The 57,671-nt window shown below is 53.5% G+C and carries 47 protein-coding genes (1 of these 47 only partly in view); 19 read left to right on the top strand and 28 right to left on the bottom strand.

Annotated features, from left to right (window positions below; genetic code table 11):
* A protein-coding gene (gene coaD / locus GO988_RS13140; RefSeq protein ID WP_317164863.1) for a pantetheine-phosphate adenylyltransferase crosses the window boundary here: on the top strand, window positions 1-374 show its 3' portion. It extends 97 nt beyond the left edge of the window; 374 of the gene's 471 nt are visible here — the last part of the coding sequence; its start codon lies off the left edge, out of view; its stop codon occupies window positions 372-374.
* Between the two features lie 72 nt (window positions 375-446).
* Here coaD and GO988_RS13135 read toward each other — a convergent pair whose 3' ends face one another.
* A complete protein-coding gene (locus GO988_RS13135) occupies window positions 447-929 on the bottom strand; it encodes a DUF4199 domain-containing protein (protein WP_157566147.1) in 483 nt (160 codons plus the stop codon).
* A 200-nt stretch (window positions 930-1,129) separates the two neighbouring features.
* On the opposite strand from GO988_RS13135, the gene GO988_RS13130 reads away from it, so the two are divergent.
* Both GO988_RS13130 and GO988_RS13125 read left to right on the top strand, forming a co-directional pair.
* Window positions 1,130-2,752 carry an ABC-F family ATP-binding cassette domain-containing protein gene (locus GO988_RS13130; RefSeq protein WP_157566146.1) on the top strand — a complete coding sequence of 541 codons (1,623 nt, stop codon included), beginning with the start codon at window positions 1,130-1,132 and terminating at the stop codon, window positions 2,750-2,752.
* 91 nt (window positions 2,753-2,843) lie between these two features.
* Window positions 2,844-3,665, top strand: coding sequence for a hypothetical protein (locus tag GO988_RS13125; RefSeq protein ID WP_157566145.1), 822 nt, complete (start codon window positions 2,844-2,846; stop codon window positions 3,663-3,665).
* A gap of 78 nt (window positions 3,666-3,743) precedes the next feature.
* Here GO988_RS13125 and GO988_RS13120 read toward each other — a convergent pair whose 3' ends face one another.
* Window positions 3,744-3,914, bottom strand: a complete 171-nt coding sequence (locus tag GO988_RS13120) for a lmo0937 family membrane protein (RefSeq protein WP_157566143.1) — start codon at window positions 3,912-3,914, stop codon at window positions 3,744-3,746.
* Between the two features lie 199 nt (window positions 3,915-4,113).
* Between GO988_RS13120 and GO988_RS13115 the strand changes: the two genes are divergently transcribed.
* Window positions 4,114-5,001, top strand: a complete 888-nt coding sequence (locus GO988_RS13115; RefSeq protein ID WP_157566141.1) for a 3-hydroxyacyl-CoA dehydrogenase family protein — start codon at window positions 4,114-4,116, stop codon at window positions 4,999-5,001.
* A gap of 143 nt (window positions 5,002-5,144) precedes the next feature.
* Window positions 5,145-5,684 carry a peptide-methionine (S)-S-oxide reductase MsrA gene (gene msrA, locus GO988_RS13110; RefSeq protein ID WP_157566139.1) on the top strand — a complete coding sequence of 180 codons (540 nt, stop codon included), beginning with the start codon at window positions 5,145-5,147 and terminating at the stop codon, window positions 5,682-5,684.
* 131 nt (window positions 5,685-5,815) lie between these two features.
* Here the strand turns inward: msrA and GO988_RS13105 are convergent, their stop codons facing one another.
* Window positions 5,816-6,676, bottom strand: a complete 861-nt coding sequence (locus GO988_RS13105; protein ID WP_157566137.1) for a 2,3,4,5-tetrahydropyridine-2,6-dicarboxylate N-succinyltransferase — start codon at window positions 6,674-6,676, stop codon at window positions 5,816-5,818.
* A 146-nt stretch (window positions 6,677-6,822) separates the two neighbouring features.
* Between GO988_RS13105 and pxpB the strand changes: the two genes are divergently transcribed.
* The 9 genes from pxpB to GO988_RS13060 all read left to right on the top strand — a co-directional run bounded on the left by pxpB (window position 6,823) and on the right by GO988_RS13060 (window position 17,012).
* Complete coding sequence (gene pxpB / locus GO988_RS13100; RefSeq protein WP_157566135.1) at window positions 6,823-7,584, top strand: 5-oxoprolinase subunit PxpB; 762 nt, start codon at window positions 6,823-6,825, stop codon at window positions 7,582-7,584.
* On the top strand, window positions 7,581-8,591 hold the full coding sequence (locus GO988_RS13095; RefSeq protein ID WP_157566133.1) for a 5-oxoprolinase subunit C family protein: 1,011 nt from the start codon (window positions 7,581-7,583) through the stop codon (window positions 8,589-8,591). Before pxpB ends, GO988_RS13095 begins: the two co-directional genes overlap by 4 nt.
* Window positions 8,588-9,373, top strand: a complete 786-nt coding sequence (locus GO988_RS13090) for a LamB/YcsF family protein (protein ID WP_157566131.1) — start codon at window positions 8,588-8,590, stop codon at window positions 9,371-9,373. The genes GO988_RS13095 and GO988_RS13090 overlap by 4 nt, the downstream gene beginning before the upstream one ends.
* Window positions 9,370-10,569: an NRAMP family divalent metal transporter gene (locus GO988_RS13085; RefSeq protein WP_157566129.1), complete on the top strand. Its 1,200-nt coding sequence runs from the start codon at window positions 9,370-9,372 to the stop codon at window positions 10,567-10,569. The genes GO988_RS13090 and GO988_RS13085 overlap by 4 nt, the downstream gene beginning before the upstream one ends.
* A 181-nt stretch (window positions 10,570-10,750) precedes the next feature.
* Complete coding sequence (locus GO988_RS13080; protein WP_157566127.1) at window positions 10,751-11,938, top strand: glycosyltransferase; 1,188 nt, start codon at window positions 10,751-10,753, stop codon at window positions 11,936-11,938.
* A gap of 129 nt (window positions 11,939-12,067) precedes the next feature.
* Complete coding sequence (locus tag GO988_RS13075; protein ID WP_157566125.1) at window positions 12,068-13,087, top strand: 3-oxoacyl-ACP synthase III family protein; 1,020 nt, start codon at window positions 12,068-12,070, stop codon at window positions 13,085-13,087.
* A 92-nt stretch (window positions 13,088-13,179) separates the two neighbouring features.
* Complete coding sequence (locus tag GO988_RS13070; RefSeq protein WP_157566123.1) at window positions 13,180-13,836, top strand: metal-dependent transcriptional regulator; 657 nt, start codon at window positions 13,180-13,182, stop codon at window positions 13,834-13,836.
* Window positions 13,837-14,076: 240 nt separating this feature from the next.
* Window positions 14,077-15,498 (top strand): tRNA uridine-5-carboxymethylaminomethyl(34) synthesis GTPase MnmE, encoded by a 1,422-nt coding sequence (gene mnmE / locus GO988_RS13065; RefSeq protein WP_317164862.1) that lies wholly within the window; start codon window positions 14,077-14,079, stop codon window positions 15,496-15,498.
* Between the two features lie 221 nt (window positions 15,499-15,719).
* The gene (locus GO988_RS13060; protein WP_157566119.1) at window positions 15,720-17,012 is read left to right on the top strand and encodes a citrate synthase; all 1,293 of its coding nucleotides are present in this window, start codon (window positions 15,720-15,722) and stop codon (window positions 17,010-17,012) included.
* A 68-nt stretch (window positions 17,013-17,080) separates the two neighbouring features.
* Here GO988_RS13060 and GO988_RS13055 read toward each other — a convergent pair whose 3' ends face one another.
* The 6 genes from GO988_RS13055 to GO988_RS13030 form a co-directional block, all read right to left on the bottom strand.
* Window positions 17,081-17,275: a DUF4177 domain-containing protein gene (locus GO988_RS13055; RefSeq protein WP_157566117.1), complete on the bottom strand. Its 195-nt coding sequence runs from the start codon at window positions 17,273-17,275 to the stop codon at window positions 17,081-17,083.
* 71 nt (window positions 17,276-17,346) lie between these two features.
* Entirely contained in the window at window positions 17,347-17,715 is a 369-nt protein-coding gene (locus tag GO988_RS13050; protein WP_157566115.1) for a hypothetical protein, read from the bottom strand.
* Between the two features lie 503 nt (window positions 17,716-18,218).
* On the bottom strand, window positions 18,219-20,183 hold the full coding sequence (locus GO988_RS13045; protein ID WP_157566113.1) for an OmpA family protein: 1,965 nt from the start codon (window positions 20,181-20,183) through the stop codon (window positions 18,219-18,221).
* Between the two features lie 195 nt (window positions 20,184-20,378).
* The gene (locus tag GO988_RS13040; protein ID WP_198172806.1) at window positions 20,379-20,960 is read right to left on the bottom strand and encodes a 7-carboxy-7-deazaguanine synthase QueE; all 582 of its coding nucleotides are present in this window, start codon (window positions 20,958-20,960) and stop codon (window positions 20,379-20,381) included.
* A gap of 246 nt (window positions 20,961-21,206) precedes the next feature.
* Complete coding sequence (locus tag GO988_RS13035) at window positions 21,207-22,115, bottom strand: bifunctional 5,10-methylenetetrahydrofolate dehydrogenase/5,10-methenyltetrahydrofolate cyclohydrolase (protein WP_157566109.1); 909 nt, start codon at window positions 22,113-22,115, stop codon at window positions 21,207-21,209.
* A gap of 38 nt (window positions 22,116-22,153) precedes the next feature.
* The gene (locus tag GO988_RS13030; RefSeq protein ID WP_198172711.1) at window positions 22,154-24,391 is read right to left on the bottom strand and encodes a mechanosensitive ion channel family protein; all 2,238 of its coding nucleotides are present in this window, start codon (window positions 24,389-24,391) and stop codon (window positions 22,154-22,156) included.
* A gap of 337 nt (window positions 24,392-24,728) precedes the next feature.
* Here GO988_RS13030 and GO988_RS13025 point away from each other — a divergent pair, with 337 nt between their 5' ends.
* Window positions 24,729-25,076, top strand: a complete 348-nt coding sequence (locus GO988_RS13025) for a DUF805 domain-containing protein (RefSeq protein ID WP_157567299.1) — start codon at window positions 24,729-24,731, stop codon at window positions 25,074-25,076.
* Between the two features lie 53 nt (window positions 25,077-25,129).
* Here GO988_RS13025 and lepA read toward each other — a convergent pair whose 3' ends face one another.
* The 15 genes from lepA to GO988_RS12950 form a co-directional block, all read right to left on the bottom strand.
* Window positions 25,130-26,917, bottom strand: a complete 1,788-nt coding sequence (gene lepA / locus GO988_RS13020; protein ID WP_157566106.1) for a translation elongation factor 4 — start codon at window positions 26,915-26,917, stop codon at window positions 25,130-25,132.
* 271 nt (window positions 26,918-27,188) lie between these two features.
* Window positions 27,189-28,241 carry an NAD-dependent epimerase/dehydratase family protein gene (locus tag GO988_RS13015; protein WP_157566104.1) on the bottom strand — a complete coding sequence of 351 codons (1,053 nt, stop codon included), beginning with the start codon at window positions 28,239-28,241 and terminating at the stop codon, window positions 27,189-27,191.
* Window positions 28,242-28,329: 88 nt separating this feature from the next.
* On the bottom strand, window positions 28,330-29,538 hold the full coding sequence (locus GO988_RS13010) for a glycosyltransferase family 4 protein (protein WP_198172709.1): 1,209 nt from the start codon (window positions 29,536-29,538) through the stop codon (window positions 28,330-28,332).
* A gap of 78 nt (window positions 29,539-29,616) precedes the next feature.
* Entirely contained in the window at window positions 29,617-30,165 is a 549-nt protein-coding gene (locus tag GO988_RS13005) for a WcaF family extracellular polysaccharide biosynthesis acetyltransferase (RefSeq protein ID WP_157566099.1), read from the bottom strand.
* Between the two features lie 36 nt (window positions 30,166-30,201).
* Window positions 30,202-30,621, bottom strand: a complete 420-nt coding sequence (locus GO988_RS24760) for a VanZ family protein (protein WP_157566097.1) — start codon at window positions 30,619-30,621, stop codon at window positions 30,202-30,204.
* 27 nt (window positions 30,622-30,648) lie between these two features.
* Window positions 30,649-31,953 carry a glycosyltransferase gene (locus GO988_RS12995; protein ID WP_232341511.1) on the bottom strand — a complete coding sequence of 435 codons (1,305 nt, stop codon included), beginning with the start codon at window positions 31,951-31,953 and terminating at the stop codon, window positions 30,649-30,651.
* Window positions 31,954-32,919 (bottom strand): glycosyltransferase family 2 protein, encoded by a 966-nt coding sequence (locus GO988_RS12990; RefSeq protein WP_157566095.1) that lies wholly within the window; start codon window positions 32,917-32,919, stop codon window positions 31,954-31,956.
* Window positions 32,920-32,938: 19 nt separating this feature from the next.
* On the bottom strand, window positions 32,939-34,132 hold the full coding sequence (locus tag GO988_RS12985) for a glycosyltransferase (RefSeq protein WP_157566093.1): 1,194 nt from the start codon (window positions 34,130-34,132) through the stop codon (window positions 32,939-32,941).
* A 20-nt stretch (window positions 34,133-34,152) separates the two neighbouring features.
* Entirely contained in the window at window positions 34,153-35,196 is a 1,044-nt protein-coding gene (locus GO988_RS12980) for a CgeB family protein (protein WP_157566091.1), read from the bottom strand.
* 45 nt (window positions 35,197-35,241) lie between these two features.
* On the bottom strand, window positions 35,242-36,930 hold the full coding sequence (locus GO988_RS12975; protein WP_157566088.1) for a hypothetical protein: 1,689 nt from the start codon (window positions 36,928-36,930) through the stop codon (window positions 35,242-35,244).
* A 39-nt stretch (window positions 36,931-36,969) separates the two neighbouring features.
* Window positions 36,970-38,517: a lipopolysaccharide biosynthesis protein gene (locus GO988_RS24835; protein ID WP_157566086.1), complete on the bottom strand. Its 1,548-nt coding sequence runs from the start codon at window positions 38,515-38,517 to the stop codon at window positions 36,970-36,972.
* 95 nt (window positions 38,518-38,612) lie between these two features.
* The gene (locus tag GO988_RS12965) at window positions 38,613-40,949 is read right to left on the bottom strand and encodes a GumC family protein (protein ID WP_157566084.1); all 2,337 of its coding nucleotides are present in this window, start codon (window positions 40,947-40,949) and stop codon (window positions 38,613-38,615) included.
* A 12-nt stretch (window positions 40,950-40,961) separates the two neighbouring features.
* Window positions 40,962-41,666: a polysaccharide biosynthesis/export family protein gene (locus GO988_RS12960; RefSeq protein WP_232341510.1), complete on the bottom strand. Its 705-nt coding sequence runs from the start codon at window positions 41,664-41,666 to the stop codon at window positions 40,962-40,964.
* 871 nt (window positions 41,667-42,537) lie between these two features.
* Complete coding sequence (locus GO988_RS12955; RefSeq protein WP_198172707.1) at window positions 42,538-45,537, bottom strand: T9SS type A sorting domain-containing protein; 3,000 nt, start codon at window positions 45,535-45,537, stop codon at window positions 42,538-42,540.
* Window positions 45,538-46,560: 1,023 nt separating this feature from the next.
* Window positions 46,561-47,190 (bottom strand): exopolysaccharide biosynthesis polyprenyl glycosylphosphotransferase, encoded by a 630-nt coding sequence (locus GO988_RS12950; RefSeq protein WP_157566080.1) that lies wholly within the window; start codon window positions 47,188-47,190, stop codon window positions 46,561-46,563.
* Window positions 47,191-47,671: 481 nt separating this feature from the next.
* Here GO988_RS12950 and GO988_RS12945 point away from each other — a divergent pair, with 481 nt between their 5' ends.
* The 3 genes from GO988_RS12945 (at window position 47,672) to GO988_RS12935 (ending at window position 53,030) form a co-directional block, all read left to right on the top strand.
* The gene (locus GO988_RS12945) at window positions 47,672-51,097 is read left to right on the top strand and encodes a methylmalonyl-CoA mutase family protein (RefSeq protein ID WP_157566072.1); all 3,426 of its coding nucleotides are present in this window, start codon (window positions 47,672-47,674) and stop codon (window positions 51,095-51,097) included.
* A gap of 90 nt (window positions 51,098-51,187) precedes the next feature.
* Window positions 51,188-52,165: a hypothetical protein gene (locus GO988_RS12940; RefSeq protein WP_157566069.1), complete on the top strand. Its 978-nt coding sequence runs from the start codon at window positions 51,188-51,190 to the stop codon at window positions 52,163-52,165.
* Window positions 52,166-52,442: 277 nt separating this feature from the next.
* Complete coding sequence (locus GO988_RS12935; protein WP_232341509.1) at window positions 52,443-53,030, top strand: histidine phosphatase family protein; 588 nt, start codon at window positions 52,443-52,445, stop codon at window positions 53,028-53,030.
* A gap of 69 nt (window positions 53,031-53,099) precedes the next feature.
* Here GO988_RS12935 and GO988_RS12930 read toward each other — a convergent pair whose 3' ends face one another.
* The 4 genes from GO988_RS12930 to GO988_RS12915 all read right to left on the bottom strand — a co-directional run bounded on the left by GO988_RS12930 (window position 53,100) and on the right by GO988_RS12915 (window position 56,287).
* A complete protein-coding gene (locus GO988_RS12930; protein ID WP_157566067.1) occupies window positions 53,100-53,618 on the bottom strand; it encodes an SgcJ/EcaC family oxidoreductase in 519 nt (172 codons plus the stop codon).
* Window positions 53,619-53,866: 248 nt separating this feature from the next.
* Window positions 53,867-54,256 carry a transposase gene (locus GO988_RS12925; RefSeq protein WP_157566065.1) on the bottom strand — a complete coding sequence of 130 codons (390 nt, stop codon included), beginning with the start codon at window positions 54,254-54,256 and terminating at the stop codon, window positions 53,867-53,869.
* Window positions 54,257-54,278: 22 nt separating this feature from the next.
* Entirely contained in the window at window positions 54,279-55,139 is an 861-nt protein-coding gene (locus GO988_RS12920) for a DUF2306 domain-containing protein (RefSeq protein ID WP_157566063.1), read from the bottom strand.
* A gap of 497 nt (window positions 55,140-55,636) precedes the next feature.
* Window positions 55,637-56,287, bottom strand: a complete 651-nt coding sequence (locus GO988_RS12915; RefSeq protein WP_198172705.1) for a zinc ribbon domain-containing protein — start codon at window positions 56,285-56,287, stop codon at window positions 55,637-55,639.
* Window positions 56,288-56,801: 514 nt separating this feature from the next.
* Between GO988_RS12915 and GO988_RS12910 the strand changes: the two genes are divergently transcribed.
* Entirely contained in the window at window positions 56,802-57,668 is an 867-nt protein-coding gene (locus GO988_RS12910) for an aldo/keto reductase (RefSeq protein WP_157566061.1), read from the top strand.
* Window positions 57,669-57,671 lie beyond the last annotated feature (3 nt).

Below are 57,671 nucleotides of genomic sequence, written 5' to 3'. Positions count from 1 at the left end.
TTATCGCCCTCGGCAACAACAGCAGCAAGCAGCGCTACCTGCCGGTGGAGTGGATGGTGGGCCAAATAGACGAGTTGTTTCGCGACGAGCCGCGGGTGTCGGTGCGCAGCTACCGGGGCCTCACGGCCGATTTTGCCCGCGAAACTGGCGCCCGCTACCTGCTGCGCGGCTTGCGCAATACCACCGATTTTGAGTACGAAAACACCATTGCCCAAGCCAACCGCCACGTCAACCCCGCTCTGGAAACGGTATTTCTCATCACCTCGCCGATGCTGGCAGCCATTAGCAGCACCATTATTCGCGAAATCCACCGCTTTGGCGGCGACGTGACGCAGTTTGTGCCGTTTGCCCTACCCCCACCCGCGGGGTCGTAGGCAGCTAGTACTACCCAAAAAGGCCGGCGCTCTGGGTAGAGGCCGGCCTTTTTAAAGGGGTAGGCAGCGCGCCTATTCCATGGCTTTGAGCGGGTCGATGGCCGATACCTTGAAGTACTGCATGGCTACGAGCGAGGTGATAACGCCCGTCATGGCACCCATCAGGATGATGGCCAGGAAGGCCACTACTACTGACAGGTCGAAGCCGAACAAGTTTTCTACCTGCGTCAAATCCAGCGACTTAGGTATAACAACCGTAAGAATAATAAAAAACAAACCGAGCATTACGGACGCTACCAGCGCCGTGATGATACCCGTACCATAGCCCCCCAAATAGGGCATATGGTCGCCGCGCACCTGGCGGAAATGGCGGATGGCCAGCACCGAACCAAGCACCAGGATGAGTACATCGAGGCTGCCGGCCTCCACGCGCGAGAAGAAGCCCAGCAGCGCCGCTATCAGGGTATAGGCGCACAGCACGGCGCCAGTGAGCAGCCCGAAGCGGAACCCATTTTGTTCGGCAGTAAGCGAGGGAGTGTTGGGGCGAGTAGCCATAGCTAGAAAACAAATACGTGAGGTGAGAAAGCAGCAAAGCAGGCCAGTGCGGCGGCCTGAGACACTATACTGAATTTCAGCTCCTGGTGTTGTGCTGATATCTTGGGGCACAAATTGGGGCTGGCCAACGTTGAAATAGATTAAGGGTACGCGGCGGCGTATTTTTGCAGAAAATTTCCTGGTTTTTTATTCTGGCTTAGATGATTTCTACGACCAACGTGAGCTTGCGCTACGGCAAGCGGGTATTGTTTGAAGACGTAACGGTGAAGTTTTTGCCCGGCAACTGCTATGGCCTCATCGGGGCCAACGGAGCCGGCAAATCGACTTTTCTTAAAATACTATCGGGCGAACTGGAGCCCAATACCGGCTCGGTAGAGCTGCCAGCCGGCCAGCGCCTGGCCGTGCTGAAGCAGAACCAGTTTGCCTACGACGACCAGCAGGTGCTGCAAACCGTTATCCAAGGCCACCAGCGCCTGTGGGCGGTGATGAGCGAGAAGGATGCGCTCTACGCCAAGGCCGACTTCTCGGACGCCGATGGCGAGCGCGCCGCCGTGCTCGAAGGCGAGTTTGCCGACCTCGAAGGCTGGAACGCCGACTACGAGGCCGCCGAGCTGCTGAGCGGCCTGGGCATTACCGAAGACAAGCATTACAGCGTGATGTCGGACCTCGGCGCCAGCGAGAAAGTGCGCGTGCTGCTGGCCCAGGCGCTGTTTGGCAACCCCGACGTGCTGCTGCTTGACGAGCCAACCAACAACCTCGACGCCGAGAGCGTGCTCTGGCTCGAAAACTTCCTGGACGGTTTCCAGAACACCGTGATTGTGGTGAGCCACGACCGTCACTTCCTCGACGCGGTATGTAACTACATGGCGGACTTGGACTTCTCGAAAATCACGATGTACCCCGGCAACTACGGTTTCTGGTACGAGAGCAGCCAGCTGGCCCTGCGCCAGCGCCAGGACGTGAACAAGAAAACGGAGGATAAGCGCAAGGAACTTGAAGAGTTTGTGCGCCGCTTCTCGGCCAACGCCTCGAAATCGAAGCAGGCGACCAGCCGCCAGAAGCTGCTGCAAAAGCTGACGCTGGAGGAAATCAAGCCCTCATCGCGCCGCTACCCCTACATCGCATTCAAACCCGAGCGCGAAGCTGGCAACCAACTGCTGACCGTGGACGGCGTGGCCAAGTCGGTAGATGGCCAATCGGTGCTCAAAAACGTGTCGTTTACGCTCGATAAGGGCGATAAAATCGCCATTGTAGGCCGCGACGACCGGGCGGCTTCGCTGCTGTTCGACATTTTATTTAACGAAGCCAAGCCTGACAAAGGCACCTATAACTGGGGCACGACCATCACGCCCAGCTATTTTCCGAAGGAAAACAGCGCCTTCTTCCAGGCCGATAACATGAACCTCGTGGACTGGCTGCGCCAGTACTCGGTGGAGAAGGACGAAAGCTTTGTGCGCGGCTGGCTGGGCCGCATGTTGTTCTCGGGTGAGGAGTCGCAGAAGAAGCCTAACGTGCTGAGCGGCGGCGAGAAAGTGCGCTGCATGCTGAGCAAAATGATGCTCGAAAGTGGCAACGTGCTGGTGATGGATGACCCGACGAACCATTTGGATTTGGAAAGCATTCAGGCCTTGAACAACGCGCTACGCGACTTCCAAGGCTCGCTCATCTTTGCCTCGCACGACTTGCAATTCATCGAAACGGTGGCCAACCGCATCATCGAGCTCACGCCCGACGGCATCATCGACCGGCGCATGAACTACGAGGAGTACCTGGCCGACGAAACGCTGAAGGCGCAACGCCAGAAGATGTACCAGTTGGCTTAGGGCCGGGCAATAAGCCGACGCATCTGGGGGTTTCGTCTAGTAAAACGGGCTTCTTCATTTTTTCTTTTTGCCTCTCCGCTAATTTCCCTTCATGAAACGTCTGCTTTTTCCGCTGCTCTTCGGGGCGGTGGCGCTCCTGGCCCCTGGCCGTAGCTGGGCCCAAGACAAACCGGTGCTAAACACGGCCCCGCCCGGCACCCGCCCTACCCCCCCGGTGCAGCCTACGCCGGCCCCCGTGTATACCGAGCCGACGCCGCAGCAGCCCGCTACCACCGACCCCGGCTATACGCCGGCCCCAGCCACGGCTCCTACCCCCGCCGCGCTGCCGCAGCCTTCGCCCTATAGCCCGTCGGGCCTGGAGCTACCTGGCCGCGAGCAGGAGCGCAAGGCCGCGCAGCAGCACGCCGATATGTATACCAAGCTGTTTGTGTATTCGGGTATTGGGCTGGGCTACAGCTCGTATTATGGCTACAGCAACTTCAACTTCAGCATTTCGCCGGCGTTGGGCTACCGCATCAACGACCGGCTGTCGGTGGGGCCGGGCATTAGCTACGCCTACAATTACTACGGCGTAGACAATGGCAGCGGCTCAAACAGCACCAATTCGAGCGTGAGCACTAGCAGCTTCGGGGTGAAGCTTTTTGCCCAGCTGCGGGTGATAGACCAGTTCTTTATCCACGCTGAATACGAATCGACCCGCGCTCAGTTTTTGGCCGTTGACCAATACAACCAGTATGTAGGCACGGTATCGCGGCAGGTGCAAACACCGCTGCTCGGTGTGGGCTACCGCTCGCAGATTAGCAACCGCGCCGCTGCCGACATTGTGCTGCTGTATAATTTTCAGGATAATTACAATAGTATTTATCCGAACCCCGTCATCCGGTTCAACTTTTTGTTCAACATCGGCCACTAACCTTGGTCTTTGCTGCGCACGCAAAAGCCCCGACTACCAGTGGTAGTCGGGGCTTTTTATATACAAGCTAGCGCAGCTTTATACGGGGCGGCGGCCGCTGATAACGCGCAAGAGAATGGCGATAATGGCAATCACCAACAGAATGTGAATCAAGCCGTTGCCTTGGATGCCGGTACCCAGGATACCAAAGAAGCCGAGGGCCCAAATGAGGATGAGAACAACGGCGATGAGATACAACAGATTACCCATGAGTGAAAAGAGACGTGTTAGGTGAGAAGGTTGAGCGAGCCATCAAGTGGCTTCTGCGGAGTTGTACGCGGCAGTGTAAAAAAAGATGAAGCTGAGCTCATAATTTCCAAATAATTGAGCCGGGCCGGGCTGGCTAAGTAGCTTTGTAGCACAGGTAGCGGCGCCTTTTGCGTTCGCAAATTTTTCTTTTTTCCCACCCATGCACGTTGCCGTAATTGGTTCGGGCACGATGGGCAATGGTATTGCCCACGTTTTTGCCCAGCACGGTTTTGCCGTTGCCCTCATTGATATCAACCAGCCGGCCCTTGACCGCGGCCTGGCTACTATCACCAAAAACCTTGACCGCCAAGTAGCCAAAGGCACCTTGCCCGAAACCGACAAAGCGGCCACCTTGGGCCGCCTGCGCACCTTCACAAGCCTGGCCGAAGGCGTAGCCGATGCCGAACTGGTGGTAGAAGCGGCCACCGAGAACGTGGACCTTAAGCTCCAGATTTTCCGCGAGCTCGACCAGCACGCGCCGGCCGGCGCCATTTTGGCCAGCAACACGTCGTCGATTTCGATTACCAAGATTGCGGCCGTTACCCAGCGCCCCACCCAGGTGATTGGTATGCACTTCATGAATCCTGTGCCGGTAATGAAGCTGGTGGAGGTGATTCGGGGCTACGCCACTTCCGACGACGTGACGCAACGCGTGATGGAGCTGTCGCGGCAGCTCGGCAAAACGCCCACCGAGGTCAACGACTACCCTGGCTTCGTGGCCAACCGCATCCTGATGCCTATGATTAACGAGGCCATCATCAGCCTGTTTGAGGGGGTAGCGGGCGTGGAGGAAATTGACACGGTGATGAAACTGGGCATGGCCCACCCGATGGGCCCGCTGCAACTAGCCGATTTTATCGGGCTCGACGTGTGCCTGGCCATCCTACGGGTGCTGCACGACGGCCTGGGCAACCCCAAGTACGCGCCCTGCCCACTCCTGGTAAACATGGTAATGGCCGGCCGCCTGGGCGTAAAATCGGGCGAAGGCTTCTACCAGTACACGCCCGGCTCGAAGGAGCTGGTAGTAGCCAAGCGGTTTCAGAAGTAGCGCAGCGGCGGCGCGGCCGTGCCCCGCGCCGCCCACCCCCTAGTGCCTGCACGCGGCTGCGCTGCGCCGAACGGTATTGCCCCAATTTGCGTTATAACTACACGCTGGCAAGGAAGCAGCGAAATCAGTATCATCTGCGATTTATGGAACATGCATTGTTTGGGGCCGGCTGCTTTTGGTGCGTCGAGGCCGTATTCCAAAATTTGAAGGGGGTAGAGAAAGTGGTATCCGGCTACGCCGGCGGCCGCAACAAAAACCCCACCTACAAAGAAGTGTGCAGCGGCATGACGGGCCACGCCGAGGTGATTGACATCACCTTCGACCCGGCCGTTATCAGCTACAAAGAGCTGCTGGAAATCTTCTGGAAAACCCACGACCCGACGACCCTCAACCGCCAGGGCGCCGACACTGGTACGCAGTACCGCTCGGTTATTTACTACCACAACGACGAGCAGAAGCAGCTTGCCGAAGAGTATAAGAAGAAGCTCAACGACGGCCACGCCTTCCCGAACCCCGTGGTGACGGAGATTACGGCCGCGCCCGAGTTTTATCCCGCCGAGAATTACCACCAGAATTACTACAACCAGCACGGCCACGAGCCTTACTGCCAGTTTGTGGCCAAGCCCAAAGTGGACAAAGTAAAAGCCCTGTTTGGCGAGAAGCTGAAGTCGGAGTTGGTGTAATTGCCAAGTCATTTCCAACAAAAAAAGCCCGCTGGTTAGCGGGCTTTTTTTGTTGGAAATGACTCTTATTCAATAGTAAAAAGAACGTCCTGCTTCGGCAAGCTTAGCCTGACGTTCTTTTTATATTTCGCTTATACGCTAACGCCAAAGTCGCGGAGGGCGTCGTTTAGGCTCGTCTTTAAGTCGGTGCTGGGCTTGCGCTGGCCGATGATGAGCGCGCAGGGCACCTGGTAGTCGCCGGCGGGGAAGTGCTTGGTGATGGAGCCGGGAATGACGACCGAGCGGGGCGGCACGTAGCCTTTGTATTCCTTAGGCTCTGGGCCCGTCACGTCGATGATTTTGGTGCTGCCCGTGATGGTAACGCCCGCGCCGATGACGGCCTCTTTGCCAATGCGACAGCCTTCAACTAAGATGCTGCGCGAACCGATGAAGGCACCATCTTCGATGATAACCGGCGCGGCTTGCACGGGCTCGAGCACGCCGCCGAGGCCTACCCCCCCGCTCAGGTGCACACCCTTGCCCACTTGGGCGCAGCTGCCCACGGTGGCCCAGGTGTCCACCATCGTACCCTCGCCCACGTAGGCGCCGATGTTGGTGTAGCTCGGCATCAGGATGACGCCGGGGGCCAGGTAGGCGCCGTAGCGGGCCACGGCGGGCGGCACCACGCGCACTTTCTGGCCGGCGTAGTCGGTTTTGAGGGCCATCTTGTCGTGGTACTCGAAGGGACCAACTTCCTGGGTTTCCATCTTGCGAATAGGGAAGTACAGGATAACGGCCTTCTTCACCCACTCGTTGATGGTCCACTCGCCGCCTTCCTCCGCGGGCGGCTCGGCTACGCGCAGCTTGCCCTTGTCGAGGTCCTCGATGACGTGCTCAATGGCGGTTTGGGTTTCGAGCTGGTCGAGCAGCGTGCGGTCGGCCCAGGCGGCTTCGATGGCCTCCTGCGCCGCGTAGCGGTCGAGAACGGGGCTGTGGTGGTCTTCAGTAGTCATGGGTAAAGAGAACTTTTACTTGGTAGAATGGCGGCAAAACTAGTGCCTAGCCCGTTACTCTCGCCGCTGCTACCCCCGCCCACTGGGGCCAGCTCGCCGGCCGCCGCCATCTTTGTGCCCCCGCCTACGTTTCTGCCCTACCCCCTATGCCAGCACCAAGCGCTACTACCGGGCCACCCGAAGCCGCCATTTCTGCCACTGTGCAGCTGCTCCCGCTGGGCGACGCGGCCGTGCTGCTGCACTTTGGGGAAGGCATTAGCTTGGCTACGCACGGGGCCATTCAGGCGGTGAGCGCTTATCTAGCGCGGCACCCGTTTGCGGGGCTGCGCGAATGCGTGCCGGCGTTTACGACGCTAGCCGTGTACTACGACCCGTGGCTGGTGAGCCAAGCCGGGCACTCCCCCCCCTACGAGCGCGTGGCCGAGCTGCTGCGCCAGTTGCTACCCGCAGCGCTGGCCCCTACCCCCCCGGCACCGGCCGAGGTAGTCGAGATTCCCGTATGCTACGGCGGCGAGTTTGGGCCCGATTTGGCTGTGGTGGCGCAGCACACCGGGCTGGCGCCAGCCGAGGTAATTGCCCGGCACGCCGCGCCCGAGTACCTGGTGCACATGATTGGCTTCGCGCCCGGCTTTCCGTACCTGGGCGGGCTCGACGAGCAGCTGGCCACGCCCCGGCGTGCGGAGCCGCGCCCGGTGGTGCCGGCCGGCGCAGTGGGCATCGCGGGGCCGCAAACGGGTATTTATTCGCTGCCTACGCCCGGCGGCTGGCAGCTGATTGGGCGCACACCACTGCGGCTATTCAACCCTGAAGCGGCCGCGCCTACCCTGCTGCAGGCTGGGCAGCACCTGCGGTTTGTGCCCATCAGCGCGGCCGAATTTGCCACGTATTCAGGTCGCCCGCCGCTATGAGTATTAGTGTGCTTCGCCCCGGCCTGCTAACCACCGTGCAAGACCTGGGCCGGCCGGGCTACCAGCAAGCCGGCATTGTGGTGGGGGGTGCCCTCGATGCGCTGGCCCTGCGCGTGGCCAACCTGCTAGTGGGCAACCCCGAAACCGCCGCCGGCCTCGAAATCACGCTGCGTGGCCCTACCCTCCGCTTCGAGACGGACCACCTCGTTGCCCTAACTGGCGCCGACTTGACGCCGACCATAGGCGGGCAGGCGCTGCCGCTGCACCGGCCGGTGTGGGTGCGGGCGGGCGCCGAGCTGGTATTTGGCGGCGCGCGGGCGGGCTGCCGGGCCTACCTGGCCGTGTCGGGCGGCCTAGCCGTGCCGCTGGTGCTTGGCAGCCGCGCTACCTACCTGCGGGCGGCGCTGGGCGGGCTAGATGGCCGGGCGCTGCGCGCGGGCGACCAGTTGCCTGCGCCTGGCCCTACCCCGGCTGGCCAGCAGCTGGCGCGGCAGCTGCGCGCCGCGGCGGCCGCCAGCCACTGGGCCGCCAGCACCTGGACGCCCGGCCCGGCGCTGCGCCCTACTCCCCACCCAGCGCCTAGCATCCGGGCGCTGCGGGGGCCGGAGTATGGGCAGTTTTCGGCCGCGAGCCAGTGGGCATTTTGGCACGAGCCGTTTGGGGTGACGGCGGCAGCCGACCGCATGGGCTACCGGCTGCAAGGGCCGGCGCTGGCTCGCACTGTTGCTACTGAGCTGCTGTCGAGCGCCGTCACGTTTGGCACGGTGCAGGTGCCGGCGGGGGGGCAGGCCATTGTGCTGCTGGCCGACTGCCAAACCACGGGCGGCTACCCCCGCCTGGCTCAGGTAATCACGGCCGACTTCGCCGCGCTGGCGCAGGCCCGGCCGGGGCAGCGGTTGCGCTTTCAGGAAGTAACCCTGGCCGAAGCCCAGGCGCTGTACCTTGCGCAAGAACAACGCCTGCACGCCCTGCGCCGGGCCCTTGCCGTCAAACTATTCACTGCATGAGTACGCCTACCCCTTCCGTTGATTTAAACTGCGACATGGGCGAAAGCTTCGGCGCTTGGACGCTGGGCAACGACGCGGCCCTGATGCCTTTTATTACCTCAGCCAACATCGCCTGCGGTTTCCACGGCGGCGACCCGGCCGTGATGAAGCAGACCGTGCGCCTGGCTTTGCGCCACAACGTGGCCATTGGGGCGCACCCTGGCCTACCCGACCTAGTAGGCTTCGGCCGGCGCGATATGGCTATTTCGGCCGAAGAAGCTTTTGACATGACGGTGTACCAACTCGGCGCGCTAGCCGCCGTGGTGCGGGCCGAGGGGGGGCACCTGCATCACCTCAAGCCGCACGGCGCCCTCTACAATATGGCCGCTACCCAGCCCGCGCTGGCCCAAGCCATTGCCGAAGCTGTGTATAAGGTGCAGCCCGAGCTGACGCTCTACGGCCTGGCCGGCTCGGAGCTAACCAAGGCCGGCGAGAAAATCGGCCTGCGCACGGCCCACGAAGTGTTTGCCGACCGCACCTACCAGGCCAACGGCACCCTTAGCCCCCGCCGCCAGCCCGACGCCCTCATCACGAGCGCCGACGCGGCCTTGGCCCAGGTGCTGCGCATGGTGCAGGGCGGCTGGGTGCGCACGCAGCAGGGCCACGAAGTCGCCATCCGGGCCGATACGGTGTGCCTGCACGGCGATGGCGCCCACGCCCTGGAATTCGCGCAGCGCCTCAACCAAGCCCTGCGCCAAGCGGGCGTGCAGCTGCAAGCGGGCCGGCCGGCCGCCGCCAAATGAGGCCGCGGCCGCTGCGGTGGGTAGGCGGCGCCAGCCTAGGCGCGGCGTTTCTGATGGCCAACTCGTCTATCGGGCCGGGTTTCCTCACCCAAACTACGGTTTTCACTCAGCAGCTGCTCACCAGCTTTGGGTTTGTCATTCTACTGTCGGTAGTGCTCGATGTAGGCGCGCAGCTCAACACCTGGCGCATTCTCACGGTGAGTGAGCTGCGGGCCCAGGACCTGGCCAACCGGCTGCTGCCGGGGCTGGGCTACTTTCTGGCGGGCATGGTTATTCTGGGTGGCTTTGCCTTCAACATTGGCAACATTGCTGGCTGCGGGCTGGGGCTGAACGTGCTCACGGGCCTCTCGTTCGAGCACGGCGCCATGGTGAGCTGCGTGGTAGCACTCACGCTGTTTTGGGTGCGTGAAATCGGGCAGATGCTCGATGGCTTCACCAAAATCCTCGGCACGGTCAAAATTTTGCTCACGCTGGGCATTGCTATCAGCGCCCACCCGCCGCTAGCCGAGGCCTTGCACCACACCCTGCTACCCACCAAAATCAGCGCGGCGGCCATCGTTACCATTGTGGGGGGCACAGTGGGCGGCTACATCACGTTTTCGGGGGCGCACCGCTTGCTCGACGCCGGCATTAAGGGGCCAGAGCAGCAGGCCGTGGTGACGCGCAGCGCCATCAGCGGCATCGTCATCTCTACAATCATGCGGTTTGTGCTGTTTCTGGCCATCGTGGGCGTGCTGCGCCACGGCGTGGTGCTCGATGCCGACAACCCGGCGGCGGGCGTGTTTCGGGCCGCCGCGGGCGAAATCGGCTTTCGGGTGTTCGGCGTCATTTTGTGGAGCGCGGCCATTTCGTCGGTGGTGGGCGCGGCCTACACGTCGGTGTCATTTTTCAAGACCTTCCACCCGGTATTTGAGCGCTATGAGCGCTGGTGCATTTCGGGGTTTATTATCTTGTCAACGAGCGTGTTCGTGGTGTTGGGTAAGCCCGCGCAGCTGTTGGTTTTTGCCGGGGCCATCAACGGGCTGATTTTGCCCATCGCGCTGAGTATTGTGCTCATCGCTGCTACTAGCCAGCGCCTCATGGGCAGCTACCGCCACCCGCGCTGGATGCTGGCCGCCGGCTGGGTAGTGGTGCTGGTAATGGGCGGCTTGAGCGTGCCCGTACTGGTTGAGCAAGTTAGCGCACTTCTACGATAAATGCTTGTTAATCTGACATTAAACACGTTTAAATTTTTCTCTTCAATCGCCGGAAAGGCAGCCAAGCGCATCTTTGTGCTTCAGGCGCCGCCCCCTATTTATAGCATCTACTGCAGTGCTTAGTCAGAGGTCAGGGCGCAAACTTGCGCCGCTACGGCTAGCACCCAACCACTTTTAAGACTTGCCCCAGTTCCTGCTTGCCTCCGTCCTTAAGCCCGTTGATGACACCCGGATGTTTGGCAAGTTTGCCCGCACCCTGGTGGCCGCCGGGGCGCAGGTGGCCGTGGCCGGGCGGGCCAGCACGGCCGCGCCTGCCAACGCCTCGGCCTCAGACGCTAGCCCTACCCCCTACGTCCTCTTCGAGGGCACGCGGCTGAGCCTGGGGCGGCTGGCCGCCCAGGGGCGCTACTGGCGCCTGCTGCACCAGCTGCGGCCCGCCTTGGTGGTGGTACACGCGCCCGAGCTGCTACCCCTCACGCTGCTGTGGCAGCGGCTGGGGCGCGGCCGGCAATTTATCTACGACGTGCAGGAGAACTACGGGCTGAATATCCGCAGCCAGGGCGTGTACCCGGCTGGGCTACGCGCGTTGCTGGCGGGCGGCTTGCGCTGGGTAGAATCGCTCGCCGCCCGCCACGCCACGGCCGTAGTGCTGGCCGAGGCGAGCTACGCGGCCGAGCTGCCATTTTTAGACAACTTGCCGAGCGAACAAGTACTTATTCTGGAAAATAAATACCAGCCCCAGCCGGGCGAAGTACTGCCGCGCGCCGCGCGGCCGTTGCCTACCGAGCCACTGCGGCTGCTGTACTCGGGCACTATTTCGGAACTCAACGGCGTGCGCGAAGCCATTGCCCTGGCCCGGCAGCTGCGCTTGGCCTGGCCAGGGGGGGTAGGGCTCACCATTATCGGCTTTTGCCAGCAGCCGGCCCTACTGGCCGATTTGCAGCGCTTGGCGGCCGCCGAGGCCAGCTGGTTGACGCTGGTGGGCGGGGCTGAGTTGGTGCCCCACGCCCAAGTGGTGGCCGCGATGGAACACAGCCACTTGGGGCTGCTGCCCTACCGCCCGCACCCCAGCACCGAGCGCTGCCGACCCACCAAGCTGTTTGAATACTTGGCCCACGGCCTGCCGGTATTGGTGCCGCCCAATCCGCTGTGGGTCGGGCTGGTGCAGGCGCACCAGGCAGGGCTAGTGGTTGATTTTGCGCAGCCGGTGGCCGCGGCCGCGCAAGTAGCGGCGGCCGTGCAAACAACCGCTTTTTACCCAACCGGCCCGCCTACTACGGCTGTGCTGTGGCACCCCGAAGGCAAAAAATTACGGCATTTGCTGGAAAGCTTCTTTCCTAGCCCGACCTTTGCGCCCCCTTCCGCGTAGCTGGACTGAGCGCTGGCTTGTGGGGAGCCGAATTTTTTCGGATAAATCTTTCTTATTTACAAGCTTACTGCCGACTGGCCCACTGGCCTACCCCCACCCTTCCCACCCACCTTTCCCCTTCCCTTTTCCATGGCTTCTCCTACCACTTTGCGCCACGCCGAAATTGCCGGTGTGGGCCACTACGTGCCTGACCGCGTGGTCAAAAACGCCGACCTCGAACAGATGATGGAGACTACCGACGCCTGGATTCAGGAGCGCACCGGCATCCAGGAGCGGCGCTGGTTTGAGGAAGGCAAGGACACCACCGCCGGCATGGGCGCCGAGGCCGCTCGGCGCGCGCTGGCCAACGCCGGCCTCACCGTCGAGGATGTGCAGCTCATTGTATTTGCCACGCTCTCGCCCGATTACTTCTTCCCGGGCTCGGGCGTGCTGATGCAGCGTGAGCTGGGCATGACTGGCAACGTGCCGGCCCTGGACGTGCGCAACCAGTGCTCGGGCTTTATCTACGGGCTGTCGGTAGCCGACCAGTTTGTACGCACCGGCATGTACGACACGGTGCTCGTAGTGGGCTCCGAGATTCACTCTTCGGGGCTCGACAAAAGCACGCGGGGTAGGGCCGTATCGGTCATCTTCGGCGATGGCGCGGGTGCGGTGGTGCTACGCCCCTCCTCGCAGGAAGGCCACGGTATTCTCAGTACGCACCTGCACGCCCAGGGCGAATTTGCCGAGGAGCTGATTGTGAAGGAACCCGGCTCGAACCGCGAAAACCGCGTGAACTACGCCATTGCCAACGAAGCGGATATGTTTCCCTACATGAACGGCCAAAACGTGTTCAAACACGCCGTGGTACGTTTCCCACAGGTAATTAAGGAGGCCCTGGACCAGAACAACTACCAGCCGGCCGACATCGACTTGCTTATTCCGCACCAAGCCAACTTGCGCATTACGCAGTACGTGCAGCAGAAAATGGGCCTGCCCGACGACAAAGTTTTCAGCAACATCCAGCGCTACGGCAACACCACGGCCGCCAGCATTCCTATTGCCCTGAGCGAAGCTATGCAGGCGGGCCGCATCAAGCGCGGCGACCTAGTGTGCCTGGCCGCGTTTGGCTCGGGTTTCACCTGGGCCTCAGCCCTCATTAAGTGGTAATTTGTGATGAGCAATGAACAATGAGCAAGGAGCAAAGAAGGGGGCTATCCCATTCACTTGCTCCCTGCCATTGCGCATTATTAATTGACTACATGCCCAGCCACACCGAGGAAAATTACCTTAAAACCATTTACAAGCTGGCGGAGGCCGAGCCTGGCCAGGATGTGAGCACCAACCGCATTGCGGCGGCGCTGGCTACCCGCGCCGCCTCAGTAACCGACATGCTGCGCCGCTTGGCCGAGAAGGAACTGCTACGCTACGAGAAGTACCGCGGCGTGCGCCTCACCGACGAGGGCCAGCGGCTGGCGCTGCTTACCATTCGCAAGCATCGGCTGTGGGAGGTGTTTTTGGTGCAGCAGCTGGGCTTTAGCTGGGACGAGGTGCACGAAGTAGCCGAGGAGCTTGAGCACGTGCAGTCGCCGCTGCTGATGCGGCGGCTCGACGAGTTCCTGAATTTCCCTACCCTCGACCCGCACGGCGACCCTATCCCGGCCGAAGACGGCGCCATGCGCCGCCCTACCCACCGCCTACTGGCCGACCTAACGGTGGGCGAATGCGGCACCCTGGCGGCCGTGCGCGACACGTCGGCCCCCTTCCTGCAATACCTCGACAAGGTAGGGATGCCACTCGGCTCGCAGATTAAAGTATTAGATAAGATAAGCTTTGATAATTCATTGGAATTGAATATAAACGACGAGCGAATAGTGCTAATCTCCGCCGAAGTAGGCCGCAATTTATTCACTACCTAGACCACGGATTAGCGGGGATTTTAGCGGATTTTGTAGGCGGCGCTTCTTGCCGCATCATCCTCGTGAGCCAGCATTTTTTTTCTTGTTCAGCTTCATACATTATCCTCGTTGAGCCTGTTCTCATCGCTCGCACTTAGGGCGGTCCCCAGTCAGTGTAGTTTGGTAATTACAACGTGGTTAAGCCCCTTCCATAAACAAAGCCCCCGCGCGCCGCGCCAACCCGCGCCGTCCACATCATCCGTGAAATCCGCTAAAATCCCCGTTAATCCGTGGTCTGATACAATTGTGGCTCTTTCCACGCCGCCCGGTGTAGGCGCACTGGCCGTGGTGCGCCTATCGGGCCCCGAGGCGGTAGGCATTACCCAGGCGCTGTTCTCGAAGAAAAACCTGGCGGCCCAGCCCGGCCACACCCTGCACTACGGCACCCTGCGCGACCCCAGCAACGACGCGCTGCTCGACGAGGTGGTAGTGGCACTTTACCGCGCACCGCGCTCTTATACCCGCGAAGACGTAGTTGAGATTTCCGGCCACGGCTCCGATTTTGTGGTGCAGCAGCTACTAGGCGCCTTGCTGCGCCAGGGCGCCCGCCTAGCCGAAGCGGGCGAGTTTACCAAGCGCGCCTTCCTGAACGGGGCGCTCGACCTGGCCCAGGCCGAAGCCGTGGCCGACCTCATCGCCGCCGATTCGGCCCTGAGCCACCAAGTAGCGCTCAACCAATTGCGCGGCGGCTTCTCAGATGAGTTACGCGGCTTGCGGGCGCAGCTGGTGAAGTTTGCGGCGCTCTTGGAGTTGGAGCTAGACTTTGGCGAAGAAGACGTGGAGTTTGCCGACCGCACCGGTCTGGCGCGGCTCTTGGCCGAAGTGCAGGGGGTAGTGCTAGGGTTGCTGCGCTCGTTTGAGCTCGGCAACGTGATTAAAAACGGCATCACGACCGTGATTGCTGGCCGGCCTAATGCGGGCAAATCGACCTTGCTCAACGCGCTGCTCCGTGAGGAGCGCGCCATTGTGTCGGCCATTCCGGGCACCACCCGCGATTTTATTGAGGATGAGGTGAGCCTCGATGGCCTGCGCTTCCGCTTTGTAGACACTGCTGGCCTGCGCGATAATCCCGCCGACGAGGTCGAAGCAATCGGCGTGCAGCGCACCCGCCAGCGCATTGGCCAAGCGGCGCTGCTCCTCTACCTGTTCGACCTTACCGAGCTCACGCCGGCTGAAGTGCAAGCCGACATTGCCGAGCTTACGTCTTCGCTCCCTACCCTGCCCGTACTGGCAGTAGGCAACAAAATGGACCTAAGCACAGCCGCACAACTCGCTGCTTTTGAAGAACTAAGTGAAATCAGCATAAAGCTTAACTTTATTGCGGCTTCGCAGCGCTTGGGGCTAGATGCGCTGCAAGAGTCACTGCTAGCCCAGGTGCGAGGCGCGGGCCTGGCGGGTACTGGCACGGCCACCATCGTCACCAATGTGCGCCACGCGCGCGCCCTCGAAACGGCGGCTGAGTACTTGGCAGCCGTACGCCAAGGCCTCGACGTGGGCCGCGGCACCGAGCTGCTAGCTGCCGACCTACGCCATGCGCTAAACTCCCTGGGCGAAATAACTGGTGAAATTTCATCTGACGACTTACTCACGAGCATATTTACCCAGTTCTGTATTGGCAAATAGTGCTACGCAGCAGTTCTTTTGCTGTGAGGCGCAGTAATCGTCGCAAACGTTACCGTGCTGGCTCAGGGCATCATTTTAAAGCATTTACCGAAACCAAGTAGCGGTTTGGTTTGTACTGAATGGGCGCTGACGCGGGCCGGAAGTTGCCCGGCTGGCAGCCTGGGCCGTAGCTTGCGCCCGCATTAGATTCGTGACTTCATAACCCACCCCCATCCTACCCAATGGCAGAAACTGCTGAACTCATCCTCGACGGCAAGTCTATTACGTTGCCGGTTTTCGAAGGAACCGAGCACGAAAAGGCCTTTGACATCGGCAAGCTGCGCGACCAGACTGGCTATGTTACCCTCGACTCTGGCTATAAAAACACGGGCGCTACCAAATCAGCCATCACGTTTCTGGATGGTGAGGAAGGCATTTTGCGCTACCGGGGCTACCCCATCGAGCAGCTAGCCGAGAAATCAAGCTTTCTGGAGGTCTCTTACTTGCTGATTTACGGGCACTTGCCATCGGAGTCGGAGCTTAAGGAATTTGCGGGCCACATCACCAAGCATACGCTGGTGCACGAGGACATGCGCAAGATTTTTGATGGCTTCCCGAGCAGCACGCACCCGATGGCCATCCTGAGCAGCCTCACGTGTGCGCTCACCGGCTTCTATCCTGAGAGCATCAACCCCAACCAGACCAAAGAGGAAACCGACCTCAACATCGTGCGCCTGATGGCCAAGATGTCGACTATTGCCGCCTGGACCTACAAAAACTCGGTCGGCCACCCGCTCAATTATCCTCGCAACGACCTCGACTACGCTTCCAATTTCTTGTATATGATGTTCAGCTTCCCAACTGAGAAGTATGAAGTCAATCCGGTGATAGTGACAGCGTTGAATAAGCTTCTCATCCTGCACGCCGACCACGAGCAGAACTGCTCGACTAGCACCGTGCGCCTCGTGGGCTCGGCCAATGCTAGCCTGTATGGCTCGGTTTCGGCGGGCATCAACGCGCTATGGGGCCCGCTGCACGGCGGCGCCAACCAGGAAGTGATTGAGATGCTAGAAGCCATTGAGCGCGACGGTGGCGACACCAGCAAGTTCATTGCCAAGGCAAAGGATAAAAACGACTCGTTTCGCTTGATGGGCTTCGGCCACCGGGTGTACAAGAACTTCGACCCGCGCGCCAAAATCATTAAGAAGGCCGCCGACGAGGTACTGCAAGCCTTGGGCATGCAAAATAGCCCGCTGCTAAAAATAGCGCAGGAACTGGAGCAAGCCGCTCTTACCGACCAGTACTTCATCGAGCGCAAGCTGTACCCGAACGTAGACTTCTACTCGGGTATTATTTACAAGGCCCTGGGCATTCCCACGGAGATGTTCACCGTCATGTTTGCTCTCGGCCGCCTACCCGGCTGGATTGCCCAGTGGAAAGAAATGCGCGAAAACAAGGAGCCCATCGGCCGCCCCCGCCAGATATATGTGGGAGAAGGCGAACGTGATTACGTGGGCATCAACGAGCGGGCCTAGCCCTACCCCCTGCTAAATTAATAAGACGTCGGCTCTCCCCAGAGTCGGCGTCTTTTTTTGCCCCTGCCCTACCCCGGCAATTCGCGCTTAAGGGTGATGAGCAAGCCGCGCACCTGGTGCTGAGTGAAATCGGTATCAACAACCGATACTACTTCCCAGCCTTGGCTGCCGAGCAAGTTGAGGTGCTGAGTCAACTCCTGGTAATTGACGCCGCTAAAGAAGCCGCTGTTGACATCGAGCAGTCGGTATTCAAATTTTTTCATGGGGCAACCTACAACCCTGGAGCAGCCGGCCGGCTTGCGAAGGCCGACTACTCCAGGAGATTAAAGATTAACTACAGGCGGTGCGCCGTGAACGACGCCCGCAGCTGCTGGTAGGCTATGCGCTGCTCGGGGTAAAGCAAGTTGTTGAGGTCCTGCTCGTAGCGTAGCTGCGCGTTGGCCATTTGGGCATCACGCTCGGCAACTGGAGCACTAGCCAGCGACTTCTCCATGTCGAAGCGCTCGTTGAGGTAGCGCAGGTGCAGCTGCTTTATCCGCACGTACTGGCCTTCGTTGATGCGGATGTGGTGGGCCAGCGCCTGGGTGAGCGTGGTAGCCCGGACCTGGAGCGACTTGGGGTAGTTGTCACGAGGGCCTTTGGCAGCGGGGGTAGCACTCGTGAGGCTAAGGGTGAGGCAGGCGGCAGCAAATAGGTTGTTCATGGGTAAATGGGTTTTGGGGTGAAGGAAAAAACATGGTGGATGAATTGATATAGTGAGTAAGCCGGTAGCGACTGCTGGAACTGGTTCAAACGTACGGCAATTTTTCATACTTGCACAAAACCTAGTGAATGTGGTACTTTTTTAATTACAGGATTTTACTTTAATTTCAATTAATTCTCATTATTAACTAATTATTCAAAATATCAAAAGCTTCACTTAAGGTCAAAAAAAACTCCGCACTTAGGCGGGCTCTTTATTTTATTTGAAGAATCCTACTAAATTTTCGCTTTCTTAAAGCATTACTTTAAGAATTTAGCCCCTGTCTGGGCCAGTCGCATTTGCTTTTTACCATGGCAGCTACTAAAGCTCAGTTGCATTAAACAAGGATAAAAGCGTTACCCAAGCGAATATTGGACGCGATTAGAGCGTAGAATCACGCAAAAAAGCCCGTTCTGCGAATAGCAAAACGGGCTTTTGGAGCGGGTGATTTTAGAGGCTTAGCGTTACAGGATACGTAATTCGATACGCCGGTTTTGCGCCCGGTGGGCCTCAGTGTCGTTAGCGAAAAGAGGCTTAGTTTCGCCGTAGCCTTTGGCACGCAGGCGGGCAGCGGGCACGCCGTGGGCCGCCAGGTAGGCAAGCACGGCCTGGGCCCGGCGCTCCGAAAGCGTGAGGTTGGCGGCGGGGGTGCCTACGTTGTCGGTGTGGCCAGCTACCTCCACGCGCAGGTTGGCATCTTGGCGTAGAAACTCGATGAGGCGGCTTAGCTCGGTGCGCGAGCGCGGCTTGAGCACGGCCTGATTAGAGTCAAAAAACAGGTTATTCAGCACGGCACTACGGCCGCTCTTGGCGGGGTCGAGGTAAATATCGAGCGTCAGCGGGTCGAAGCTATGCGGCGCCGAGTAGTCGAAGTTCAGGCTTTTGAGCAGGTAGCCGGGGGCAGCGGCGTACATGGCATAGGCGCGGCCTTCGTTGAGCACAGCGGTATACTCGCCCGTTTCGGCGTCGGAATACACTTGCTGGGTGAGGTCGTTCGTGTTCAAATCGAAGAGCTGCACCATGGCATTGATTGGCTTTTTGGTGACGGCGTCGAACACCCGGCCCTGGGCATAGGTGCTGGTTTCGCGGGCGCGGGCCGCGGCGGGCACCTCGCTGCCGTAGAGCAAAATGGCGGGGGGTAGGCCCGGCGCATCGCCGGGCTGGGGCGGCTCGGTGCGGGTGCAGTAGGCACGCTTGTTATCGGAGGTGATGAAAAGCGAGGCTTCGTTAGCGAACGTATTGAGGGGGTAGCCGAGGTTACGCGGAGCGCTCCACTGGCTTTTGGCGTCCTGCTCAGAGCGGAAAATATCGTAGCCGCCCAAGCCCACCAAGCCATTGGTGGCGTAGTAAAGCGTGGTGCCGCTGGCGTGAATGAAGGGCGCCAAATCATCGCGGGTGGTGTTGACGGGCGCGCCCAAATTGCGGGCTTGGCCCCAGGCATCGTCGGCACCGATGCTGCTCACGTAGATATCGAAGCCGCCCAGCCCGCCGCTGCGGTTGGAGGCGAAGTACAGCGTGCGCCCATCGGCCGAGAGCGAGGGCTGCGAGTCCCAGTTTTTGGAGTTGACGAGTACGCCCAAGTTACGCGGGGCCGTCCACTGGTTGCCGCGCCGGTGCGAGATGTAGAGGTCGCAGTCGCCTACCCCCCCGGCGCGGCCACAGCTCGTGAAGACGAGCGTTTTGCCATCGCCCGAAATGGTGGCTGCGCCCTCGTTCTCGCGCGAATTAATGACCTGCGAAATAGACTGCGGCACCCCAAACTTGCCATCGGCTTCTACGGCGCTGATGAGCACATCCTCGTTTTCCTGGCCGCGCTTCTCGGGGTTGCGCCGCACCGTGAAGATGAGAAACCGGTTATCGGCCGTGAGCACCGGAAAATACTGGTCGCGAAACTGGTTGAGCGGCGCGCCTAGGCGCTCGGGCGTGGGTCCGGTGGGGTGCGCCATCGCTTCGGCCGCGTAGTCGCAGTTTTTGAGTTGCAATTGGGCAAACTCTACCTGCGTCTTATTGGTGGGGGTAGCGGCCAGGTAGTTGGTATAGGCCAAGCGAATGGTGGGGTAGTCGCCCACTTCGGCAGCCAGCTTGCCCAGCAAGAAGTAATCGCCAGCGCGGGTAGCATCCAAGGGTAGCAAGCTCAGGCCCTTTTTGTAGGCGGCAAACGCGGCGGCGTGGTCGCCCATGGTCAGCTGGAGCGAGGCCTTGCGCAGGTAGGGCTCGCCCAGGTCGGGGTACTTATCGGTAAGCTGCTGCCACACTAGCAGCGCCTGCTGCGGCTGGCGCTCGCGGTAGTACAGGCTCTGGGCTTTTTCGTAGAGGTTGCGGGCCTTATTATCGGTGATGGAGGCAGGCACCTGAGCCTGCTGCGCTACGGTGGGGGTAGTGGCCAGCGCCAGGAGCAGGCTCGCGGGGAGCAGAAGTTTAGGCAACATAAGGAGAGCAAAACGCCAGGGGGAGCCGGCTTAGAAGCACCGACTCGTACCTGAGCTAACGGCAATTTTCAGGCGCCGTTCGGGTGAGTTAGCTAGCAAAATTTAGGGATTAACAGCAAAAAACCCCGACTTCGTGCTGAAATCGAGGCTTTTTGCCATTAACTCCTACCTTTTATCGGCATAGTACCGGGGGCGCTACGGAATATCAAGGTACTTGTGCGTTTGCAGCGACACTTGCCAGCGCGGATTGGCCTTCACGTAGTCGATGAGGGCGGGCGTCATGCGGGCGGCGCGGCTCCATTCGGGCTGCAAGTAGAGGCGCGTGGTGGGGGGCACCAGGGCGGCGTGCTCCTCGGCCCATCTGAAATCGCTGTCGTTGAAGACAATGATTTTGAGCTCGTCGGCGTGGGCCAGCACCTCGGGCAGCGGGGCCTTAAACTTCTTGGGCGACACACATATCCAGTCCCAATTGCCCGAGAGCGGGTGGGCGCCGCTGGTTTCAATCCAGGTTTTAAACCCCGCCGCCTGCAAGGCTTTGGTGAGGGGTAGGCAATTGTGCATCAGCGGTTCGCCGCCGGTAATAACGACGTTACGGCCCGCAAACTCGCTGGCGGCAGCTACTAGCTCGGCCACGGCTTGGCGCGGGTGGGCGTCGGCATCCCACGACTCTTTCACATCGCACCACACGCAGCCCACGTCGCAGCCGCCCAGGCGAATGAAATAGGCCGCCCGGCCCGTATTAAACCCTTCGCCCTGAATAGTATAGAATTGCTCCATCACCGGCAGCACCGTGCCGGGCACGGCCACCGGCTCGCCGGCAGCGAGGATGGGCAAATGAGTTAGAAAATCGGAGACAGCAGACATAGCAACTAAAAAAAACGGGCGCGACTTACGTCAACGCCCGAGGCGCGACCGGGGGTTCCGGTCACTCAAATTTACGAACGGCAGCCCGGACTCTGCGAGTCCACGCGTAGTAACGGCAACGAATTGCCCGCGCGTGAGTTCCCAGCGTCCGGGCTACTGCTATTTTGGGTACACTTCGCCCTTGGCAGCGCGTAGCGTGTTGAGCAGCAGCATGGCAATGGTCATCGGCCCTACCCCCCCGGGTACCGGCGTGATGCGCGCGGCCAGCGGCGCTACTTCGGCAAAGTTTACGTCGCCCTTCAGGGAGTAGCCGCTTTTCTTGTTGGCGTCCGTCACGCGGGTGGTGCCCACGTCGATAACGATGGCGCCGGGCTTCACCATGTCGGCCGTCACAAACTCGGGTCGGCCGATGGCCGCCACGATAATATCAGCCTGGCGCACAATTTCGGGCAGGTTTTGGGTGCGCGAATGGCAGAGCGTTACGGTGCAGTTGGCATTCTCTAAGTTCTTGGCCAGCAAGATGCTAACCGGCGTACCCACGATGTTCGAGCGCCCAATCACCACGCAGTGCTTGCCGCTGGTTTTGATGCCTTGGCGCGCCATCAGCTCCACGATGCCGGAGGGGGTAGCGGGCAGCAGCGCGGGCAGGCCAGCCACCATGCGGCCCAAGTTCATGGGGTGAAAACCATCGACATCCTTCTCGGGCCGGATGGCCTCAATCACCTTCTCGGGGTCGATGTGCTTGGGCAGCGGCAGCTGCACAATGAAGCCGTCGATGTCGGCATTTTCATTCAGCGCCGCCACTTGGGCCAGTAGTTCGGCTTCCGTAATATCGTCATCGAAGCGCAGCAGCGTGCTAGCGTAGCCCACGCGCTCGCAGGCCAGCACCTTGTTGCGCACGTAGGTTTCGGAGCCGCCGTCGTGGCCCACTAATATGGCGGCTAGGTGCGGCACTTTTTGGCCAGCGGCCAGTAAGTGGGCTACTTCGGCGGCGATTTCAACTTTGATATCTTCGGCAGTTTGCTTGCCGTCGATGAGGTGGGCGGTGGCGTTTTCCGAGTGTGGCATGGGGCCAGGGTTTTGGTAAATGACGGGGGTAAGGCGCCTTAGCGCATAACAATGCCAGCCTGCGAAAGCTGCTGGTAAATACTGGCCAGCAGCTCACTCTTAAGCGCTTGCTCCTGGCGAATGTTGTTTATCCAGAACAATACTTTGAGGTCATAACCCGAGGTATTGACGCTGTTGAGCAGGATTTCGGGGGCAACTTTGTGCAGAGTATTGGGGTGGGCCAGGATTTCTTCGCTAATGAGGCGGCGGGCCTGGTCGAGGTCCGTTTCGGGGCCGAGGCTCAGGCCCAACTCGGTGCGAATGTGGTTGTTGCTGAGCGTCCAGTTGATGACGTGGCCCGAAAGCAAGTCGCCATTAGGCAGAATAATTTCGGAGCCCGCCTGCGAAATGAGCTTGCTGGCCCGGATGCCAATGTCCTTGACGCGGCCCGTTTTGCCATTCACCTCAATGTAGTCGCCCACCTGAAACGGCCGCTCAAAGATGAGGATAACGCCCGACACGAGGTTGTTGATAATATTCTGCAAGCCCAAGCCAATACCCACGCCCAAGGCGCCCAGCACAATGGCGATTTTATCGACTGGCAGCCCCGAGGCTAGCGTAGCCAAAAACAAGCCCACCGCCAGAATGCCCAGCCGGATGGCCACCATCCAGGAGCCTTTGCGGTCGGTGTCGGCGTTGAAATCGTCGTCGGCTTCGCCAAAGAAATAGCCCACGTATTTCTGCAACTGAATGGTAAGCAAGATGATGCCCACAAACAGCAGAATATTACCCAGTGTAAACACGGTGCTGCCGAGCTGGTGCGGCGCCGTGAGCGTGTGCTCGATAACGCGGTAGAAGAGGTTATAAAGGTTGAGGTTGGTCGTGAACAACATCAGCCAGAGCACGCCCACCAGCACCGTCAGGCCTTTGCGCAGGCCGCTCTCAATCTTGCCGAAGCTAAACCGGCCGCCTACCCCCCCCACCTGCCGAGTGCGCTGCACTTGGAGGTAAAAAGCTTCCGTCACAATTCGCACGAAGGCCGACAACGCCACCACTTGTGTGAGGCCAAAAATGGCCGCGGTAGTAAACATCTTCGCCACGCTCACCCGGCCGTAGGCATTGGCCAGCATGGCCAGCACGTTCAGGCCCACAAACAGCAGCGCCACCGGCCGCACAAAACCCGCCAGCAACCGGTGTTGCCGCAGGTAGCGCCAAAAGGCCAGCCCCAGCCCCACGGCGCCCAGGTTGAGCAGCAGCGTTATCCAGCGCACGCCCAGGCCCGGCGCCCGCACAGCATAGGCAAACGTGAGCGCAAAAAACGCTACCACAATGCCCACCCAGTACCAAAACAAGGCCCGCGGCCAGCTGCGCCAGCCCAGCGCCGTAAGGGTCACCAACAGCAGCAGTTGCAGCAAATCGGTGTAAGCTGCTGGCGCCTGCAGGTCAAAAAACGGCGCCAGGCTAAACACAACCAGCAGCGCGGCAGCCACCGGCACCGGCCGCAGGTAGTGCAGGCGATGCTCGGGTAGCTCGAGGGCTGGCGAGGGGGTAGGCGCCTTGGCCGCGGCTAGGCGCAGGGCCCGAAAATTGCGGAATACCCAGCCAAAAAAGCTCAGCGCCAGCACCACCATCCACACCCAGTAATCCCAGTTTTCGGCGAAGTAGTAGCTCACCAGCGAGCGCTGCGCCGCATACGACTTGCGCACCAACGCGCTCGCCTGCTCATCGGCCTTGATGCTGCCGGGGTGCCACAGCGGCGGCAGTTCAGCCGCGCTGTTGCGGCGGTTGAAGCGGCCCATTTGCTCGCGCACTACGTCTTGCAGCTCCAGGGTCTGGATGTAGCCATCCGACACCCGCGTTTGCAGGCCCGTTACAGTTTGGCGGCTGCGCAGTAGCAGTTGCGTGGCACGGTCTTCTTTGCCCTGCAGGCGCGCCAGGGCGCGGCCCACAGCCGTGGCGATAGGCGGGCGCTCGGCGGCCGGGGGCAGCTGGGTACCCAGCGTATCAAGGCGGGCCTGCATGGCAATGAGCTGCTTGCCACCGGCAGCTAGCGAAGTGCGCCACTCGCCCAGCTTGGCCTGCATATCGGCCAGCAGCACCCGGTACATCTGGAGCTGCTTCACGTCTACCACGTCGCCGTACTGGTCGAGGTTCTCGCGGATGGTAGCGAGGTTGTCTTCCACGCTGGGCAGGTCGTCGCTCAGGTCTTCGGTATTGGTGCTGCGGCGGGCAGTCCCATTAATGCGGCTCAGCACGAAGTACGCCCGCTCGATGCGCTGGGCCAGCGAGTCGGGCAATACGGGGGGGGTAGGGCGCGCTTTAGCGCGCGCACTTGCGGGCCGCGCTGGTCCCACTGCCGCCCGGAGCGGCCCCCAACTACCGACCAACAAACTTGCTAATAGTACTATCCTAGTAAATCGAGAATCAAGTAGTAAACGCATTCAAAAAGTAACAGAGAGCTTCAAAATTTTATATTCGCAACCAGCATTCACTGCTCGTTGCTGCCCCAGCTAAAAGCTGGGGAATAGTTCAAAAATACCGGCGCAACCGGCTGCCGCATAGCAATAATATTTTGGCACGGTTATATCTTGGCAGGCAGAAAAAGCCCCTTTGCCTGACCCTACTATTTTTTATATGAATTATTATTTTACTGTTTTAAAAAAGTATGCTAACGTCGACGGCCGGGCTCGCCGCGCCGAATATTGGTATTTTATTCTTTTCAATTTTACACTACTAATAATTATTGGTGTAGCGAAAGCTGATTTTTTTGGTTTAGTATTTTCGCTAGCAATACTAATACCCAGCACTACCGTAGGCATGCGCCGTATGCATGATGTAGGCCGTAGCGGCTGGTACATTGCCATCCCTATCTATGGCCTCGTGCTAGCTTGTATGGAAGGCCAAAAAGGCCCGAACGAGTATGGGCCCGACCCCAAAAACCCCGCTGGCTTGGCAGACAAAATTCCTTACTCGTACAAATAAGCCGCCGTTATTAAAAAAGGCCGGCTCCTTTGCGGGAGCCGGCCTTTTCGTTATCAGTCGATTTTAAGCACCGCCAGAAACGCTTCTTGCGGAATTTCAACGGAGCCCACCGAGCGCATCCGCTTCTTGCCCTCCTTCTGCTTCTCCAGCAGCTTGCGCTTGCGGCTGATATCGCCACCGTAGCACTTGGCAATTACGTTTTTGCGCAGCGCCTTCACGGTTTCGCGGGCAATGATTTTTTGCCCAATACTAGCCTGAATGGCGATGTCGAACATTTGGCGGGGTAGCAATTCGCGCAGCTTCTCGCAGAGGCGCCGGCCCCAGTCGTAGCTCTTCGAACGGTGCACGATGGCCGACAGGGCATCGACCTTTTCGCCGTTTAGCATCACGTCCAGCTTCACCATGTCGGACTCGCGGAAGCCAATCAGCTCGTAGTCCAGCGAGGCGTAGCCGCGGCTGAGGGTTTTGAGCTTGTCGAAGAAGTCAAACACGATTTCCGACAGTGGCAGCTCAAAGCTCAGTTCTACCCGCTCCGAAGTCAGGTACGACTGCCCTTTGATAATGCCGCGCTTGTCCATACACAGCGTGATAATCGCGCCCACGTACTCGGCGGCCGTAATTATCTGAGCCTTGATATACGGCTCTTCAATCAGCTTAATCAGGTTCGGCTCGGGCATTTCGCTCGGCGCGTTGATAACCAGCAGTTGGTCTTTAGTGCCCGTAGCGTGAAATTGTACGCTCGGTACCGTGGTAATCACGGTCATGTTAAACTCGCGCTCCAAACGCTCCTGCACGATTTCCATGTGCAGCATCCCCAGGAAGCCGCAACGAAAACCGAAGCCCAGCGCCACCGACGTTTCGGGCTCCCACACCAGGGAGGCATCGTTGAGTTGCAGCTTTTCCATGCTCGAGCGCAACTCTTCATACTCGGTCGTATCGACCGGGTAAATACCGGCAAACACCATCGGCTTCACATCGGCAAAACCTTGGATAGCCTCCGGCGTGGGCCGGCTGACGTGCGTAATGGTATCGCCCACCTTCACTTCGCGCGCTTCCTTAATGCCCGAGATGAGGTAGCCCACGTTGCCGGCGCTCATTTCGGGGCGCGGCTCCTGGTTCAAGCCCAAAATACCAATTTCGTCGGCGCCATATTCCTTACCCGTCGCCATAAACTTCACCTTGTCGCCCTTGCGCATGGTGCCGTTCTTGATGCGGAATAATACCTCAATGCCCCGGTAAGAGTTGTAAACCGAGTCGAAAATCAGCGCCTGCAACGGAGCCGCAGGGTCGCCCTCGGGTGCCGGTACGCGCTCAATAATGGCGTTGAGAATCGCCTCAATCCCAATCCCAGCCTTACCCGAAGCGTGAATGATGTCTTCTGGCTTGCAGCCGATGAGGTCCACTATTTCGTCGGTTACCTCCTCCGGCATCGCGTGGGGCAAGTCAATTTTATTGAGCACCGGAATAATTTCCAGGTCGGCTCCAATTGCCAGGTACAAGTTCGAAATAGTCTGCGCCTCAATACCCTGCGAAGCATCCACAATCAACAGTGCGCCTTCGCAGGCCGCAATGCTGCGGCTTACCTCGTAGCTAAAGTCAACGTGGCCAGGGGTATCAATCAGGTTCAGAGTATACACCTCCCCTTTGTAGGGAAACTGCATCTGGATAGCGTGGCTCTTGATAGTAATACCACGCTCGCGCTCCAGGTCCATATTGTCGAGCAATTGGGCCTGCATGTCGCGCTTGGCTACCGTACTCGTAAACTCGAGCAGGCGGTCAGCCAGGGTGCTCTTACCGTGGTCGATGTGAGCAATAATGCAGAAATTTCGGATATTCTTCAACGGAGGGCAATTTTTTGGCAGCACGAAGATACGGCCATTTTATAGCAAGGCGTATGCCCGCGGCAAGGTTCACGCACCACCCGGCTTACCCCCTCCCTACCCCCCTGTTGCCTCCCAAGCCACCCCACCTCCTACTATTTGGGTACTACTATAAGGTAGTAGTATGCCGATAGCCCTACCCCCTCGCGCACCAAAAAGCGCCAAAGCCCCTAGCCCCATTTTAGGTAACTAAGCACTTTGGCGCCTTGCTGGGCTGCTAGCAGCCCCTTACTTATTCACTGCGGTCGAGCCACGACTGGTGAATTTCTTCAAAGGTGGTACGCAGGTTTTTGGTGATATCCCAGTTCGGATAATCAGCCTTCATTTTGCTCAGGTCAGAAATGTAGCAGATATGGTCGCCCGCGCGGTTTTGGTCCACATAATCGTAAAGCATTTTCTTGCCCGAAATGTCTTCTATCAACTTGAAAGCCTCCAAGATAGAGATAGAGTTATCGCGGCCGCCACCAATGTTGTAAACTTCGCCCACGCGCGGCGCTTCAATAAATTCCTCCATGAAGCGTACTACGTCATGCGAGTGAATATTATCGCGCACCTGCTTGCCTTTATAACCAAAGACGGTGTACTTCTTACCCTCTAAGTTGCACTTAATGAGGTAGCTCAGGAAGCCGTGTAGTTCAACGCCCGAATGGTTTGGCCCGGTAAGGCAGCCACCCCGCAAGCAGCAGGTTGGGATGTTGAAGTAGCGGCCATACTCCTGCACCATCACGTCGGCCGACACTTTGGAAGCCCCAAACAGCGAGTGCTTGGACTGGTCAATGCTGAACGACTCCTTAATGCCATCGTGGTAAGCAGCATCGCCAAAGTCCCAGCGCGTATCCTTTTCTACCAAGTTGAGCCGGTTGGGCGCATCGCCATATACTTTGTTGGTAGACATGTGCACAAACGTCGACTCTGGGCAGTGCTTACGGGTAGCCTCCAGCAAGTTGAGGGTACCGCCTGCATTCACATCAAAGTCATCAAACGGGCGACTTGCTGCTAAGTCGTGGCTGGGCTGAGCTGCCGTGTGTACGATAGCATCCGGGCGGATAGACGCCAGCATGTCATTTACACCTTGGCGATTGCGAATATCCAGTTCAATATGCTCGAAATTTTCGTATTCAGACAACAAACGCTTCTGGTTCCAGCGAGTATCCCCGTTAGGACCGAAGAAATCAGCGCGCATGTTATTGTCAACGCCGTACACTTTCCAGCCATTCTGGCCGTACTTTTTTACTACTTCACTACCAATAAGACCGCTAGAGCCAGTAACCAGAATTTTCTTCATGACAAGAAAGTTTTAAAGTGCGATGAGGTTTAGGGGAAGAAAAAGACGTAATCAAAATCAATAGGGCTCGCTGAGCACTAGGCCACCTCTAGGAAGTTAAAGCCAATTGCTCCATTTGTTTGAGCACGTTGTGCAGCACATATTCTCTATCGAATTGTTGCACATAATTATAAGCATTGGTTTTGTACAGCTCAAAGTTTGACGGATGCTGCAAATAATCTGTTAGCTGCTGCTCCATGCGATTAATGTCACCGAAATCAGATGATACACCCAATTTATTGTGCGTAATCACTTTGTAAATTTCAGAATCAACATCGGCAGAAACAAAAATCAATTTTTCCTTTGCCATAATACCTAGAAGCTTCGATGGGAAATAAACATCGCCCGAATCTTTTTTCTGAGATATAAAGACAATATCAACATCAGAAAGGAAGTTGAAATAGTCTTCTTGCGATAAAAAATCAATAAAATCGAGGTTAGTGGTTTGCTTAAGCTGAGCGTATTTCTTCAGGTTCTCCACATCACCACCTTGACCTATTATTAAGAAAACGATGTCATCTCGTTGTTTAAATTTTTCTGACAAGTCTACCAGTACTGATAACCCTTGTTTAATGCCAATGTTACCAGCATAACCGATAATAATCTTATCAGCATACTTGGGAAATTGTGCTCTGAATTTTCCCTTTGTGCCTTGAGAATTCGCTTCAGCAACGTTTATCCAATTAGGCCACAAATAAGTAGAAGTACTGTCAATATCTTTTCTGTGAATTAATTCAACCATAGCGGTTGAAATTGAGGTAACTAAGCTCGACTTTTTGTAACTATACTTCTCTACCCCATTCATTACATCAATGATGGGCAATTTGCCTAGCATCCCTAGCGACTTGGCCGCGTCAAGTTGCAAATCTTGCACATTAATTATAAGCTTGGAATTCCAAAGCTTCTTAAACAGTACTCCAATCACCCCTAGATTAATAGGGGTAGTAAATACTACAATAGCGTCTTGCTTACCAGCACGCAGGAAGTTGATAGAAGCAAATAAAATGAACGATATCTCCTGTATCATCCGTGTTACTGTCGTAACGTTTTTGGGAACGTAGAGATAACCTCGCAATACTTTTATTCCTTTGTAAGCATCAGTCCTGAATAGCTTACGTTTGTCCTCTGGCCGTTTAGCCCATTTTGGATACCAAGAGAAACCTGTAACCACGGTAACTTCATGCCCCTGTTCTGCTGCATAAGCAGCAAAATCGGTAGCATAAAGTGCTATACCACTGTGGTCAGGTGCGAAGGTCATACTGCTAACTAGTAATTTCATTGCAGTGCATTGATAACGAGTGAATGATTTTATAAATACGCGTGATAGTTGCGGAAATTAGCCTTTCATAGTACGCTTTCTGCTAAACACTGCCGGATTACCAGTAAAAATACCCCATGCATCCAAGTTCTTGGTAGCGACTGAGTTAACAGTTAAAATTGAATGGGACTGACAAGTAATACCTGGGCAAACCACAGAGTGAGCTCCAATCCATACACCGTCTTCAAGCGTTATACCAGCGAGTCGATAAGGAAAGCTTTCCAAAGTATAATCATGATTGCCAGTCAACAACATGGCACCTTGTGAAATACTTACGTTAGAACCGATGCTCACTTCAACTAAATTATCAATCCAAACAGATTCACCAAGCCAGCAATTATCACCTATCACTAATCTCCAAGGATTTTTTATTCGGACTTTCTGTTTAATAACTAACCCTTTACCAACCTTGGCACCAAATAGAATAAGTAAAAAACGCTTAAATCCATATGGCCATGGTAGCGAACTGTCTAATACATAGTAGTTGATTAGGTACCAAGCAAGCACCTTCATTGTGGGTCCAGCTCTGTAAGTACCTACACTAAACTTAGAAAGGTCCGTTTGCATATCAAATTACTATTTATAACTAAATCAACTAAATTTTTAAAATAGAATAAGTATTTTACGCATGATATCCCATACAAAAACTCCTATTATTGTGCCCAAAGTGTTCAATAATACATCATCTATGTCAGCAACTCCTATATGAAACGCATATTGCAACGATTCAATTAATATACTGATGAAAACTCCTAAAACAATTAAACTTTTGGTTCTCATCAAAAAAATCTCTTGAACAAAAATAGGTAATGGAATGAACAAAAAGACATTTCCAATTAGATTAGAATAAAAGTCCCAACGTTTAACGTCAGAGGAGTGATAGTTGTCTACAAGTCTTTTTACTGGTAATAGATTTAAGTATTCTTCGCTCCAAACTATCCCATGTCGCCTACGTGCAAAAAATACAATGTACGCAACAAGCAAGGAATAAACACTAAATAAAGTCACCTTTAAAGCTTTCATATAGCCGTTACCCTAAACGCAAAAGCCTTAGTTAGCAATAGCAGACAAGAATTTCTCAGATGAAGAATCAATAGAAAATTTGCTTGAGAATATGTTACAAGCTTGCATCCGCATGCTCTGCTTTTCCTCCTCCGACAAACGCTTCCAACCAAGCAATAGCTCATTGGTACCCTCTAAAGTATCATCAGCTACTAAGCCACTTTTAGCATCCGCAATTTCGCGCCAGATGTTCACCTGGTTTGATATAAGTACAGGTTTACCACATGCTAAAGCTTCTACAACCGCAATTCCAAAATTTTCTTGATGGCTAGGCAATACAAAAGCCTCACAACCATAAAAAGCGCCCCATTTAGCATCTCCAGTAAGCATCCCAGGAAAGGCTACTTGCTTTTGAAGTTGTGGTGATTTAGCTACTAGTTGTTTCTGTGTTTGGCCATAATCACTATTTAAGCCTGGGCCCGCTACAATTAGTTGGGGCCAACTATCATCTTCACTTATGCTTTCTGATTCAATAATACTTGTTGAATTGACCGAATTTGAAAACTCATCAGCTGTTACGCTAGCATAAGATTTAAGCAACAAATCAACTCCTTTTTTCTCATTAATACGGCTTAAAAAAAGTAGATAAGGTTGCGTTTTAAGTTCTGGACATACTGCTAGAAATGCTTCACGCATTTTATCAGTGTAAAGAGGTGGTTGCGCTACTCCCAAACCCACTACAACAGTATTTTTCGGATAATATGGTTTGAATGGCTCCTTCGCAAGCAGGAGTTCTTCTTCGCACGTGAAGAGTAGGGTGGCATTATTAATAAGTTTATTTTCAATTAACTTCCAGTAAAACCAATTACGTATAGCCTTCATTTTACGCCCTGCCGCACGCTGAAAGTAAGGGTCTAACATTCCGTGAGGCATTACAAAGAGCTTAGGTAATACGCTAGTCAATGCAGGTGTATTTTGAATTTTACTCTGTAAGTAGTCTAACGCTTTATTTACCGCATAACTATGATAAAGCCACAGACCATGTACTACAACAACATCGAAGTGAGCTAAATTTTCTTTAAGCCAAGGCAAAAGTTGCGCGTTATAAAACCAAGGGCCTTTACCAGGGCCTAGTGCATGCGTGGTAAAAGTATCATTAACTAGAAATTCTGCATCGGGCGCATCAAGACTAACAACTTCATTGTGTACACCTAATTTTTCTAAACCTAAAACAAGTGTGCGCACTGCCTGGCAGACTCCACCCATAGCTGGGTCCATCTCTGCAATTACATGAAGCAATTTCATTAAGGCAATTATTTTGATAGGTAAACTAAAAAAGTCAAAATATATCAACTATTCTTTTAATAAGAATATACTTGTATAAAACATGAATGTCTGACTAGCTGTCTGCCTCCTAACGCCACTCCTTAGATTCTTAAAAAATAATGAGATACTTTTTGTCTCAAATAATCTAACAAAATTATCAACAAGTGAGATTTGACTTTCACTTAACAAATCCTGATATTTATTCCTAAATTCTTTAGCCATACTAACTTTATTCAAGGCATCTTGTAAATTCTTTTTTTGAATGATAATTCTTTTAAATCTTTGAATTAGAGAATTGTCATTATAGTTACCCGAAACATTATTTCCATGCTGCCGGTAAAGTAGCGTCTTAGTATTTAAATAGTAAATCTTTCCCAACGCACTCGCTACCAATGCTATCCAATAATCATGGTTTTCAGCGACTAATGGAATGCTTTTAACCAATTTTACTAGTGGCCTGTTTGCCATTACAGTGCACCCATAAATAGGGTTTTGTGCTATAACGTGTTGAAGATTTAATTCAGCAATTTTTGTGGCTTGGAATTCTTTTTTCGAAACTATTTCTTTTAAATTAATATCAGAATACTTAAAATTAGTGTGTACTAATAAAGGATAATCAATCCCATATTTATTCTCTAGTTTATGCATTTCATCTAAAGTAAGCTGAATTTTGTTGGGTAACCAAAAATCATCTTGGTCGCAAAACATAACGTATGCTTCTTTATCTGCTATTTGCAAAAGCGCATTGAAATTTTGAGAACTACCAAGATTACCAAGATTATCTTTTAACACAAAGACTTTATCTTGATTTTGTTTTTGGTAATCCAGTAAAATCTGAGCGGTATCATCAGAAGAATGGTCGTCTCTAACATAAAGCTTCCAATCACTATAAGTCTGATTAGATAGACTCTCTAGCTGTTGCTTTAAATACTTTCCGCCGTTATAAGTTGCCAAAAGTATAGCAATTACCTGAGGATTTCCGAAATTATCCATAACCGATGAGGATATTTATTTATGAAGTATGATTCTCATAAAAAACCCTTTTGTAAATAGCTTCTATTTGGTTGAGAATATTCTCAGAATTAAACCGATAAGCATTTACTAAACCGGCTTCAACAAATTTATTTCTTTCAGCGTCGGGAAGAGTTATTACTTCATCAACAACTTTTGCTCCTTCTTGGGCCCAAGCTTTAGCTGCTACCTCGTCTTGAGGTTTTCGAGGAATTAAGAAACTAGCACCGCCAGCTACTTCCGTCATGGGAGCTTCATTGGTAGTAATAACTAAGCTGCCGCAAGCCATTGCCTCAGCGATAGGCCAACCAAAACCCTCGGCTAGTGAAGGAAAAAGGAAAACTGAAGCTCCTGCATAAGCGAAATTCACAAATTCATCCGATAGACCGGTGAACTGATGAATATCAGCCTTAAAAGGTGACTGTGCAATCAGTTGAGTCAATTCTGGTGATAGCTTCTCTCCTATTAGAATAAGTGGAAGCTTAGAATTACTTAACGCCCGCCAAGCTTCATAAAGCTGAACAACACCTTTACGATTCTTATACCATTGATTTCCCCCAACGTGAAGAAGGTAACCCGAGGTTAATTCAAGTGCTATTTTCTTGCCAAATGTCTCTCTAGCTAAAGACGGCTCGTAAAATTTTAAACTACTGTTAAGTCCATTATACACTACTTCTGAGTGCGATGGTACAGATAGTAAAGATTCCTGCAAGTCTACTCGGGTTTTATTAGAAACAGAGATAAAATTTTTTCCACGAGAATAGCCCTTTCGAATCATATCCTGATAGTGCCTACCTGTCCAGCTAGTAGAATTACCCGGTATTTTACCTAGAGCTGAATGCTGCGCCATGAAATCATGGCAATGAATAACGTGTGGCCTATCCGCTACCAAGGGCACCCATGGCCCCAAAGCTTGGTCTGTAAAAACGAATAGGCTATCCGACGTATGTGCCTTCAGCCGTTTACGGACTTCAACCGGAAAAAGTAGGTATTGGTCTATGTATCCTAGCCACTTCTTTAAGCTACCCGAGACGGGTAGCTTAAAGAAACGAGATTGTGGCGCCCACATTTCTACCTGATGCCCTCGCTGCTGCATACCATCCGCGAGCATACGCGCGAATCGCGGCATGCTCGCAAAACCGGGCATCTTGTCACGGCCAAGGAAGTCAGGGTGCGTAAAGAAAACAATATGCATAGTAAAACCTGAAATCAAGCCTAGTAAATATGGATGGTATTGAGAATTCTGCGGCAAACGTCTTCATTGCCTGCCTGCATTGCCCGCACTCGCTGCATACCGGCTAAGCGCATCTTTTCTCTCGCGTCATCGTCTTGCAGTAGCTTTTTGCAAACTTGAGCACATTCAGCCGCGTCGGCCCAGAAGGCGGCCTCTACCCCTTCCTCATACATTTCTTGGTGCTCAGCAGTGCGTTCGGCGCAGAGTAGCCCTCCCGCAAACGGCACCTCTTGCGACCTTTGTGTATGCTCGTCGCGATTGCCCTTGGAGAGTAAGCCCAGGCAAATTTTTGCTCCCTGTATAGCAGCTACATAATCTCTTCCACTAAGCGCATCGCCTTTATGCACCGCCTGTAATGCGGCCCAATGCGGCGACTTTGACCAGCGACTACCCCAGATGGTAAGTGGAATGCCTTGTTCTAAGAGCGCTAATAGAAATTCGTCGCGTTTTTCATAGCGCATCCAAGTGCCAATAAATACGACCTCCGATTTATAGATAGCTGGAATATCGGAGGCGTGGGTGAATGGCTGGTGCACAACCTCATCGTATGACATGCGCACGTGAATAACATTTTTCGCACCTTTTGCGCGAAACTCCGGAACGTTTATTTCACGCATTACCGCACAGAGGTCGTAATAACTTAGTGACTTGAGCAGAGTATCAAAACGACGGCCATCTCGTCCTCCGGTTGGGTCATCGTTATTATAAAGCACAAGTGGGCACCCAAGCTGCTTCAACAACTCCAGGCTGCGAGGGCCCACTAGCTCACCACTATTTACCCATACCACATCTGGGCGCGGTGTTGTAGCCACCAAATGCTTTACCAAGCGCGTTACTTGGGGCTGTAGAAACCGGTAGCCCGTCCGATAATGCAGGGGTTCTAAATACCGGAATCCCTTGCTTTGCGCAATTACCTTATTTAAGTCACACACGTTTACCGTGTGCCCCAAGCGCTCGAGCGCTCTGGCGCGGTGCGCAGAAGTAGAGCTTGGGTGACTATCACCAAGGTATAGAATAGTAGCCATTCGCAGGTTGTTAATAAATCTTAATCCAGCAGTATGTTAAATAGGCTATCCTATTGCGTGCTTCATCGATTTAGGGGGGGTAGCACCCGGAATAACTAAGCTGAGTATTCGGGTGAAGTGGTAAACCACGAAATACAGTAAGGCTAACTGAATCCAATCCCGCAGAAGAAATACAGCAATGTTGATAACGCTCTCCGAGGGCAAAAAGCGGAAGATATTATCCAACGCAATCATACCGCAAAGACTGAATTGAAAACCTATGGCATTAGCTTTAGAAGCCGCCGAGTTAAACTTTATGAAGAACTTATCAAATAGCGTAAATACCGGAATCATGCCTACCCCTAGTATTAGCAGATACCACCAACCAAAAGTGGCCATACCGGTGCCCGCGAAGTGTCCCGTACGGTACCCGCCCAAAGCCTCGGGAGGACCGCCCGCAACGTAGTATAAATAGTCGCCAACTGAAACACCCTTGAGAAATACTTTATCTACATCATTGAGGCCAAACGCATCTAAGACTGGCTGCGGGAAAGTAGCCCAGATATAATCAGTTGAGAACTTGAGCATAGCCGGGTCATACTCTCTGATTTTCTCGGCCTGAACTAAGCTGGCATCATTAAATTTAATATTGCAGAACCTGGCTAAGAAGATGTTTTTCAAGTAGGATTCATCCCATTCACCTGCTTCATTTTCTTCCACATCGTGTATGCGGAATTGCTTGATGGCTTCCTTATCACCGAATACTTCGAATGTTTGCGAAATCAATTCGGAAGAAGTTACATCGTGTCGCTGGCCCCGCACGATAACCATGGAGGTGCCGATGTCGGCGATGGGTCCAGTGAAAAGCCAATAAGCCCCTAATGCGATGAAGAAATTTTTCATCGTAAAAAAATTCGGCTTAAATACCCCTAGCAGCAGCCCAAGTGAATAGGCAAAACCTACCGACGAGAAACCAATCATAAAGCCCCCGCGGCTATTGCGCCCAATGCTAACCAAAAAAAGCAGTAGTGTGTAGGCAACTAGTAAGTATACTATTCGCTTAGTAAATGGCTTTTTTGAACCGTACAATTCTCCAAAAGGCAGGAAAAAAGGGGCATACGAAAAAGGCATCAATGCCTGCACGGCTTTATCTGAAGCGGCACCCGTGACTTCCCAACCAATGGAAGGGGAATAAAGGAAAACGTAAAACGTAGCGGCTATACCTATTAGCCCCATCAGCCATAATTGCAGCTCAGTAGGTGCCTTAAAAAAGTCTAGCTTGATAAGAATCCAAGGGGAGCTATTGGGCGTCTGCTGCAGTAGCAATCGATATAGCGCATGTGACAGCACCAAGGTTATCAGTGCTAAGCTTGAATGCAGAAATACCTGGTATGGCAGGTCTAAGTTGTATATAACAGGCTTGCTTTCCAAAGAAGTGAAAAGCAAAGGGAAATACAGCTGCGTGGTAGTGAAACCGAGAACGAGGAAGGTTGACAAAGGATAGTTTGCCAACATTGCTGGTTTAAAAAAAACAGTTGTGAACAGCGCCCAAGCTACTATGGTACAGCCAATAGCAATGAAATTGGGTAAGCTAGGAAAGAAGATACCTTGGTAGAGGGTAGCGATAACCAAGGCTACCCACGACCAAGTGGTAACTACCGAGATAAAGCTCGTCTCGCGCGTTGGGGCAAGCCGCACCCTACCCCCTACTTTAGCGGCTAGTGAGGCGAGCGGAAGTTGAGGTGAAGGATACATACTTGAATAAAGCCCGTTGAGGCGGATAAATAAGCTAATTTAGAACTTCCCAAGTTGATAAACTTGCTTGATGCCGGGCAGGCCACTCATTATGCGAATAGCGTGTTGAGTCGCCAGTGTCGGCAGAGCTTGCCAGTAGCGCCAAAGATTGCCGAGCAGCAACAGCATCGCCAAACTGAGCACCAGCCATTTTGCCTGCGGAAACACAACCAAGGCTCCCATTGCCAGCGCTGCAATACCCACGGAAGTGGAGGCAATCAAGAAGTGGCGTTTAGGCCATTGTAATTCGTGCTGCTGTAGCCAGCGCAGCGCTACGCGCCTATACCCAAAGGCTGCTGCTACCTCGGCAGCTACTAAGGCCATACCCGCACCCAGAATACCAAACCGGGGCACCAATACATAAACCCCTCCTACTACCAGCAAAGCAGCAATTGTGGAAAGCAGCAGCTGAGGTTTAAGTAAATTGTTGCCTTTTACAACCGCTATACCTGGTTGCGCCACTGCGTATACCAGTACACTCAACGAAAGGCTAGCGAATAGTAGCGGGTTGAAGGGTACCCGACCACGCGTCCAGAGCAGGTATAAAGGCTCTACGAACGCTTGCACAAGCACTACTGCGGGTGCCAGCACTGCTACCAGCACAAACCAGACAGTGCCAAATGCTGACTCAATCTTGGTTTGGTCGCGCTGATGCAGAAAGCGCATGAGTTCCGGCATCAACGGATTCACTACCGTATTCAGGCCCTGCAAAGCAACGTTTGCGCCGGTGCGCATAGTGGAGAAGGCGGTGAGGCCAGCTGCTCCTGCAAGAGGGGCCAGCACCACGCGAACGCCTTGCTGCCGAGCGTTTTCTAGTAGCCACTTGCCAGAAACTGCTAAAGAATGAAGGAAATTATGGGCTCCAAGCTTAGCAGAAGGTTTGCAAAAAGGTATCTGTTCGCGGCGTAGCAGTCGAAATAGGTCAATATAAATGGGTATGCTCAGCACGACGGTTGTAATAGCCATTACCCAGCCAGCCAACAATAAGTCAGCGCCTAGTACTACTGCCACAACTGGCGCTAGGCCCGATACAATAGAGCTGCACAAGTTCCACCAGGCCATGCGGGGGTAGTAGCCAAAAGGTGCCAGCGCCCTGAATACCAAGCCGGTTATACTGGTGCTGAGTAGCCAGGCAATTCCTTGCAGCACCAATACCAAGCCGGCCTCACGAATTAAGGCAGGATCCATGCTATCGGCTTTGCCAAGCAAGCTTGGTAGAATACCAGTTGCTAGGAAGCCAATTAGTAGGGCTAATTGTCCAAGGCTAATTAGTAGCCCGACGCTAGCGCCCGACCACAAATATTTGCTCAATTCAGGCCGGTTGTCCCGCCCAATTCGCAAAAACTCATAGCCCAAAAACTCCTGGTGCCCAAAGTCTAGGGTAGAGGCGATACTAACTAACGCTTGAATAGCCAGCCAGATACCATACGTTACAACGCTCCAGTGCGAGAGGTAGATGGGCACCAATGCCATCTGCGAAATCATCGTGACAGCAATTTGTGCCCATGAGGCGGCACTACCAGATATTAAGCGTGAGGCTGTCGACATACCTTATTGAGTTAGTAACGAGTACCAAGTGTGGGCACTCGTTCGTAGCAGCCCTACCCCTTCGCTTTATAGGAAGGGGGTAGGGCTGCTACTACTTAAGCGAGTTTGGTTCTCACTTCATCCTCTTTGTAGCCATATCCGTTGCCATACCCGTAGTCGTGCAGGTTGTTTTTCTTGGCATCGTTGATTACCAAGGCAATGGGAAAGAGCTTCTTATCGGCCTGAATCTTATTAATAATTTCCAGCTGCGCTTTCTGCGTGAAGTTATACCGCACTACATAGATGGTATAATCAACGTAGGGAGCCAAGGCAAAAGCATCTACCACTTGGCCTACCGGCGAAGAGTCGATGATAATGTGGTCGAAGCTCTGCTTCAACACATCCAATATCTTCACCATCCGGGGACTCATGAGCACCTCTGCGGGGTTAAAGGGCAACGCGCCAGCGCTTATACGCTGTAAGCCTGGCACTTCAGCTGACGGGAAGACTACATCGTTAACCGATATATCATCCGAAAGCAGGTACTCTGTCATGCCCATACCTTCCGGCGCCACAGCAGCGTCAACTACCTCGTTCTTACGTAAGTCTAGGCTGATTAACACAACGCTTTTGCCGGCAACTACCAAGCTGGCTGCCAAGTTGAGACTGAAAAAGGATTTGCCTTCCCCACTCATACTTGAAGTAACCAGCACAACCTTATTTGGCTGATTGAGTGTAGCAAACTGAAAGTTGGTGCGGATGAGCCGGAACATTTCAGCCAAAGGCGTGCGGCTTACGCGAGTGATTACCACCCGCTCCTTTGATTTGTTGTGCACTAATTCACCCAAAATAGGCACATTAGTTACATCAGTTACCTCTTTAAGGAGCTGCACTTTATCATTCATCAACCCCTTCACATAAACGAAGGCAAAGGGTAGGCCTAGTCCAAGGATTAAGGCTAGCACTAATACGGCCGGCTTTTGCGGGCTTACCGGGTCATCGCTGGCAATAGCGGGGTCAACGACACGCGCACTCGAAACCGTAGCAGCAAGCGATAAGGCCGCCTCTTCCCGCTTCTGCAATAGGTATAAATACAGTGAGCGCTTAAGCTCTTGCTGCCGATTAATTTCTTGTAAGCCCCGCTCAATGGTAGGCACACGCTGGATGCGCGAGCCTGACTGCCCAGCTTTGGCTTGTAGGCTCTGCCTGGTATAGGTCAGGTTGTTTTTAATAGTAGTAATATTTTCTAGAATATTACCCCGCAGATTGGCAAGCTGCTCACCCATACTCTCTACTATTGGGTTGCTAAGCTGAACGTTACGCAGGAGCCGCTCCCGGTCTAGCTGCAATTCGTTAAACTTAGTAATTAACCCTGACAGCGTTGGATCTTGCACATTCAACGTGCTCGGAATAAGCTGTTGCTCATTGCCTGGCTTGCTAATGTACTGGCCAATCGTAGTGATGACCGACAGCTGAATGCCGTAATCAGCTATCTGCTTATTGAAGTCACTGACGTCTACCAGAGATTGATTAATCTGCGAGCTTACATCTGCCACATCGTTCTGGCGTTTGAAAGTCTCTACCCCCTTCTCCACGTCTGTCAGTTCGGTACCAAGGTATTTCAGGCGCTCATCGATAAAATCAATAGTATGCGCTGCGATAGCATCCTTATCCTCAATGGACTCTTTATTATATACCTGCACCAGCCGGTTGAGAATTTCCTTGCCTTTCTCTGGCACGGGGTCTACTAGATTAAGGCTCAGCATGCTAGCTTGTTTATTTACGGCCGTAACACTGAGTTTCTTAGAGTAATCTATGGCAGCCTTACGTAGGTCCTGAAACTTAACAATGAATGGTTTACCGCTTTTATTGGCCAGCACCGTTGGCGAACTTACTACCGTGAAGGAGGCGTACGACCGACGGATTAGCTGACCAAATTGATGCGTAGTAGGCGTCTGTCCGACCTCCTCAAGCACAAAGCTGTTGCTACCCTTCGGGCTTATTGTAATGGTCTTATTGAATGCCGTTGAATCTAACTTATTAATAATCAGCTTAAATGGCAAGGTGGCCTGGTAAATTTCCTGGTTGCGCACCTGGCCCTTCACGTAGTAGCTCGTGTTAAGCGATAGTTCCGTTAGTACGCGCTGCATCAAGCTCACTGATTTGAGCAAGATAAGTTCGTTATCAATGTTCTTAGCCGAGTTCAGGGTATTAGTATATTCGAACTGCTCTGGCCGTGGCTGCGCCGGGTTGTCGCGCCGGTCCTTAATCAGGATGAGGCTGCTAATACTGTACAGAGGGGTAGTATAGCGGATGTATAAGTAGGTGCCGCCAAGTGCCAGAAGTAAACCCAGCGCAAACAAATACCAATACCTGAGGTAGCGCGCTATCACAAATTTGTGGTTAGGCTGCTCTATGCCGTCAGATTGAAGCGGAGCATTAGACATATCCATACAGCATTAATATTAGAAAATATTCTGAAAGTTGAATATCAAGGCTACGAGTACCGATATTGCCATAGTAGCAATGGTTATCGTACGGGTATTTGTGCTGGCTTGCACCTCCTTCAATCTGTCGGGCACAACATAAACGACGTCGTTCTGCTGCAAATAAAAATTAGGAGAATTTAACAGCTCCTTATTGTTCAGATTAAGCCGAGTAGTGCTGCGTATGCCGTTTCGCTCCCGCACCAGTAGCACGTTTTCGCGTCGCCCGTAGGCAGTCATATCGCCAGCTAACCCCAACGCTTCCAAGATGTTAATTCTACCAGTAGGAACAACAAAAGTAGATGGCTTATTTACTTCGCCAATAACTGTAATCTTGAAGTTAAGTAACCTAACTGTAATGATAGGGTCTTTAACATACTTCGCGACTGCATTAGTTATTTTCACAGTGGCCTCTTCTCTTGTTAGGCCTGCTAACATCACTTTACCCAGTACTGGGAAATCTATATTACCTTCAGGGTCAACTAAATAACCATCACTAGGTGTGACTACTTCCGGCGTCAAGTTAGTAGTAGAAGTACCTGGGGCTTGCAGTATACCTCTGTTGAACAAGGCATTTGACTCTTGGCTCAGGCTATTCAACCGGATGCTAAGCAAATCATCGGGTTGAATTCGCAAGGCAGCTTCATTCTGCACTTTCGTTTGATAGTTCTCCGAGTTATTCAAGTCACTGAAATAAACCAGGTTTCTGCTAGGCCTGCACGATGCAAACGCTAGCAGAAGAAGTGAAAACAGGACGCAGTTGGTTAGATGTTTTTGCACGCGTGATGATGTTTTACTGGTTAAGTAAACGCTCTTCCAAGAAAAGTTATATTGGGTGGGAAGGCTCAGGCAGCCCTTACCTGAGTAGGATTGTTACGCAAGATACAGCTATTTCTTTTGCCATAAAAAATGTGAGATAAAGTAAATTATTAGTAGCTTTTTGGTTTTATTACAAACTATTAATTATCAATCGCTTACTTTCATAAAATGGCTCTTAATAGCTACCGAACAACTTCATAACAGGAGAAGAGGGTAACGACATTATTCAATCCATGCTTTGCAAGAACGAGCCGTTGCCTACTGATTGACCACTCACTTTTACTTCTTACTCGGAAGTAAAAGAGCATGAAATTCATTATATTATACTATTGTTAACTTGAAAAAATAATAATGTGTTTTGCACTAAACTTCAGCCATCTGCTAAATCTATTCTAATCAGAATTAAAATTTACAGGTGTTGTATTTAAGTGTTGCGCAGATTTTTGGTATTGACACTATAAGCTGAAAGTAGCTGCTAAATAAGCTGGTTTACAATAGCTGGCAAGATACAGCGCTAAACGGACTGCTTACTATTCGACTGCAAATTTTGGCCCACTAGCACTGAGACTTATGCATCGCCCACTTCTGCTAGTGTGAGTTCAGAGGACATATAAATAAGGAGAGCGGGAGCGCAACAGCGTGGATAATTTTTATCCACACTGTTGCGCTCCCGCTCTCCTTATTTGCTTAAGCGGCTAGTAAGCCCGTCTAAGCCTACACTTGATTGAGTATTTACTTAAGATGCTTCTTTGACAAAGGAAACTTGATTGTCAGGGCCTTGCGTTGGTTTAATACGTAGGAGATATACCCCAGCTGGCAACTTGCGCACATCAATAGTTTGCTCCGCAGTAATGGTAGAAGTTTCCATTATCTGCTGGCCAGCTGCGGTGTAAATGATAAGCTTGGCACCAGCACTTGGTAAACGCACTGTAAGCTCACTGGTTGTAGGGTTAGGATAAGCTTGCACCGTTGTAGCCACCTTAGTAAGTGTAACCGCTTGGGTAGGCGAGTAGGTGGTAGTACCATCTAAGTCTACTTGCCGCAGGCGGTAGTAAACTATTCCTTGAAGTTGACTGCCTATGCCAGTATCTGTAAAAGAATAGCTCGAAGCGGTACCCTTAGCTGTTACCCTGCCAACCGTTGCAAAAGTACTGGCATCGGTGCTGCGCTCAATTTCAAAGAAATCGTTGTTAACTTCCGAAGCAGTCTGCCAGGTTAGCAGTGCATCTAAGCCCTGCATTTTAGCATCAAACTGAGTGAGTGCTACGGGTAGAGGATTAGCTACCGGTACTGTAAAAGGAACGGCCGAGCTGATAAGGCTTTGGTCGTTGGTAGCAGTATAGGTAAATACAACTTGCCCCGTATAATTATTGGCAGGTTGAAAGGTCAACGCATTAGCCTGGCTAGTGGGTACCCAGTCTTGTGTTTTAGCAGGGCTGCCATTTAAATAAATGACGCCTTGCGTTGTGGGGGGTAGGGTACGCAGGTTGAAGCCAACCACCCAGCCATTGGGGTTAGGGTCGGAGCCAGTGAGGGGCATTAGGCGTGTACCGCTGGTATTATGCGGAACTACAGGGTTAGTCTTGGGGTCGGCAACGGGGGGTAGGGCACTAGCAGTCGGCGCCGAAGTGGGGCAGCTTGCCGTGCTCACCGAACCATGCGTGATAGCATTAAACTTAATATCTTCTATCAGATTAGGCGAATTAACCAGTTTCGTATTGCACACCAGTGTGTTATAAGCCCCTGAGTTGAGGTGCACCGCATTATCGCAGTTAATTGCCGTATTATCTTGGAAAATAGTCCCTAGTATTGCGGGCGTCTGCTCATCGATGTAATTGCTGGAGCCCGGCTGGAAATGCAAGTCGTTAATATAGCCTTCCGGAAAATTTGCATCAACTACCGCCGGCACGTTGGGCTGGTGAGCTGTAAGGGTATTGCGCCGCACTTCTACCCCGATAACGGAGGTACCAAACGAGCGAGGCTGCAAATATTGAATGGTGTGCACCCCAATAAATACCCCGTTCGAACCGTCTATGTCGGCCACATTATTACCCGTTATTTGGGTGTCATATACTGGCAAAAACTCTTGCGGTACCCCAGCCGGCGAGTTATCCATCTGCCAGGGCGTCAAATCGATAGAGCCACTGTTAGTTAGCGTGTTATTTACGATTGCTATATCGGCAGTGGCGTTTTGGTAGAATGTGATGCCCCGGCGGTTGCCTTCCAGCGTGTTGCCTTGGATAATCCAGCTACGAGCGCCCCAGTTGAAGATAGCATAGCGGCTGCCGGCCTGCGGCGTCACTGTCCAGGGCTGGTCCACCGTTAGGGTAGTAGAGGTGCGGCTAGCAATGCGCCGCCATTGCCCCATACCGGGACCCCGCACTATCGCCACTACCGGGTGCTGAATCATGGCCGGCCAGTTTTTGCTATTGTCTTGCAATGTAGTGGGGGTAGTAGCGGTGGCAGTACCAGCGTCTTCATCGATGCGTGCACCGTAGCCCCCACCACCTTCGGCAATGATGGTTTCACCATCGTTGATGTTTTGAGCAGGGCCGTTGATAACCTTGAAAAGGTTATTTAGCACCGCTACATCCTCCGCAAAGTTCATAATCAGCACATGGTTGACTAAGTTAAGCGCCTCTGGCCACCGAGCACTACCATCACGATAAACCTTGTTGTCCTCAAAAACACCGCGGTTCGTGGTATTCAAATTCAAGCCATCGACAGCATATGTAAAGCTATTGTGAGCTACTACAAAGTTCTTGGTACCATTGATTTGCAGGGGGCCCCGGTAGCCAGCCTTGGCATCCACTCCCTGCGTGAACTCGGAATTGCTGATAACAATTTTATCAGAATTGTTCCAGGATAGCCAGGAGCCTAGGTTCATATCAAACCGGATACGCTGCATGAACAGCTCGGTGCCATTGCCCGCCATGTTGTTATAGAAGCTACCCGTATTATCTACGTTTAGCAAAGCCAAGTCAGCCAGGCCAGCTTGCTTTGGCGACTCCCAAAGAAGGCCCCAGTGCCCATCGGGGCTCCAGCCTGCTGCTTCCGAGCCGTACCCAAAACGCAGGATAGTCAAGTTTTTGCCGGCCCCCTGCACTACCACACGGTTGCGCATGTAAAGGCCACCACCAGCATTCAGGGCCAATTTATAAGTACCGGCAGGAATAAAGACTACCCCTCCCCCATCAGCACTAGCTTTATCTACGGCAGCCTGAATGGCAGCCAAGTCGTTGGTGACACCATCGCCGACAGCCTTTTTGCTTAGGCGCGCATCGGTGCGTACATTATATACGTTTTTATAAAAGTCAAACTTAGCTCCCCAAGCTACTCCTAGCTGAAAGTAATCGGTTCCAGCAGTGATAGCAGTTAATGATTGCCCGACAAGCGTTTCACCAGCAGTTCCACCGCGGCCGTTGCTCACATACACATTATATACTTGGCCGGGCACCAAAGACGTTGGAGCCGTTATGAGCATCGAATAGGCGTCATACGGCTGCACTTGAGCCGTGCCGCCCCCCGAACTACCATTCTGAGCCACAAACCGAACTTGTGGGGTAGTACCGGTCAGTTGCAGATTGCGGCCAAACAACCGAATATTCCCTCCTGGCGTGATTTCAGGTGAATCGAAATGCAAGCCATGCGCTTGATTCACGTAAACACTTGCGCTACGCTGCCCAGCATCTAGCACCCACACTTGATATAGGTCGGAAGCAATGCCAGTGGGCACTTGCGCAATAAGATGCCCTGAGCTTTGTACTAGTATGGGTAATCGCTGCCCAGTTGTAGAAGTGCCTACAGCTAAATAAGCCTGAGCAGAAGCTCCAAATTGTCCTTGGAGGCTCAGGGCCTCCCCAGGTTGCACGGCTGGGCTATTATGAAAAATAGCGGGCTGTGCTTGAATACTGATACTCGTGAGACTAAATAGTGCTACTAATAGCCAAAAGCAGTAGGTAACCCCGTTAAACTTGTTGAAAGACCAAGAAAGAACCATACAATAAATTAGGAAAAAGATAAAATCACTAAAGTAGCATTAGGGCAAAAATACAATTAGCAGTAAAATTTCAAAACATAAATTAAAAAAACTTTAAAAAAACTATTATAGTACAAATCTATCCGGCAAAATCATAATAGGTCGGATTCTAAGCCGAAACTAAGGCGCTAAAAATTTGTAGAAATTCAATTTCTAAGCATTTATCAACATTTTTTATAAAAAAATGGGCATTTATTACAATTGTGAAGACAAAAGCCTTTTTAAGTACTGTCTTCTAACTGCCTACTTTGATGAAATATATCTGATAGTCGAAAGAGCTTATTAGCTTATAATATGATTTTTTCTATTAAAACACCTTTAGCAAACTTACTCACCAAAGTGCTTTGATACAAATTAACTTTAGTTGCTACTCGATTTAATTCAATTGGATAAAAAAACTGAATAGTTCAGCTTTTGATTATTTGATAAATTTGCGGAAGGCACTTTACAGTGATTTGTTTGCACCTGCATGAAATGCGTTCATCAGTCAATGACTGAGTTTAACTTCAAACAACTCCTTTCTACCACACTAACCGCTGACCGTTCTCGCCAATAAAAATAGAGATTTACTATATTATATAAATAATATAGTAAATCTCTATTTTTATTGGCGAGAACGCAAAAAAACCAGTAGCTAAAACTAGCTACTGGTTTTTGAAAAGTTTTTTAATTATCTCGAGTATTTGTTTATTCAAATCAGAAGATGACTAAACATTATTACTAATAAGCTTTTTCATGGCCTTTAAAGCAATTAACTGTTAGCAACACTATTTGCAAGTCAAGCAAGAGTGTCCAGTTTTCCATGTACCAAATGTCCGCTTTTACACGGTTAGCCATCGCCATAGTTTCTGTAGTCTCGCCGCGATGACCACTCACTTGAGCCCAGCCTGTAATACCAGGCATCACAATGTGGCGGTCCATGAAATTGTCTATTACCTGCGAATAATCTTCAGTATGCTTAAGCATGTGTGGCCGTGGGCCAACTACTGACATTTCACCTAGCAAGACATTAATGAACTGAGGTAATTCATCTAGACTGGTTTTGCGCAGAAAAGCACCTACTCTTGTAACCCGGTTATCGTTGTGGGTTGCTTGGCGGTGGTCTGAATCAGTATTCGGAGCCATACTACGAAACTTCAAGCAGTAAAAAGGTCTTCCGTGCTTCCCCGTGCGCAGTTGCTTAAAAAAGACTGGTCCTTTAGAGTCCAGCTTAATAATGATGGCAATCAGCGGAATCAGCCAGCTCAAGAGCAAGATGAGTACTAAAGAAGAAAACAGAATGTCGAAATTACGCTTCACGGCCTCATCTGTACGACTTACGACCCTACTGGCTGTACGGTATTTGCTCATGACAAGTTGGTTAAGTTAAAATCTATCTGGTTTTATTCCTGAACCAAAAGTAAGCATTTAACGGAGAAAAAGCCAAGTAGTGCTATAAAATCACAAAAAAATAAAAATGCTCGACAGGAACAAAATATAACTTTTACAATTTTTTCTTACAGTTAATATATAAGTAAATTACAAATATAAATTTATCTATGTTAAGGCTGTAGAGCAGGATTAAAGCATGTAAACACCAATTGTAATGTCTTGACAACAAGGTACTGCAGTTGGATATACCTGAGTTATATTTTTTACAGTGAACACTCAATTATTTACACGGAAACGGTACCATTTAGTCAAACAGCGCTAAGTCTTACTGTTCAGGTAACATATATCAATGAATTTTTTATAAACATTAAAATACTTGAATAATTAATCAGTTCTACAAAATTCACATTTTAGCCTCGTTCGTACCTTTAAGACCTTATTAAGTATCCTACCCTTCCCCATGCATCCCACCCCCGTTGCCCCCTACAAGCCTAAAAATCACGTTCGCATCGTCACGGCCGCCGCGCTGTTTGATGGGCACGACGCGGCTATCAATATCATGCGCCGCATCATTCAGAGCAGCGGCGCCGAGGTTATCCACCTAGGGCACAACCGCTCGGTGCAGGAAATTGTGGACTGCGCCATTCAGGAGGATGCTCAGGCCATTGCCATCACCAGCTACCAGGGCGGGCACAACGAGTACTTCAAATACATGTTTGACCTGCTGAAGGAGCGCGGCGCGGGCCACATCAAAATCTTCGGCGGCGGCGGCGGCGTGATTCTACCCTCCGAAATCGCGGAGCTGCAAGGCTACGGCATTACCCGTCTCTACTCGCCCGATGATGGCCGCTCGATGGGCTTGCAAGGGATGATTAACCACTTGCTGGAAGAGAGCGACTACCCCACCGGCCAGCAGTTGAACGGCGAAGTCTCGCATATAAAGGAGAAGGACGCCCGCAGCATCGGCCGCTTGATTTCGGCGGCCGAAAACTTCCCCGAGGAGTTTGAGCGGGTGAAGGGCCAGTTGGTGGCGGAGTTTCAGCAGCAGGAAAGCGACAGCTCGCAGCTGTTGACACCCGGCAGAACGCCGGGTGCGCCCATCCTAGGCATCACGGGTACGGGTGGCGCGGGCAAGTCGTCGCTGGTCGATGAGCTGGTGCGGCGCTTTCTGCTCGACTTCCCGGACAAGACCCTAGCCATCATTTCGGTAGACCCCAGCAAGCGCAAAACCGGTGGCGCGCTGCTCGGCGACCGCATCCGGATGAACGCCATCAACTCGCCTCGGGTGTACATGCGTAGCCTGGCCACGCGCCAGAGCAACCTCGCGCTCAGCCGCTACGTGCAGGACGCGGTGGACGTGGTGAAGGCCGCTGACTTCGACTTAATTATTCTGGAAACCAGCGGCATCGGCCAGAGCGATACCGAAATCATCGAGCACTCCGACGTGAGCCTCTACGTGATGACGCCCGAGTACGGCGCGGCCACGCAGCTCGAAAAGATTGACATGCTGGACTTTGCCGACGTCATTGCGCTCAACAAGTTTGACAAGCGCGGCGGCCTCGACGCCCTTCGCGACGTGCGCAAGCAGTACCAGCGCAACCACCAGCGCTGGGATTCGCCGCTGGAGGAAATGCCGGTGTTCGGCACCATCGCCTCGCAGTTCAACGACCCCGGCATGAACCGGCTCTACCGGGCCATCCTCACTACGCTGGAGGAAAAGACGGGCGCGCAGTTCGCCTCGCAGCTCGAAACCAGCGCCGAGCAGTCGGAAAAGGTCTACATCATTCCGCCGAGCCGCACGCGCTACCTCTCCGAAATCGCCGAAACGAACCGCGCCTACGACAAGCGCGTGAGCGAGCAGGTGGCCATTGCCGAAGTAGCGGGCTCGTTTGCGACTCTAGCCAAGCATTATCAAGATGCGCCGGCTAGCCCCGAAACCGCTGGACTGGACTTTGCCAAAAACGTGCAAACCCAGCTGCGCCGCCTCGACGCCGACGCCCAGGCCATTCTGGAAAACTGGGAGACTACCCTCCAAAACTACCGCAACCCCGAGTACGTATACAAGGTGCGCGACAAGGAAATCCGGGTGAAGACGCACACTACGTCGCTGTCGGGCAATGCGATACCGAAGGTGGCCGTGCCGCGCTACCTCGGCTGGGGCGACCGCCTGCGCTGGGCCATGCAGGAGAATTTCCCCGGCGAGTTTCCCTACACGGCGGGCGTGTTTCCGTTCAAGCGCGAGGGCGAAGACCCGACCCGCATGTTTGCGGGCGAAGGTGGGCCGGAGCGCACCAACCGGCGCTTCCACTACGTGAGCAAGGGCTTGCCGGCCAAGCGCTTGAGCACGGCCTTCGACTCGGTGACGCTCTACGGCGAAGACCCTGACCACCGGCCCGACATCTACGGCAAAATCGGCAACGCGGGCGTCAGCATCGCCTGCCTCGACGATGCCAAGAAGCTCTACTCGGGCTTCGACCTCTCGCACCCCGCCACCTCGGTGAGCATGACCATCAACGGCCCGGCGGCCACGCTGGCGGCGTTTTTCATGAACGCGGCCATCGACCAGAACTGCGAGAAGTACATTCACCAAAATGGGCTCGAAGCCGAGGCGGATGCCAAAATCGACGCCATTTTTGCCGCCAAGCAGCAGCCCCGCCCCCGCTACCAAGGCGAGCTGCCCGAGGGCAACAACGGCCTAGGTCTGCTGCTGCTCGGCGTGACTGGCGAAGACGTGCTGCCCACCGACGTGTACCAGCAAATCAAGGCCACTACCCTCACCCAGGTGCGCGGCACGGTGCAAGCCGACATTCTGAAGGAAGACCAGGCGCAGAACACCTGCATTTTCAGCACCGAGTTTGCGCTGCGCCTGATGGGCGACGTGCAGGAGTATTTCATCACTGAGAAGGTGCGTAACTTCTACTCGGTCAGCATCTCGGGCTACCACATTGCCGAGGCCGGCGCCAACCCGATTACCCAGCTGGCGCTCACGCTCTCCAACGGCTTCACCTTCGTAGAGTACTACGTGAGCCGGGGCATGAACGTCAACGACTTCGCGCCCAACCTGTCGTTCTTCTTCTCCAACGGCATCGACCCCGAGTACGCCGTGATTGGGCGGGTGGCGCGCCGCATCTGGGCCAAGGCCATGAAGCTGAAGTACGGCGCCAACGCCCGCAGCCAGATGTTGAAGTACCACATCCAGACCTCGGGCCGCTCGCTGCACGCCCAGGAAATCGATTTCAACGACATCCGCACCACGTTGCAGGCGCTCTACGCCATCTACGACAACTGCAACTCGCTGCATACCAATGCCTACGACGAGGCCATCACTACCCCCACCGAGGAGAGTGTGCGCCGCGCTATGGCCATTCAGCTCATCATCAACCGCGAGCTGGGGCTAGCCAAAAACGAAAACCCGCTGCAAGGCGCCTTCATCATCGAGGAGCTGACCGACCTGGTCGAGGAAGCGGTGTTGCTCGAATTTGACCGCATCACGGAGCGCGGCGGCGTGCTCGGCGCGATGGAAACCATGTACCAGCGCGGCAAAATCCAGGAGGAAAGCCTGCACTACGAGATGCTGAAACACACCGGCGAATACCCGATTATCGGCGTCAATACCTTCCTCTCGTCCAAGGGCTCGCCCACGGTCATCCCGGCCGAAGTTATCCGCGCCACGGAGGAGGAAAAGCAGTACCAGATTACGATGCTCGAAGCCCTGCACGCCCGCAACGCTGCCGCTACCCCCGCCGCCCTGAAGCGCTTGCAGCAAATTGCCGTGCAAAATGGCAACCTCTTCGCCGAGCTAATGGAAACGGTGAAAACCTGCTCCCTAGGTCAGATTACGAACGCGCTGTTTGAGGTCGGCGGGCAGTATAGAAGGAATATGTAGAGGTAGCATTCTATTTTAGAAACGGAAACGCACTATCTTACTAAATGATAGTGCGTTTCCGTTTCTAATCAGTCATATTCTTTACTCACTGTGAAAGCTGACATACAGATAAAGAAAGTACTTGAAACTCGCCGTTCGAGTATTTATAAGAAGGACAGAATATGTCTTTATCCAGGATGCACTCAAAATGCAATAGGTAGTCATGTCCTTCAACGCTTAGGCATTCTTAGTAATATTACCGATTCAACGAACCATTTCTATGCTATTAAAAAAATAAATCTCTTTGAAATGAATGAGGGCAAGCATTTCATAGTCGATAAGGTTGGTATCAATGACGGCTACAAATTTCCTGGCTTTTGCTCTCAACATGATGATTCTATATTTAGGTTAGTAGAGACTCATCCTATAAATCTTGACTCCCCTATAGTACAAGCCTTATTTTCATACAGAACACTTTGCTTAGAACTTAGAAACAAAGAAATTGAACTTGAGATATTTGATGCTATTTACAAGACATTAAAGGAATTTCGACCTACACAGCTTCATTATGTAAATACAGAACCTATAAAATTAGGTATTAAAGACCTTAAATTCTTCAAAAGCGAACTCGAAAGAGAAGTAATAAGGAATAAAGCCAGTAAATTCATTCATAATAAAATTAGTTTTGATGAATTTAAAATATGTTTCTCTGCCTCGCTCACCATTTATGACCCTAACAATCCGTTAACTCATGAAGAGGATAAATATGGAAGGGCGAAAACAACACCTTTAGCATCCAACATACTAAACTGTTTTCCATATCAAGGTAAATCTCATATAATCGTGAGTATGCATAAGGACTACCCATGTCACTGGGCAACAGGCTTGACTAAATCTATTGCTAGCTCAACAGACCCAAGCAAAATATTAAGCGACATTTTGACGTACAGGCTTGAGTTCTGGGGAATTCAACCTAAATTATACGAGTCTATACCAGAAGAAAAAATATCAACCTTTCTAAGAGAATCTGAGGACTATTACGACGATTACAGTTTTGATATAAAAACTAAATTCAATCTATTCAAGTAGTTCAAACTGGCGCGAGATTAGAGAAGCGTAACTCGTGACTAATTATAATGTGGAGGTTGTACCTCCACTTTCGCGCTAGTGACACGCGGCGGTGGGCGAGGCTAGCGGAACAGGCTGCGCAAACGTTGTTTGCGGCGTGGCTGCTGTGGAATTTAAATGCGCACGGCTAACGCGCGTTTGAAACCCGGCACCTACCCAGCTAGTATGGTTCAGGTAAGTTGTTGCCGGGTTGGGTAGTCTGTGCTTGATTCCAGCGGTTGTTCACTGCCTTTGCCTTATGATAGACCATTTCACCGAATTAGATAGACACAAGCTCTTTCTGCTGTATCATCTCAACCCGGTGCACCCCAAAGCCCCGCCAGTTCCCAAAGGCCCGTTGCTCCAGATTGTGATTATCCGGCACGGCGAAAAGCCTACCGAGGGCGACAACCTTTCCGCCAAAGGCTTCGAGCGGGCGCTGGCCTTGCCCGATGTGCTCAACAAATTACTACCCCGGCCGCCCCATTTCACTTACGTGCCCTGCATCGGCACCGATAAGGACCAAACCACCCGGGTGCGAATGATGCAAACCGTGCTGCCTTACGCTGTGCAACACAACCTGACCATCAATAGCGACTACGCCCCCGACGAAATCAAAGGCCTCGTGAAAGAACTGCGGCACCACCGCGGCACCGTGCTGCTGGTATGGGAGCATCACAACATTGTGAAAATTGCCGCGGCCCTGGGCATCGAAGAACCCCAGGAATGGCCCGACGATGACTACGACAGCATCTGGACCATCACGTTCAAGAAAGGCCGGGCCAAGGGCAAAGCCCGGCAGCCGGTGCTGACTAAAGACAAGGAAGGCATTAAGCCAGCAGCTTAATCAGGCTCGGAAGCCCAATTGGTTAGCGAGCAAGCTTACGTTTTTGACTAGAGTTGGCCAGCCAAGCGCTTATTTTTTGGCGGATACCATGGCCTGCGATTGCTTGATAATCTTTTCGTTGATGGGAGTTATCGCAGCAGATGTAATTTGCCAGTGGCCCCCGTTTTTAACCAATACCATCAGGGACATTGCCCGCCACGGGTCTACTTTGTTGGTGCCCCGGTTTACCCCGTCCGGGGGGTAGGAAACCCCGATGGCCATTTCCTCATTCACCACCGCTACCTCCGGGGTGATGGCCCGCACGGTCACGTTCGAAGACTTTAAAGGCACGCCTTTATATATCTGGTCGAAAATCGTCTGGTGCCGCTGCACCACCTGCTGCTGGCCATGAAAGCTATCCCCCGCCGGGGCAATCCAATTGACATCCTTGGTGGTGTAGGTGGTCATGTCCTGAAAGTGGTGATTGTTCAGGTTGGAGTCCCAATGGGCAATTACGGCCCGAATGGCCTTATCGTCGGCGGGCGCCAGCTGGGCCGAAGCCAAGTGACTGGCAAATAAGCTAACGATGCTCAGCAACAGGGTTTTCATGGCATGAAGGGTAAAGGTTGAAAAATTACTGGCGGCCCTTCGCTGCACGGCTTTAAATCGTTACTGCACAGCCTAGGTCGACTACAAAGCGGTAACTCATATTGAAGAGAAAAATCAGTATGCTAAACCTGTGGTAGTAATGCTAACGACACAAAATGAGTTATTAATCCCTTATCTCAAATCAGTGCTGGCACTGATTTTAACCCATAAACTCGTGCCAGTGTAGCCGAGTGAGGTATGCTGGTGGCTTAGTCAATCAGCAGGACTTCTAACAGACTGGGGCGGGCGCTGCTATGCAGCAAGTCTTCTGGCATAGCTAGCAAGCCGGCCACAACAGGGTTGCGGTGGAGGTAGGCTAGCCGCTGCTGGCGCAGGTCAGTAGAAGGCAGTTCGATGGGGTGGCTGCTTTGCTGCCAGAACTGATAGGTGGTATTGTGGGCGTTGCGCTGGCCGGCGTACTCAAGTAGCCAGCGCATCCACTCGCGGCGGCTTTCCTGCGCGTTTTCTTCAATGGCGCGGAGCACCTCTTTGGCCGTGTGCCGCTTCAAGTCGCGTAGGATGCTGGAGAGGCTTTCCGTTTTGCTGCTGATGATGAAGCAGCATCCTTGGTGCAATAAGTAAGCTATACAGCCTTCCATACCGCCTGTATTACTCTACTTATCAAACAAAAGACAGCCATTTCAGGATGGCCGGCCCCCAATAGTACAAAGTGAAATAGTAGGTGCCTAGCCCCAGAAACCCGGTAGCCAGCAGCAGCGTGCCGGCAGCGGCTAGCTTCAGGACTGGCGCGACGGTGCGGGACCGGGCGCGCAGGTAGATTTCTACCACCAGCAGGTTGGGTAGGTAAAAGAAAAAGGCCATGATTTGGTCGAAGAGGCCGGTGAAGCCGTGGGTGTGCCCCGCGCCATCGGTGGCCATAATCCAGAAGCCGTAGTCCATGCGGTAGAGCCACGAGCCAATGGCCAGGGCGTACAACCGCAGCGACCAGGCCCGGTGCTGCGCCAAGCGGCCGGCCACCGCGTGGCGGTAAGTTTCGACCGCGGCCAGCAGCGTCAGCAGCCCGTAGAGCGCGAAGCCGACGTTCATAACCGGGCCGCCAATGGTGCCACGCAGCCCAATAAAGAGTAGCCCCCCGATGGCCGCCAGCGCCGAAGCCAGCACGTAGACGCGCCCTACCCAGCGGTGCACAGCCGGCCACCGCGTGCGCAGGCCGCTGAGCAGCTGGCTGCTGCCCAGTAGCAGAATGACGCCGCCCGCCGCAAAGTGCAGGCCGATGCCCGACGTACTAGCCGTAGACCCTGGCGTGTACAAGCCCGGCAACATCTTGTTCCACTGCTGCATATGCCCACCGAACAACGCAGCCGCGTAAAAAGCCAGGATATACAACCCAAAAAGGCCCGCACTGCCCCATACCGTCGCCACTAACAGCCGGCCGGCCCACCGCAACGTTACTATACTCAGCTTGGCTAACCCCGAAGGACTCACCTGACTAGGCAGGGTGCTATTTACCACGTTAGGCATGGCTGGCGGGAGTATGTTGTTCCTGTAATAATAAATAATAGCGTCTTAATTAGCTACTAATCAGGGGCCATAATTTATTCTTGTAGCAACTCCAACACCTACCCCCCGAGATTTCTACTAGTGCTTAATTACTTGTCGCTCCTGCTAATTTCCTACGGCTTCTGGGTGCCTTTGGCAGCTTTTAAGTTGTGGGGGCTGCTGGGGTCGGGCGCCTACTTACTGAGGCACTTGAATGCGTAGTGGCCGCCTTACCTGTTCGGGGCCAGTGCAAAAACGCAGCAGCAATACACGCAACTATTCGCCAGAACCCACAAAGTTCTACCACCCATCAAAGACCACCCAATTCCATATGCCCAGCATGTGGTATCAGGAAGCATTAGCGTGCTGCTGGGGTGCAGCTTACTAGCCCACTTTCAGTGAAAGCCGCCGTACCGGCCACAGTGAGGTTGGGTGTAGCTAGTAGCGCTGCCGAACTCGGGGTTTGTCTAGCCGCAGTGCTACTGCTTGGCGCCGCACTCGTTGCAAAACCGTTGGTCGGCCTTGAGGCTGGTGCCGCAGCTGGCGCAGAATCTTCCCTGGGCAGAAGCAGCGGCTACCGCAGTGCCACAAGAAGCGCAGAATTTCTGGCCGGGATTGAGTTTGGCGTGGCAGTTGGGGCACTGCACGATGCCGCCGCGGCTCAGGAAATCGAGGTTTTTAGTGTAATCTTGCTCACGGGTTTTGGTATAAATCTGCTCGCTGGTGGCGTGGGCCTGCTGGGCAGCTAGCTCCTCTTTTTCGTCGGGCGCGCAGGTTTCGCACAGGCCGGCCTGGTGGTTCCAGCACACGTCGGGGCACACCCAGTGGCCGCAGCGGGTGCACTGCTTAAAGTGCTGCTTACCCTCCTGCACGGCTACGGCCAGGGCTTCGTCGTGGGCCTTACCCCCTACGGCCCGCTGCATCTGGTACGCAGCGTTACCGGCTTCGCTGAAAAAGCCGCCGAACAAACTGCCCGCCGCGCTCAGCAAGCTGCCGGCTACCCCGATGGTACTGGTCTGGTACCGCGACATATAGCCATTCTGGCACTTGTCGCAGTGGAACTTGAACTGATAGCCTTTGTCTGTGGATAGGTCGTCGTAGTTGGCTACAAATTGAAGCAGGTCACTCATGGGAAAAGTGGCAGGTGAAGAGTGGAACACAACGGGCTTTGGAGCCGGTTAAGATAGTAGCTAACTGCGAGGTGTCGCAAACTTGAACTCGAAAATACCAAGCTTTGACGCCGTACAGCCAGTACTATCTTGTTGGCGATTGAGTGTATCGCTGTTGTAGCAAGTTGTATTACACAAACTTTTTGCTAAGCAAAATTCGCCCTGTTTCTATCTCCCACGGCCTCAGCGTTAAAGACTCTACAGTCGACGCGCGTATAACCGAACTCATAACTTGTACCGAGCTATGAGCTAGCGCCTACCCCCCTCCCGCGGCGGTAGGAAAGGTGACTGAGCAAGCCGCTACTTACAGGTATGGCCTCGGGGCGCTGCTAGCCGCAGACACTAATTGGCCCGTTCCACAATTTGTGGCATACAAACCGGAATTTGGATAGCTTGGCCCGCCACCGGGTCTTGGAAATTTGTGCTTCGCAAATACCTGCCTAGGCAACGAGTCATACTTCTCTATATCTCACTCATGGACAACACATTGTTGGTAAACACCACTTTTTCTTTGGGAGGCAACTTGCCGATTAACCGGCTCGGCTTTGGCGCGATGCGCATTATGGCGCAGCCCGCCTGGGGCCAACCGGCCGACCGGCCAGCCATGCTCGCGCTGCTGCGGCGGGTAGTAGAATTGGGCGTCACCTTCATCGACACAGCCGACATGTACGGCCCCTTCATCTCGGAAGAACTGATAGCGGAAGCCCTGCACCCCTACGCGGCTGAGCTGGTGATAGGCACTAAGGGTGGGTGCGTTAGCTTTGGCCCGCCCCCCGAGGGGGTACTGCTTGATGGCACGCCGCAGCACCTACACGATGCCCTGCACGGCAGTTTGCGCCGCCTCAAGCTGGAGCAGATTGCCCTCTACCAGTTGCATCGCATCGACCCGCGAGTGCCCGCCGAACGCACGTTCACCTTCCTGGCCGATGCTCAGCAAAAGGGCTTGGTGCGGCACCTAGGCTTGTCGGAAGTGAGCGTCGAGGATATCAAGCTGGCTCAGCAGCATTTTCCGGTCGTTTCGGTGCAGAATCGGTACAGCCTCTTCGACCGGGCTTCGGAGCCCGTACTGGATTATTGCCGCGAGCAGGGCATTGCCTTCATTCCGTGGTTTCCCATTGGTGGGGGTATGGTGCAGGATATGACTATCGTGGAGCAGGTAGCTGCGCGGCACCAGGTGCCGGCGCGGCAAGTGGCCTTGAGCTGGCTGCTGCACCACGCGCCAAACATCGTCCCAATTCCGGGCACTGGTAGTATTGCCCACCTAGAAGAGAACGTGCGGGCGGCCTCCCTGCAACTTACCGCGCAAGACATGCAGGAGTTGGATTCGCTCCGCAAACAGTAATAC

Origin of the sequence: Hymenobacter ginkgonis (assembly GCF_009755225.1) — a bacterium.
Lineage (GTDB): Bacteria > Bacteroidota > Bacteroidia > Cytophagales > Hymenobacteraceae > Hymenobacter > Hymenobacter ginkgonis.
This window is presented reverse-complemented; position numbering and strand designations above follow the sequence as displayed.

Bases quoted from the DNA above. Each gene is read 5' to 3' on its own strand.
- GO988_RS13135 (WP_157566147.1), bottom strand. From the start codon at position 929: ATGGCTACTCGCCCCAACACTCCCTCGCTTACTGCCGAACAAAATGGG.
- GO988_RS13130 (WP_157566146.1), top strand. From the start codon at position 1,130: ATGATTTCTACGACCAACGTGAGCTTGCGCTACGGCAAGCGGGTATTG.
- GO988_RS13125 (WP_157566145.1), top strand. From the start codon at position 2,844: ATGAAACGTCTGCTTTTTCCGCTGCTCTTCGGGGCGGTGGCGCTCCTG.
- GO988_RS13120 (WP_157566143.1), bottom strand. From the start codon at position 3,914: ATGGGTAATCTGTTGTATCTCATCGCCGTTGTTCTCATCCTCATTTGG.
- GO988_RS13115 (WP_157566141.1), top strand. From the start codon at position 4,114: ATGCACGTTGCCGTAATTGGTTCGGGCACGATGGGCAATGGTATTGCC.
- msrA (WP_157566139.1), top strand. From the start codon at position 5,145: ATGGAACATGCATTGTTTGGGGCCGGCTGCTTTTGGTGCGTCGAGGCC.
- GO988_RS13105 (WP_157566137.1), bottom strand. From the start codon at position 6,676: ATGACTACTGAAGACCACCACAGCCCCGTTCTCGACCGCTACGCGGCG.
- pxpB (WP_157566135.1), top strand. From the start codon at position 6,823: ATGCCAGCACCAAGCGCTACTACCGGGCCACCCGAAGCCGCCATTTCT.
- GO988_RS13095 (WP_157566133.1), top strand. From the start codon at position 7,581: ATGAGTATTAGTGTGCTTCGCCCCGGCCTGCTAACCACCGTGCAAGAC.
- GO988_RS13090 (WP_157566131.1), top strand. From the start codon at position 8,588: ATGAGTACGCCTACCCCTTCCGTTGATTTAAACTGCGACATGGGCGAA.
- GO988_RS13085 (WP_157566129.1), top strand. From the start codon at position 9,370: ATGAGGCCGCGGCCGCTGCGGTGGGTAGGCGGCGCCAGCCTAGGCGCG.
- GO988_RS13075 (WP_157566125.1), top strand. From the start codon at position 12,068: ATGGCTTCTCCTACCACTTTGCGCCACGCCGAAATTGCCGGTGTGGGC.
- GO988_RS13070 (WP_157566123.1), top strand. From the start codon at position 13,180: ATGCCCAGCCACACCGAGGAAAATTACCTTAAAACCATTTACAAGCTG.
- GO988_RS13060 (WP_157566119.1), top strand. From the start codon at position 15,720: ATGGCAGAAACTGCTGAACTCATCCTCGACGGCAAGTCTATTACGTTG.
- GO988_RS13055 (WP_157566117.1), bottom strand. From the start codon at position 17,275: ATGAAAAAATTTGAATACCGACTGCTCGATGTCAACAGCGGCTTCTTT.
- GO988_RS13050 (WP_157566115.1), bottom strand. From the start codon at position 17,715: ATGAACAACCTATTTGCTGCCGCCTGCCTCACCCTTAGCCTCACGAGT.
- GO988_RS13045 (WP_157566113.1), bottom strand. From the start codon at position 20,183: ATGTTGCCTAAACTTCTGCTCCCCGCGAGCCTGCTCCTGGCGCTGGCC.
- GO988_RS13040 (WP_198172806.1), bottom strand. From the start codon at position 20,960: ATGGAGCAATTCTATACTATTCAGGGCGAAGGGTTTAATACGGGCCGG.
- GO988_RS13035 (WP_157566109.1), bottom strand. From the start codon at position 22,115: ATGCCACACTCGGAAAACGCCACCGCCCACCTCATCGACGGCAAGCAA.
- GO988_RS13025 (WP_157567299.1), top strand. From the start codon at position 24,729: ATGAATTATTATTTTACTGTTTTAAAAAAGTATGCTAACGTCGACGGC.
- GO988_RS13015 (WP_157566104.1), bottom strand. From the start codon at position 28,241: ATGAAGAAAATTCTGGTTACTGGCTCTAGCGGTCTTATTGGTAGTGAA.
- GO988_RS13010 (WP_198172709.1), bottom strand. From the start codon at position 29,538: ATGACCTTCGCACCTGACCACAGTGGTATAGCACTTTATGCTACCGAT.
- GO988_RS13005 (WP_157566099.1), bottom strand. From the start codon at position 30,165: ATGCAAACGGACCTTTCTAAGTTTAGTGTAGGTACTTACAGAGCTGGA.
- GO988_RS24760 (WP_157566097.1), bottom strand. From the start codon at position 30,621: ATGAAAGCTTTAAAGGTGACTTTATTTAGTGTTTATTCCTTGCTTGTT.
- GO988_RS12990 (WP_157566095.1), bottom strand. From the start codon at position 32,919: ATGGATAATTTCGGAAATCCTCAGGTAATTGCTATACTTTTGGCAACT.
- GO988_RS12985 (WP_157566093.1), bottom strand. From the start codon at position 34,132: ATGCATATTGTTTTCTTTACGCACCCTGACTTCCTTGGCCGTGACAAG.
- GO988_RS12980 (WP_157566091.1), bottom strand. From the start codon at position 35,196: ATGGCTACTATTCTATACCTTGGTGATAGTCACCCAAGCTCTACTTCT.
- GO988_RS12975 (WP_157566088.1), bottom strand. From the start codon at position 36,930: ATGTATCCTTCACCTCAACTTCCGCTCGCCTCACTAGCCGCTAAAGTA.
- GO988_RS24835 (WP_157566086.1), bottom strand. From the start codon at position 38,517: ATGTCGACAGCCTCACGCTTAATATCTGGTAGTGCCGCCTCATGGGCA.
- GO988_RS12965 (WP_157566084.1), bottom strand. From the start codon at position 40,949: ATGGATATGTCTAATGCTCCGCTTCAATCTGACGGCATAGAGCAGCCT.
- GO988_RS12950 (WP_157566080.1), bottom strand. From the start codon at position 47,190: ATGAGCAAATACCGTACAGCCAGTAGGGTCGTAAGTCGTACAGATGAG.
- GO988_RS12945 (WP_157566072.1), top strand. From the start codon at position 47,672: ATGCATCCCACCCCCGTTGCCCCCTACAAGCCTAAAAATCACGTTCGC.
- GO988_RS12935 (WP_232341509.1), top strand. From the start codon at position 52,443: ATGATAGACCATTTCACCGAATTAGATAGACACAAGCTCTTTCTGCTG.
- GO988_RS12930 (WP_157566067.1), bottom strand. From the start codon at position 53,618: ATGAAAACCCTGTTGCTGAGCATCGTTAGCTTATTTGCCAGTCACTTG.
- GO988_RS12925 (WP_157566065.1), bottom strand. From the start codon at position 54,256: ATGGAAGGCTGTATAGCTTACTTATTGCACCAAGGATGCTGCTTCATC.
- GO988_RS12920 (WP_157566063.1), bottom strand. From the start codon at position 55,139: ATGCCTAACGTGGTAAATAGCACCCTGCCTAGTCAGGTGAGTCCTTCG.
- GO988_RS12915 (WP_198172705.1), bottom strand. From the start codon at position 56,287: ATGAGTGACCTGCTTCAATTTGTAGCCAACTACGACGACCTATCCACA.
- GO988_RS12910 (WP_157566061.1), top strand. From the start codon at position 56,802: ATGGACAACACATTGTTGGTAAACACCACTTTTTCTTTGGGAGGCAAC.